Annotated in this window: 41 protein-coding genes (2 of these 41 only partly in view); 40 read left to right on the plus strand and 1 reads right to left on the minus strand. The window is 46.7% G+C overall.

Annotated elements, in window-relative coordinates; translation table 11 throughout:
- The 31 genes from asd to mutL all read left to right on the plus strand — a co-directional run.
- Positions 1–601, plus strand: partial view of an aspartate-semialdehyde dehydrogenase gene (gene asd / locus ACWJJX_RS04010; RefSeq protein WP_070081832.1) — the 3' portion only. 440 nt of this gene lie to the left of the window's left edge; the window shows 601 of its 1,041 coding nt (coding positions 441–1,041); the start codon falls outside the window, past its left edge; it ends in the stop codon at positions 599–601.
- 87 nt (positions 602–688) lie between these two features.
- Entirely contained in the window at positions 689–1,903 is a 1,215-nt protein-coding gene (gene dapG, locus ACWJJX_RS04015; protein ID WP_025649453.1) for an aspartate kinase, read from the plus strand.
- A gap of 30 nt (positions 1,904–1,933) precedes the next feature.
- Positions 1,934–2,803 carry a 4-hydroxy-tetrahydrodipicolinate synthase gene (gene dapA / locus ACWJJX_RS04020; RefSeq protein ID WP_003154166.1) on the plus strand — a complete coding sequence of 290 codons (870 nt, stop codon included), beginning with the start codon at positions 1,934–1,936 and terminating at the stop codon, positions 2,801–2,803.
- Between the two features lie 178 nt (positions 2,804–2,981).
- Positions 2,982–4,649: a ribonuclease J2 gene (gene rnjB, locus ACWJJX_RS04025; protein WP_003154163.1), complete on the plus strand. Its 1,668-nt coding sequence runs from the start codon at positions 2,982–2,984 to the stop codon at positions 4,647–4,649.
- A gap of 115 nt (positions 4,650–4,764) precedes the next feature.
- Positions 4,765–5,502: a ClpP family protease gene (locus tag ACWJJX_RS04030; protein ID WP_025851243.1), complete on the plus strand. Its 738-nt coding sequence runs from the start codon at positions 4,765–4,767 to the stop codon at positions 5,500–5,502.
- A complete protein-coding gene (locus ACWJJX_RS04035; RefSeq protein ID WP_003154161.1) occupies positions 5,499–5,708 on the plus strand; it encodes a YlzJ-like family protein in 210 nt (69 codons plus the stop codon). The genes ACWJJX_RS04030 and ACWJJX_RS04035 overlap by 4 nt, the downstream gene beginning before the upstream one ends.
- A 134-nt stretch (positions 5,709–5,842) precedes the next feature.
- Positions 5,843–8,203, plus strand: coding sequence for an FtsK/SpoIIIE family DNA translocase (locus ACWJJX_RS04040; RefSeq protein ID WP_025649451.1), 2,361 nt, complete (start codon positions 5,843–5,845; stop codon positions 8,201–8,203).
- Between the two features lie 124 nt (positions 8,204–8,327).
- Positions 8,328–9,053 (plus strand): GntR family transcriptional regulator, encoded by a 726-nt coding sequence (locus tag ACWJJX_RS04045; protein ID WP_015388224.1) that lies wholly within the window; start codon positions 8,328–8,330, stop codon positions 9,051–9,053.
- A gap of 111 nt (positions 9,054–9,164) precedes the next feature.
- On the plus strand, positions 9,165–10,394 hold the full coding sequence (locus ACWJJX_RS04050; RefSeq protein WP_071391824.1) for an MFS transporter: 1,230 nt from the start codon (positions 9,165–9,167) through the stop codon (positions 10,392–10,394).
- 106 nt (positions 10,395–10,500) lie between these two features.
- On the plus strand, positions 10,501–10,956 hold the full coding sequence (locus ACWJJX_RS04055; RefSeq protein ID WP_003154157.1) for a MarR family winged helix-turn-helix transcriptional regulator: 456 nt from the start codon (positions 10,501–10,503) through the stop codon (positions 10,954–10,956).
- Positions 10,956–14,075, plus strand: coding sequence for an MMPL family transporter (locus tag ACWJJX_RS04060; RefSeq protein ID WP_454022748.1), 3,120 nt, complete (start codon positions 10,956–10,958; stop codon positions 14,073–14,075). Before ACWJJX_RS04055 ends, ACWJJX_RS04060 begins: the two co-directional genes overlap by 1 nt.
- 151 nt (positions 14,076–14,226) lie before the next feature.
- Entirely contained in the window at positions 14,227–15,507 is a 1,281-nt protein-coding gene (gene yfmF, locus ACWJJX_RS04065) for an EF-P 5-aminopentanol modification-associated protein YfmF (RefSeq protein WP_014305019.1), read from the plus strand.
- Positions 15,504–16,790 carry an EF-P 5-aminopentanol modification-associated protein YfmH gene (yfmH, locus tag ACWJJX_RS04070; RefSeq protein WP_070081837.1) on the plus strand — a complete coding sequence of 429 codons (1,287 nt, stop codon included), beginning with the start codon at positions 15,504–15,506 and terminating at the stop codon, positions 16,788–16,790. Before yfmF ends, yfmH begins: the two co-directional genes overlap by 4 nt.
- 58 nt (positions 16,791–16,848) lie before the next feature.
- Complete coding sequence (ymfI, locus tag ACWJJX_RS04075) at positions 16,849–17,577, plus strand: elongation factor P 5-aminopentanone reductase (protein WP_077722209.1); 729 nt, start codon at positions 16,849–16,851, stop codon at positions 17,575–17,577.
- A gap of 75 nt (positions 17,578–17,652) precedes the next feature.
- On the plus strand, positions 17,653–17,910 hold the full coding sequence (locus tag ACWJJX_RS04080) for a DUF3243 domain-containing protein (RefSeq protein ID WP_003154150.1): 258 nt from the start codon (positions 17,653–17,655) through the stop codon (positions 17,908–17,910).
- A 127-nt stretch (positions 17,911–18,037) separates the two neighbouring features.
- Positions 18,038–18,829, plus strand: a complete 792-nt coding sequence (locus ACWJJX_RS04085) for a DUF3388 domain-containing protein (RefSeq protein WP_003154149.1) — start codon at positions 18,038–18,040, stop codon at positions 18,827–18,829.
- An 18-nt stretch (positions 18,830–18,847) separates the two neighbouring features.
- The gene (locus tag ACWJJX_RS04090; RefSeq protein WP_071391819.1) at positions 18,848–19,747 is read left to right on the plus strand and encodes a helix-turn-helix domain-containing protein; all 900 of its coding nucleotides are present in this window, start codon (positions 18,848–18,850) and stop codon (positions 19,745–19,747) included.
- Between the two features lie 73 nt (positions 19,748–19,820).
- Positions 19,821–20,402 (plus strand): CDP-diacylglycerol--glycerol-3-phosphate 3-phosphatidyltransferase, encoded by a 582-nt coding sequence (gene pgsA / locus ACWJJX_RS04095; protein ID WP_003154147.1) that lies wholly within the window; start codon positions 19,821–19,823, stop codon positions 20,400–20,402.
- A gap of 17 nt (positions 20,403–20,419) precedes the next feature.
- Positions 20,420–21,670, plus strand: coding sequence for a competence/damage-inducible protein A (locus ACWJJX_RS04100; protein ID WP_070081840.1), 1,251 nt, complete (start codon positions 20,420–20,422; stop codon positions 21,668–21,670).
- 170 nt (positions 21,671–21,840) lie between these two features.
- Positions 21,841–22,884: a recombinase RecA gene (gene recA, locus ACWJJX_RS04105; protein WP_003154145.1), complete on the plus strand. Its 1,044-nt coding sequence runs from the start codon at positions 21,841–21,843 to the stop codon at positions 22,882–22,884.
- Between the two features lie 167 nt (positions 22,885–23,051).
- Positions 23,052–24,233 carry a serine hydrolase domain-containing protein gene (locus tag ACWJJX_RS04110; RefSeq protein WP_077722212.1) on the plus strand — a complete coding sequence of 394 codons (1,182 nt, stop codon included), beginning with the start codon at positions 23,052–23,054 and terminating at the stop codon, positions 24,231–24,233.
- Between the two features lie 292 nt (positions 24,234–24,525).
- Positions 24,526–26,085, plus strand: a complete 1,560-nt coding sequence (gene rny / locus ACWJJX_RS04115) for a ribonuclease Y (protein ID WP_003154140.1) — start codon at positions 24,526–24,528, stop codon at positions 26,083–26,085.
- 60 nt (positions 26,086–26,145) lie between these two features.
- Entirely contained in the window at positions 26,146–26,940 is a 795-nt protein-coding gene (locus ACWJJX_RS04120) for a TIGR00282 family metallophosphoesterase (protein ID WP_003154137.1), read from the plus strand.
- A 199-nt stretch (positions 26,941–27,139) separates the two neighbouring features.
- Positions 27,140–27,400: a stage V sporulation protein SpoVS gene (spoVS, locus tag ACWJJX_RS04125; protein ID WP_003154135.1), complete on the plus strand. Its 261-nt coding sequence runs from the start codon at positions 27,140–27,142 to the stop codon at positions 27,398–27,400.
- Positions 27,401–27,657: 257 nt separating this feature from the next.
- Positions 27,658–28,704, plus strand: a complete 1,047-nt coding sequence (gene tdh, locus ACWJJX_RS04130) for an L-threonine 3-dehydrogenase (RefSeq protein ID WP_043867101.1) — start codon at positions 27,658–27,660, stop codon at positions 28,702–28,704.
- 12 nt (positions 28,705–28,716) lie between these two features.
- Positions 28,717–29,895: a glycine C-acetyltransferase gene (locus ACWJJX_RS04135; protein ID WP_454022789.1), complete on the plus strand. Its 1,179-nt coding sequence runs from the start codon at positions 28,717–28,719 to the stop codon at positions 29,893–29,895.
- Positions 29,896–30,037: 142 nt separating this feature from the next.
- Positions 30,038–31,567, plus strand: coding sequence for a tRNA (N6-isopentenyl adenosine(37)-C2)-methylthiotransferase MiaB (gene miaB, locus ACWJJX_RS04140; RefSeq protein WP_003154116.1), 1,530 nt, complete (start codon positions 30,038–30,040; stop codon positions 31,565–31,567).
- A 2-nt stretch (positions 31,568–31,569) separates the two neighbouring features.
- A complete protein-coding gene (locus tag ACWJJX_RS04145) occupies positions 31,570–32,001 on the plus strand; it encodes a RicAFT regulatory complex protein RicA family protein (RefSeq protein ID WP_003154113.1) in 432 nt (143 codons plus the stop codon).
- Between the two features lie 253 nt (positions 32,002–32,254).
- A complete protein-coding gene (cotE, locus tag ACWJJX_RS04150; RefSeq protein WP_003154111.1) occupies positions 32,255–32,800 on the plus strand; it encodes an outer spore coat protein CotE in 546 nt (181 codons plus the stop codon).
- Positions 32,801–32,918: 118 nt separating this feature from the next.
- Positions 32,919–35,504 (plus strand): DNA mismatch repair protein MutS, encoded by a 2,586-nt coding sequence (gene mutS / locus ACWJJX_RS04155; RefSeq protein WP_102422502.1) that lies wholly within the window; start codon positions 32,919–32,921, stop codon positions 35,502–35,504.
- Between the two features lie 15 nt (positions 35,505–35,519).
- Positions 35,520–37,397, plus strand: coding sequence for a DNA mismatch repair endonuclease MutL (gene mutL, locus ACWJJX_RS04160; protein ID WP_070081846.1), 1,878 nt, complete (start codon positions 35,520–35,522; stop codon positions 37,395–37,397).
- A gap of 399 nt (positions 37,398–37,796) precedes the next feature.
- Here the strand turns inward: mutL and ACWJJX_RS04165 are convergent, their stop codons facing one another.
- The gene (locus ACWJJX_RS04165; RefSeq protein ID WP_071391815.1) at positions 37,797–38,006 is read right to left on the minus strand and encodes a hypothetical protein; all 210 of its coding nucleotides are present in this window, start codon (positions 38,004–38,006) and stop codon (positions 37,797–37,799) included.
- Between the two features lie 1,068 nt (positions 38,007–39,074).
- Here ACWJJX_RS04165 and ACWJJX_RS04170 point away from each other — a divergent pair.
- The 9 genes from ACWJJX_RS04170 to ACWJJX_RS04210 all read left to right on the plus strand — a co-directional run.
- Complete coding sequence (locus ACWJJX_RS04170; RefSeq protein ID WP_003154103.1) at positions 39,075–39,752, plus strand: MBL fold metallo-hydrolase; 678 nt, start codon at positions 39,075–39,077, stop codon at positions 39,750–39,752.
- A gap of 314 nt (positions 39,753–40,066) precedes the next feature.
- Complete coding sequence (gene fabD, locus ACWJJX_RS04175) at positions 40,067–40,936, plus strand: ACP S-malonyltransferase (RefSeq protein ID WP_077722218.1); 870 nt, start codon at positions 40,067–40,069, stop codon at positions 40,934–40,936.
- A gap of 136 nt (positions 40,937–41,072) precedes the next feature.
- Positions 41,073–42,047, plus strand: coding sequence for an acyltransferase domain-containing protein (locus tag ACWJJX_RS04180; RefSeq protein WP_003154101.1), 975 nt, complete (start codon positions 41,073–41,075; stop codon positions 42,045–42,047).
- A gap of 1 nt (position 42,048) precedes the next feature.
- Entirely contained in the window at positions 42,049–44,289 is a 2,241-nt protein-coding gene (gene fabD, locus ACWJJX_RS04185) for an ACP S-malonyltransferase (protein ID WP_454022749.1), read from the plus strand.
- A gap of 65 nt (positions 44,290–44,354) precedes the next feature.
- A complete protein-coding gene (locus tag ACWJJX_RS04190; RefSeq protein WP_017417810.1) occupies positions 44,355–44,603 on the plus strand; it encodes an acyl carrier protein in 249 nt (82 codons plus the stop codon).
- Between the two features lie 51 nt (positions 44,604–44,654).
- Positions 44,655–45,917, plus strand: a complete 1,263-nt coding sequence (locus tag ACWJJX_RS04195) for a hydroxymethylglutaryl-CoA synthase family protein (protein WP_071391810.1) — start codon at positions 44,655–44,657, stop codon at positions 45,915–45,917.
- Positions 45,914–46,687: an enoyl-CoA hydratase/isomerase gene (locus ACWJJX_RS04200; protein ID WP_071391809.1), complete on the plus strand. Its 774-nt coding sequence runs from the start codon at positions 45,914–45,916 to the stop codon at positions 46,685–46,687. The genes ACWJJX_RS04195 and ACWJJX_RS04200 overlap by 4 nt, the downstream gene beginning before the upstream one ends.
- Before the next feature lie 9 nt (positions 46,688–46,696).
- Positions 46,697–47,446 (plus strand): polyketide synthase, encoded by a 750-nt coding sequence (locus ACWJJX_RS04205; protein WP_003154094.1) that lies wholly within the window; start codon positions 46,697–46,699, stop codon positions 47,444–47,446.
- Between the two features lie 39 nt (positions 47,447–47,485).
- A protein-coding gene (locus ACWJJX_RS04210; protein WP_454022750.1) for an amino acid adenylation domain-containing protein crosses the window boundary here: on the plus strand, positions 47,486–57,671 show its 5' portion. It continues 4,766 nt past the right edge of the window; the window shows 10,186 of its 14,952 coding nt (coding positions 1–10,186); the start codon lies at positions 47,486–47,488; its stop codon lies beyond the right edge, outside the window.

The raw sequence follows: 57,671 nt of genomic DNA on the forward strand, positions 1-57,671 counted from the left end.
TTTGAAAAAAGTCATTGTATCTACTTACCAAGCTGTTTCCGGAGCCGGCAATGAAGCGGCGAAAGAATTGTACAGCCAGACAAAGGCGATTTTAAACAATGAACCCGCAGAACCGTCCATTATGCCGGTTAAAGGCGACAAAAAGCATTATCAAATCGCATTTAACGCCATTCCGCAAATTGATAAATTCCAAGACAACGGCTATACGTTTGAGGAAATGAAAATGATTAATGAAACGAAAAAAATCATGCATATGCCGAAGCTGGAAGTGGCTGCGACATGTGTCAGACTGCCGATTGAAACAGGGCACTCAGAATCTGTTTACATTGAGCTTGACCGTGATGACGCAACCGTTGAAGATATTAAACAGCTTTTAAAAGAAGCTCCGGGTGTTACGCTTCAGGATGATCCGGCGGAGCAGCTTTACCCGATGCCTGCTGATTGCGTCGGCAAACGCGATGTATTTGTAGGAAGAATCCGGAAAGATTTGGACAGAGCAAACGGTTTTCATTTGTGGGTTGTTTCTGATAACCTGTTAAAAGGCGCCGCTTGGAACTCAGTTCAAATCGCGGAAAGCCTGCAAAAACTGAACCTCGTATAAAACAAACGTATTTTCTATAGGCGAACAGAAGAGAGTAAGGCTCTGCCTGCTCTCTTCTGTTACGTAGACTAATTTGGAGTGAAAATAGTGAAGATCATTGTTCAAAAATTCGGCGGAACATCCGTAAAAGATGACAAAGGCCGCAAGCTTGCGCTAGCACACATTAAAGATGCCATAAGTGAAGGTTATAAGGTTGTCGTTGTCGTATCGGCGATGGGAAGAAAAGGAGACCCGTACGCGACAGATTCTTTAATCGGGCTCCTTTACGGCAGCCAGTCCGACATTTCTCCGAGAGAGCAGGATATGCTTCTGTCTTGCGGAGAAACGATTTCGTCCGTTGTTTTTTCCAGCATGCTGAAGGAAAACGGCATAAAAGCCGCAGCTTTAACAGGAGCCCAGGCCGGCTTTTTAACCAATGCCCAGCATACTGACGCCAAAATTATAGAAATGAAAACAGAGCGGCTTTTCGCTGCACTCGCCAGCCATGATGCCGTCGTTGTCGCAGGGTTTCAGGGAGCGACTGAAAAAGGCGACACGACGACGATCGGCAGAGGAGGAAGCGATACATCAGCGGCGGCGCTCGGCGCGGCGGTTGATGCTGAGTTTATCGACATTTTTACGGACGTGGAAGGCGTTATGACAGCCGATCCGAGAATCGTGGAAAATGCTAAGCCGCTTCCGAATGTCACATATACGGAAATCTGCAACCTTGCTTATCAAGGCGCGAAAGTCATTCATCCGCGCGCGGTGGAAATCGCCATGCAGGCAAAGGTGCCGATCCGCGTGCGCTCCACTTATTCAAAAGACAAAGGCACTTTGGTGACGTCCCATCATTCGTCTAACGTCGGCAGCGATGTATTCGAACGGCTGATTACAGGGATCGCCCATGTGAAAGATGTGACGCAATTTAAGGTTCCCGCCAAAATGGGGCAATACAACGTTCAGACTGAAGTCTTTAAAGCAATGGCAAATGCCGGAATCAGCGTAGATTTCTTTAACATTACGCCGAGTGAAATCGTATATACCGTAGCCGGCAGTAAAACGGAAGCCGCGCGCAGCATTTTGGCTGAATTAGGATATGAACCGACAGTGACGGAAAGCTGTGCGAAAGTGTCAGCGGTCGGCGCCGGAATAATGGGTGTTCCGGGTGTCACGTCAAAAATCGTCTCCGCACTTTCTGATAAAGGCATTCCGATTCTGCAATCTGCCGACAGCCATACGACGATCTGGGTGCTCGTTCATGAAAAAGATATGGTAACGGCCGTAAATGCGCTGCATGAAGTGTTTGAACTTTCAAAGTAAATGTGATTGAATCATGATGAGGTGAAAAAAATGAATGTCGGAAATATATCTACAGCGATGATTACCCCCTTTGACAGTAAAGGGAATGTAGACTTTCAAAAACTGTCTACATTAATCGACTATTTGTTGAAAAACGGCACGGATTCTTTAGTCGTCGCAGGCACGACCGGCGAATCCCCGACACTTTCAACGGAAGAAAAAATTGCACTCTTTGAATTTACAGTCAAAGAAGTGAACGGACGCGTGCCTGTTATTGCGGGTACGGGAAGCAACAATACGAAAGACTCCATTAAACTGACAAAAAAAGCTGAAGAAGCCGGCGTCGATTGCGTTATGCTTGTCACGCCGTATTATAATAAGCCTTCCCAAGAGGGGATGTACCGTCATTTTAAAGCCATAGCTGAAGAAACGTCTCTTCCTGTGATGCTTTACAACGTGCCGGGCAGAACGGTCGCTTCGCTTGCGCCGGAAACGGCCATCAGACTTGCGGAGATTCCGAATATCTCTGCGATTAAAGAAGCGAGCGGCGATCTTGATGCCATTACGAAAATCATTGCCGAAACACCGGAAGATTTTTACGTCTATTCAGGTGATGACGGGTTAACGCTTCCTATTCTTGCAGTCGGCGGAAGAGGAGTCGTGTCAGTGGCCAGCCATATTGTGGGTTCTGACATGCAGCAGATGATTAAAAACTATACGAACGGGCAGACGGCAACCGCGGCACTGATTCATCAGAAGCTTCTGCCGATCATGAAGGAGCTCTTTAAAGCGCCTAATCCGGCTCCGGTCAAAACGGCGCTGCAGCTGAAAGGCCTTGATGTCGGATCTGTGCGTCTTCCTCTTATCCCGCTGAATGAAGATGAACGTCTGAGCCTGAGCAGCGTCATCAGCGAACTGTAAGAAAAAATTTATACAGTTGAAATACGCGGTCATTCTCATTTTTATCGTGAGTTTGACCGTTTTGTATACATATTGGTTTTCCCTAAACCTTCCGCTTCTTCTTGTTTTCTAAAATTGATATCAGTTATAATAGGAACAAGTGATGATGGACGGGTATGAGACTAGGAGGATACAGATTTTGAAAAAGAAAAATACAGAAAACGTCAGAATTATCGCCCTTGGCGGCGTCGGAGAAATTGGGAAGAACCTATATGTCATTGAAATTGACTCAGACATATTTGTAGTGGATGCAGGGCTGATGCACCCTGAAAATGAAATGCTCGGTATTGATGTCGTCATTCCGGATATTTCTTACTTAGTAGAACGGGCTGACCGCGTGAAGGCCATCTTTCTGACACACGGGCACGATGAAAACATCGGGGGCGTCTTTTATTTATTGAACAAGCTGTCGGTGCCGGTATACGGAACGAAGCTTACACTTGCATTACTGAGAGAAAAACTCAAGCAGTACGGGCATAATCGAAAAGCTGATTTACGTGAAGTTCACTCTAAATCAGTCATTACATTTGAATCAACGAAAGTATCGTTCTTTAAAACGATTCACAGTATTCCGGATTCAGTGGGAGTCAGCTTCAAAACATCACTTGGCTCTATTGTATGCACGGGAGACTTCAAATTTGACCAGACGCCTGCTTATCACCAATCATGTGATATTGGCGAAATTGCCAAAATCGGAAACAGCGGCGTGCTCGCCCTGCTTTCTGACAGCGCCAATGCGGAGCGCCCGGGGTATACTCCGTCAGAAGCATATGTAAGCGGTGAAATTTCCGATGCGATGAACAATTCAGAAAACCGTGTCATCATTGCTGTATTCGCGTCTAATATCAACCGGATCCAGCAAGTGATACAGGCTGCCGTCCAGAACGGCCGCAAACTTGCAATCGCCGGAAAAAATCTGCAAAACGTGCTTCAGCTTGGGCGCAAGCTCGGCTATATTGAAGCCGAAGATGAAATGTTTATTCCTGTGCAGGATGTGAAAAAATATCCGAAGCGGGACGTGGCAATTGTTACAGCTGGAAGCCATGGTGAGCCGCTGGCCGCTCTTACGCGGATGGCCAAGCAGGCTCACAAGCAGCTTAACATTGAAGAAGGAGACACCGTTGTCATTGCATCAACACCGATTCCGGGGCATGAATTGATATATTCCAAAACCGTCAACCTGCTTGCCCGCGCCGGCGCTCAAGTCATTTTCGCCCAAAAACGAGTGCATGTGTCCGGTCACGGTTCGCAGGAAGAATTGAAACTCATGCTTAATTTGCTGAAACCGAAATATTTAATTCCGGTTAACGGTGAATTCAGAATGCAAAAAGCGCATTCCAAAATCGCAGAAGAGATCGGCATGAAACGCAGCGATATTTTCTTGATTGAAAAAGGTGACGTCGTTGAATTCCGCGGCCAGAATGTGAAAATCGGGGATAAAGTCACATACGGAAACGTTCTGATTGACGGCCTCGGAGTCGGCGACATCGGCAACATCGTGCTGAGAGACCGCCGCTTATTGTCACAAGACGGCATTCTCATCGTCGTGATTTCACTCGATAAGCAGAAGAAGAACCTTGTTTCAGGCCCTGAGATCATTACGCGCGGTTTCGTGTATGTCAGAGAATCAGAGGGGTTAATTGTACAAGCTACTGAGCTCGTCCGCTCTATCGTGACTGAAGCGACAGAAACATCTGCCGTAGAATGGTCCACGCTGAAACAAGCAATGCGTGATGCGCTGAATCAATTCCTTTATGAAAAAACAAAACGCAAGCCGATGATCATTCCGATCATTATGGAAGTATAATGTATACAAAGCCGGAGCGCATCATGCTCCGGCTTTGTTTTTGTTCATGTCCCGGATGGAAATCATCATCTTTGTTCATAATACAAAGAGACATTCGGAAAGGGTGAAAGATAAAATGGATCATCGTATGGAAAACACCGAGGAACAGCAGCCCGAAAAATCAGATGCGAAAGACAGCATTATGAGCAAAATTCAGCAGCTGGGAGAGACATCTCTGCCGCAAATGTCCCAAGATACCAATATTCACTGCCTGACGATCATCGGCCAAATTGAGGGGCACGTCCAGCTCCCGCCGCAAAATAAAACAACCAAATATGAACATGTCATTCCGCAAATCGTCGCCATTGAGCAAAATCCGAAAATCGAAGGACTTCTGATCATCTTAAACACCGTCGGAGGCGATGTGGAAGCGGGGCTTGCGATTGCGGAAATGCTCGCATCCTTATCAAAACCGACCGTCTCAATCGTACTCGGCGGGGGCCACTCCATAGGTGTGCCGATCGCCGTGTCATGTGATCATAGTTTTATCGCGGAGACAGCGACAATGACCATTCACCCCGTTCGGCTTACAGGTCTGGTTATCGGTGTTCCGCAAACGTTTGAATACCTGGATAAAATGCAGGAGCGGGTTGTCAACTTTGTGACCCATCATTCAAATATTTCCGAAGAAAAATTCAAAGAGCTGATGTTTTCAAAAGGAAACTTAACCAGGGACATCGGAACGAACGTAGTCGGCAAAGATGCGGCTGATTACGGACTAATTGATGACGTGGGCGGCGTCGGACAGGCGATAAAAAAGCTGAATCAGCTGATTGAGGAACGAAAGGGCGAGGAAGGAAGGATGATTCAATGATCCTTTATACCGTCATGCCCCAAGAAGTCGTTTACGGTCAGGATATAGAGCAAAGCGTGCATGAACAGGTAGATTACGCCGGTGTGCCGCTGCTGGTTGAGATGAAGGGAAATGAAGCTGAAGTCGTACAGATTTTAAGTACGAACCCGATGGATTTTCTGAATCCGGACATCGCTCCGGGACAAAAAATCAAGCTGAAAATCTAACCGGCATTCAGTCCGCTTCTCGGGGGCAAAATATGCTATAATAGGGGAATCCTACAGAAAAATGCAGCCGGCAAAAGGCTGCTTTTCTTCATGATGTATGATTTTACATTTTTTAACGCAGTAAGGTGATGAGTGTGGCAAAGAAAAAACGGAAATCTAAAAAGAAACAAGAGAGTAAGCTCAATCTAAAATACGAACTAAGCGGACTGCTCTGTGTTGCAATCTCGATTATTGCTGTTTTGCAGCTCGGCGTTGTGGGACAGACATTTGTGTACTTGTTCCGTTTTTTTGCCGGAGAGTGGTTTATTTTATGCTTAATTGCGCTCTTCCTTCTCGGAATTTCGCTGTTTTGGAAAAAGAAGAGTCCAAGCCTTTTAACGAGAAGAAAGGCAGGGTTGTACTGTATTATCGCCAGTATTTTGCTGCTGTCTCACGTGCAGCTCTTTAAAAATCTGTCTCATCACGGGTCGATTCGGTCGGCAAGTGTCATCGGCAACACGTGGGAGCTGTTTATGATTGACATGAAACAGCAGGCTGCTTCCCCTGATTTGGGCGGCGGCATGATCGGCGCGGTACTGTTTGCAGCTTCCCACTTTTTATTTGCATCAACGGGTTCACAGATCATGGCGATCGTGCTGATCTTAATGGGGCTGATTCTTGTAACGGGGCGTTCACTGCAGGAAACGCTCAAAAAGTGGACGAGCCCCGTCGGCCGGTTTATCCGCGGCCAATGGCAGGCATTTCTTGAGGATATGAAGACGGTCAGAACGAATATGTCTTCGCCGAAAACAAAAACCAAATCGGGCAAAAAACAAAAACGGGTTCAAAAGAAAAAAGAAATGCCTGAGCCCGAAGAAGAGGATGAGGAAATCATTTCGCCGATCATCCATTCAGAGCCGATTATTTCAAGCTTTTCAGACCGTCAGGAAGAACGCGTCGAACCGCTGATTCCGGAAAAAACGCAGGAGACGGCGCAAGCGGCAAAAGATGAGCCTTCCGGCGGCGCTCAAGACAGTGACGAAACGGCTGCGGCTCCGCCGATGACGTTTACAGAGCTTGAAAATAAAGATTATCAAATGCCTTCATTGGACATCTTGGCTGACCCGAAACATACCGGCCAGCAGACCGATAAGAAAAACATTTACGAGAATGCAAGAAAACTCGAACGGACCTTTCAAAGCTTCGGGGTAAAAGCGAAAGTGACCCAAGTTCATCTCGGCCCGGCGGTCACAAAATATGAGGTGTATCCGGACGTCGGGGTCAAAGTCAGTAAAATCGTGAATCTGAGCGATGACCTTGCGCTCGCGCTTGCCGCCAAGGATATCCGGATAGAAGCGCCGATTCCGGGTAAATCAGCAATCGGCATCGAGGTGCCCAATGCTGAAGTTGCGATGGTTTCGTTAAAAGAAGTGCTTGAATCCAAGCTCAATGACAAGCCGGACGCGAAGCTTCTGATCGGCTTGGGACGAAATATTTCCGGGGAAGCCGTGCTTGCCGAACTGAACAAAATGCCCCACCTGCTTGTAGCGGGGGCAACGGGAAGCGGAAAAAGCGTCTGTGTCAACGGTATTATTACGAGCATTCTGATGAGGGCCAAACCGCATGAAGTGAAGATGATGATGATTGATCCGAAAATGGTTGAGCTGAATGTGTATAACGGCATTCCTCATCTGCTTGCGCCGGTCGTGACAGATCCGAAAAAGGCCTCGCAGGCTTTGAAAAAGGTCGTCAATGAGATGGAGCGCCGCTATGAGCTGTTCTCCCATACGGGTACGAGAAATATAGAAGGCTATAACGACCATATTAAGCGGTCAAATGCCGAAGAAGAAGTCAAGCAGCCCGAGCTGCCGTACATCGTCGTCATCGTTGACGAGCTTGCCGATCTGATGATGGTCGCTTCGTCCGACGTGGAAGATTCAATTACGAGACTTTCACAGATGGCGCGGGCGGCGGGAATTCATTTGATTATCGCGACTCAGCGGCCTTCAGTTGACGTTATTACCGGTGTTATTAAAGCCAACATTCCGTCAAGAATTGCCTTCAGTGTTTCATCTCAGACCGATTCACGGACAATTTTAGACATGGGCGGCGCTGAAAAGCTTCTGGGGCGCGGAGACATGCTGTTTCTGCCTGTAGGCGCGAATAAGCCTGTCCGGGTCCAGGGAGCATTTTTATCGGATGAAGAGGTTGAGCATGTCGTCGATCATGTGATTACGCAGCAAAAAGCGCAGTATCAAGAAGAGATGATTCCGGAAGAAGTGTCGGAAACACACAGTGAAGTAACGGATGATCTCTATGACGAAGCGGTCGATTTGATTATCGGCATGCAGACGGCATCAGTCTCCATGCTTCAAAGGCGGTTCAGAATCGGATATACGAGAGCAGCCCGTCTGATTGACGCAATGGAGGAACGGGGCGTCGTCGGGCCGTATGAAGGAAGCAAACCGAGGGAAGTACTATTATCTAAGGAACAATATGATGAGCTCTCTTCTTAAAAAGGAGAGAGTTTTCACTGAAAATGATATCACCAAAATCATTCCTATTTATTTTTTTATTAAAACATGATATAGTTGTCCCAATTGTTCAATAATTTATGAAAGTGGTTTACGGAGGGGAAACATGTCTACAAAAGCTGACAATCGTCACTTGTACCTAAAAGTGATTGAGCGAATCAAAGAGGATATACAAAACGGAATTTACACCGAAAAGGAAAAGCTTCCTTCTGAATTTGAGCTTTCAAAATCTATGGGTGTCAGCCGGGCAACTCTGCGTGAAGCTTTGCGTATCCTTGAAGAGGAGCATGTGATTATCAGAAGGCACGGTGTGGGCACTTTCGTCCATACAAAACCGCTGTTTCTTTCAGGTATTGAACAGCTCAACAGCGTGACGAAAATGATTCAGCAGGCGAACATGGTGCCGGGTACGATTTTTTTGTCGTCTCAGGTCATCACGCCGTCTGATGAAGATATCGCTAGATTCCGGCTTGAGCCTGAGCAGGAGCTTTTTTATTTGGAACGCGTGAGAACGGCAAGCGGCACTCCGGTCGTTTACTGTTTAGATACGATTCCGATGCACATTCTGCCGAATTCTTTCTGTCATGAACAGGAATCTATTTTTGATCTTTTGGAAAAAAACTCCGGGTCTGTGATCAGCTATGCCGTTGCTGATATCGAACCGATCGGATATCACGATACGATTTCACCGGTTTTGGAATGCGAGCCGGAGACGGCGCTTTTATTGCTGAAGCAAACCCACTATAATCAGAATGATGAACCTGTGCTGTATTCATTAAATTATTTCCGGGCTGATAAGTTCAGTTTTCATGTTGTAAGAAAACGTTTTTAAGACAGACGCGTCATGTGTCTGTTTTTTTATTTGCCGCTTCAATACATACTTTGTTTTCCGCAAGGCACAATAAAACAGGAAACAACCAAGTATAGTGAATGGGTGAATAAGTTGAGTAAGAAGAAAAATGGAACAAAAAATATCATTGCTCTGGCTTCTGTACCGCTCGTGATGACACTCGGGAATTCCATGCTGATTCCTGTGCTTCCGATGATTGAAAAGAAGCTGTCCATATCGTCTTTTCAAGTATCGTTAATTATAACGGTCTATTCGATTGTGGCGATTATTTGTATTCCGATTGCCGGATATTTGTCCGATAAATTCGGAAGAAAAAAGGTTCTTCTGCCTTGTCTTCTCATAGCCGGTGCGGGCGGAGCGCTTGCCGCGATAGCTTCCACCGCGTTCAAGCATCCTTATCCCATTATCTTGGCGGGGCGGGTGCTGCAAGGAATCGGTTCGGCAGGGGCGGCTCCTGTAGTGATGCCGTTTATCGGTGATTTATTCAAAGGAGATGATGAGCGGATTACCGCGGGGCTCGGCGACATTGAGACGTCAAACACGGCCGGGAAAGTATTAAGCCCGATTCTCGGGTCGCTCTTGGCTGCATGGTTTTGGTTTATGCCGTTTTGGTTCATTCCGTTTTTTTCGCTCATCAGTTTTTTTCTCGTATTGTTTTTGGTGGCAAAGCCGGAGAAACAAAAAGAAGCGCCTTCTATTTCCGAATTTGTGAAAAATGTCGGCCGCATATTTAAGCGTGACGGACGCTGGCTCTTTACGGTATTTATCATCGGCTGCGTGATTATGTTTTTGCTGTTCGGGGTTCTTTTTTATTTATCAGACTCACTGGAGAAGAAATACGGAATTGACGGTGTGGCTAAAGGAGCGCTTTTGGCAATCCCGCTTTTATTTCTATCCGTCAGTTCATATATATCAGGCAGAAAAATCGGGAAAGACCAAGGCAAAATGAAGTTTTGCATTGTTTTCGGAATGAGTGCCGTGACACTGTCGTTTATCGGCCTATGGTGGAATCACAGTTTTTATTTATTATTTATCTTTTTGTGTGTCAGCGGTATCGGTATCGGAATAGCATTACCGGCATTAGACGCTGTCATCACAGAAGGCGTAGACAACGAGGAATCGGGAACCATCACCTCATTTTATAACAGCATGCGGTTTATCGGAGTAGCGGCGGGACCGCCGATCTTTGCTGCCCTGATGTCAAATGCAGGCTGGCTGATTTTTATTTTATCCGCTTTTTGCGGCATTGTGTCTGTATTTTTAGCGCTGTTAAATATCTCATCACAAGAAAAAGAAAAAAAGGAATCATTAAAGACGGTGTAATCTGCACTGTCTTTTTTTATTTTATTTTGAAGATTGACATGATACCGTCAAGTCGTTATCCTTTTTAATAGTTAAACATTTTAACTATTGGAAGGAGGGGGAAAAGGTGCATGAAGAAAAAGTAAAGCAGCTGATTCAGCGTTATTCCGATGTATACCTGCACGTCTTAAAAAAAATTGACAGCATTATCGCTGAAAAAGTGAACAAAGAGCTGACATTGGATCAATATTACATACTCCGCTATATTATGCTCAATCCGGATTGCAAATCAATTGAACTGGCCGCGGTGTGCCACGTCAACAAAAGCGCCATTACATCGATGACGAACCGCCTGTATGAAAAAGGCTACATCAATAGAGAACGCAGCCAAAGCGACCGCCGGAGCATACTTTTAAATGTCACGGAAAAGGGGACGGAAGTATTTCACCGTGTGGAGCGGCGGATTGAGGAACTCGTCCGTTCATATATTATGTATTTTGATGAAGACGAGGCGGAGATGTTCGTTAATACATATGAAAAATTATATCGATTGATGATGACAGAGGAGGATCAGCAGACATAATGAAAAACATTATCCGAGCCCGCTGGATCATCGCCGCGTTATGGATCGCCGCAACGGTGATATTTATGCTTACAGCGCCTGATATGGCTGAATTGACACGGGAGAAAGGGCAGATTTCCGTACCGGACGGATATTCCTCTTCTTATGCCCATGAATTGCTTGATGAAATGTCTGATTCAGATGCACCGTCTTCTTCCGCCGTCATCGTATTTCACGAAAAAGGATTAATGACAGACAAAAAAGATCGTCTGGAAGAAGCCGTCAGCACTTTGTCTGAACAGAAAAAAGCGCTTCAGATTAAAACCGTGACTTCATACTTCGGGGAGAAAAATGACGACATCAAAAAACAGCTGCTGTCAAAAGACAGACAAACGATGCTCGTTCAGCTGCAGCTTGATACATCCAAAAACGATATCCTCGAAATAAAAAATAAAATTGATAAAGAGCTGAAACCGTACGGCGTATCATACGGCATTACAGGCCAGTCGCTGATCGACGAAGATGTGTTAAAAAGCTCACAGGACGGCTTGAAAAAGACTGAATATATAACGGTCGCTTTTATCCTGATCGTGCTGATCCTTGTATTCCGGTCAGTGGTCGCTCCGTTTGTGCCGCTTTTATCTGTATTGATATCTTATTTAGTCAGCCAGTCGATTGTCGCATTTTTAGTCGGCCAGCTGAATTTTCCGCTCTCAACTTTTACGCAGATTTTCATGGTTGCGATTATGTTCGGAATCGGTACAGACTACTGCATTCTGCTTCTCAGCAGATTTAAAGAAGAACTGTCGCATGGCGCTGATATAAGAGAAGCGATCGTCGTCACCTACAAAACGGCCGGAAAGACGGTTTTGTACAGCGGCGGTGCGGTGCTGATCGGATTTGCCTGCATCGGATTTGCGACATTTAAGCTGTATCAGTCGGCAGCCGCCGTTGCGGTCGGTGTCGCGGTGCTGCTGCTTGCGCTCATGACGATCGTGCCGTTTTTTATGGCTGTTTTAGGAAAAAGACTGTTTTGGCCTGTTAAGGGCGATATTTCCCATCCTCAAAGCAAAGCATGGGAAACGGCAGGGCGGTTTTCATTTAAAAGGCCGCTCATCAGTCTTGCAATCGTTGCGGTATTCACCGTCCCGCCGATCCTTCTTTACAAAGGATCGCTATCTTACAACAGCCTTGACGAAATCGGGGATAAATATGAATCCGTCCGCGCGTTTAATACGATTTCAGGCGCATTCGGCCCGGGAGAACTTCTTCCGGCCACAGTCGTCATCAAAAATGATGAGACTCTAAATACCGAAAAACACCTGATTGACATCGAAAAAATCAGCAGAGAACTTGAAAAAACAGAGGGTGTAAAAACGGTCAGAAGCGCCACGCGCCCTGCCGGAAACGGATTGAATCAATTATTTGTCACAAATCAGGCAAAGCAGCTTCAAGAAGGGCTTGATAAAGGCAATACAGGACTTGAAAAAATCACGGACGGATTAGGGCATGCCGCAAAGTCGCTAGCTGATTCACAGCCGCAGATCGAAGAGTCCGGGAAAAGCGTCAATCAGCTTATTAACGGAACATTGTCTCTGAAATCCGGGCTTTCTGATATAGGAGAAAACCTGAATAAACTGCAGGCTGGCGTGAATGAGAATAAAGCCGGCGTCGCCCAGATGAGAAATCAGATTGAAGAGCAAAAACAAATGCTGACTTCACAGCTCAAACAAAACAGCGGTCTCGCTTCAGAAACGCAAAACGCTTTAAAATTGGTAAAAACCGTCCTGCCGATGAAAGATGAAGCCAGCAGACAGCTTGCCGATTTGAACAAGCAGCTTGCCCGGCTGCCGTTTGCAAAATTGGAAGCGTCAATACCGTCAGTCAAAACCGATCCCTCTTACAAAGAAATCAAATCGGCCTTTACGGGTGTACAGTCAGCCGTTTCCAAGGCAAACGCGGATGCAGAAGCGTTTTCTAAACAGGTCGACAGTCAAAAGGATCATCTGCAGCAAGCTGAAAAACAATTTGCCCGGCTGGCAGCCGCTCAGAAGAAGATTGACACTCAAATTAACGCAATGATCAATGGACTGACCAGCATTGAAAACGGTCTGCAGCAAGTGTCAGACGGACAGGGGGCTCTTGCAGGACAAATGCCGCGCCTTGAATCGGCGGCAGGACAGCTCGCGGAGGGTCAGAAAAAAATGAAGAGCGGTCTCGGTGATTTTTCTTCCCGGCTCAGCGATCTTTCTTCAGGCCTTAACGATAGTGTAAAAGGGCTTAAGAAAGTATCAAGCGGCATGATGGGGGCGAATGATTACCTGGGTGAGCTTCACAAGGCGTCAGATAAAGAAATGACAGGCTGGTTTGTGCCGAAAGACGCGTTGACAAACAGTGATTTCACAAGCGTGTTTAATACGTACATGTCAGATGACAGAAAAACGACAGAATTGACCGTCGTTCTTGATAACAATCCTTACTCAAATACGGCCATTCAAGATATTCAAGCGATCAAAGCGAGCGTAAAAAGAGCCATTCCGAACACGGATCTGAAGAATGCCTCTTTCGGCGTTTCGGGAGTCTCCAGCATGAATGCCGATCTGAAAGAAGTATCGGATTCAGACTTCAAACGGACGGCAATGTTTATGTTGACGGGAATTTTTCTGATTCTCATCATGATGCTGCGCTCTCTCATTATGCCTGTTTATTTAGTGGCGTCGCTCGTACTGACGTATTTCGCATCCATCGGCGTGACGGAATACATCTTTACACACTTCTTCGGGTATCCGGGCGTAAACTGGGCCGTACCGTTCTTCGGCTTTGTTATTTTGATGGCTCTTGGTGTGGATTATTCCATCTTTTTAATGGACCGCTTTAATGAGCTGAAAAAAGAAGGAACGGGGCCCGCAATGATCAGCAGTATGAAAAATATGGGTTCCGTCATCATTTCTGCGGCGATTATTTTAGCGGGAACCTTTGCGGCCATGCTGCCGTCAGGCGTTCTTTCCTTATTACAGATTGCAACCGTGGTATTAACAGGCCTTCTCATGTATGCAATTGTCGTCCTTCCGTTTTTTGTACCGGTCATGGTGAAAATATTCGGAAGAGCCAACTGGTGGCCTTTCAATTTGAAAAAATAACGTTCAATGCCTCTGCCTGTTTTCGGGCAGAGGTTTTTTGTTTCCTTATAAATCCTCCAGTTGATATAATTACATCTGCGCACTCTTTTTTGCGAATGCTGAAATTTGGTCATAATACATACTATTAAAGAATGAACGAAGGAGGTTTCACATGACTTATGTAAATGAAATGAAGTCAAAGCACGGCGGGATCACCGCCCATATCGTAAAGACTGAGAAATTTAAAACCGTTTCGCTGACGTTTAAAATGCTGGCTCCTTTAACGAAAGAGCTCGTAACAAAAAGGGCGCTGTTTCCGCATGTGCTTCTGCGCGGAACAGAAAGCCGCCCGAAAACCGCTGATCTGCGTTCTTATTTTGATGAGCTGTACGGCACATCCGTTTCAGCTGATCTGACAAAAAAGGGAGAACGTCATGTCATTACGTTCAGACTTGAGATTCCTAATGAAAAGTATCTGAAGGACCGCACACCGTTATTGGAAAAAGGCCTTCAGCTTTTATCAGAGCTTGTCTTTTCGCCCGCTTTGGAAAACGGCGCCTTCCTGCCCCTTTATGTCACGCAGGAAAAACGGACGCTGAAACAGCGGATTCAAGCCGTATATGATGATAAGATGAGATATTCTAATCTGCGTCTCGTTCAGGAAATGTGCAAAAGCGAACCGTATGCCCTTCACGTCAACGGCGAGTTCGATGATGTTGAACACATTACACCGCAAGATTTGTATGAAGCCTATCAAAAAGCCATACGCGAAGATCAGCTGGACCTGTACGTCATCGGCGATGTTGATTCAGATCAGGTGAAAACGGCCGTTGATACGTATTTTAAAACGGAAGAACGGGAGCTGCAGCCTTTTGAAAGAAGCGCGGCGAATGAACAGCCCGATCCGAAGGAAGTCATTGATGAAGAGGACGTCAAGCAGGGCAAGCTGAATATCGGATTCCGGACCAATACGACATATACAGATCCGGATTATCCGGCATTGCAGGTGTTTAACGGGCTGTTCGGGGGGTTCTCTCATTCAAAGCTGTTTATAAATGTCCGTGAAAAAGCGAGCCTCGCCTATTATGCAGCCTCAAGGGTGGAAAGCTTCAAAGGGCTTTTGATGGTCATGTCGGGCATTGAGGTGAAAAATTATAAGCAGGCCGTCACCATAATCGAAGAACAATTTCAGGCTATGCAAAACGGTGACTTTTCAGAGGACGATATCGCCCAAACGAAAGCCGTTATTAAAAACCAAGTGTTAGAAACGATTGATACGGCATACGGCTTAGCGGAATTTCTGTATCAGCAGGCTTCAGCCCAAGTGGAGATACCGATCGAAACTTTCCTCGACAATATCGAGAAAGTGACAAAAGAGGACATTATCAATGTCGGAAAGAACATTAAGCTGGATACGACTTATTTCTTAAAAGGGACGGGGGGAGCATCTTGACTAAACCGATAAACTTCGAACAGCTTCAGGAAACGCTGTATCATGAAAAAATGGCAAACGGCCTTGATGTCTATGTGCTGCCGAAACAGGGTTTTAATAAAACATACGCCGTGTTTACGACAAAGTACGGTTCCATTGACAATCAATTCGTTCCTTTAAATAAGGAAGAAATGGTACACGTCCCTGACGGAATCGCGCATTTTCTGGAGCATAAACTGTTTGAAAAAGCGGACGGCGACGTGTTTCAGGACTTCAGTAAGCAGGGGGCGTCGGCAAATGCCTTTACATCATTTACACGAACCGCTTATCTGTTCTCCAGCACTTCTAATGTAGAGAAAAACCTGGAAACACTCGTGGATTTTGTTCAGGACCCGTATTTCACGGAAAAATCAGTTGAAAAAGAAAAAGGCATCATCGGCCAGGAAATCAATATGTATGATGATAATCCGGATTGGCGGCTGTTTTTCGGCCTTATTGAAAATATGTATAAAGACCACCCCGTGAAAATTGACATTGCCGGAACGGTGGAGAGCATCTCTCATATTACGAAAGATCTGCTGTATGAGTGCTACGAAACGTTTTATCACCCGAGCAATATGCTGCTCTTTATCGTCGGTCCCGCAGATCCTGAAGCGGTCATCAGCCAGGTGCGGAAAAACCAGGAGAAAAAGCCGTTTACAGACCAGCCTGAAATCAAACGTAAAGAGGTTCAGGAGCAGGAAGCGGTTTTCCGCCGGGAGCAGGAATTAAAAATGAACGTGCAAGGCTCAAAATGTCTTGTCGGCTTAAAGGCGAAAGACCCTTATAAAACGGGGCGGGAGCTGTTGAAGCACGAGCTCAGCATGAACCTCATGCTTGAATGTCTCTTCGGAAAAAGCTCACCGCATTACGGCAACTTGTACGATAAAGGCTACATTGATGAAACCTTCAGCTTTGATTACACGGCTGAATACGGATTCGGTTTTGCCTCTGTCGGAGGAGATACACCGGAGCCGGATAAGCTCGCTGACGAATTAAAACAGATGCTGCTTGATGCAGAATCAGCCGTGACTGCGGAAAAACTTGACCTTGCGAGAAAAAAGAAAATCGGGTCATTTTTAAAAGCGCTCAATTCACCTGAATATATCGCTAACCAATTCACACGCTACGCCTTTTTAGATATGAGTCTGTTTGATGTCGTAACCGTACTGGAGCAGATCACCCTGGAAGACGTAAAGCGGGTCATTAAAGAAGAAATATCAGAAGACAGGCTGACAGTCTGCAAAGTCGTGCCAAAATCATAACAAAACATCCCTCACGCCCTGAGGGATGTTTTTCTGGGGAAAGAAGGAGTATTGATTGATGAAACAGACAGCGCTCGTAACCGGAGCAAGCGGCGGAATCGGACAAAGTATAAGTGAAGTCCTCGCAAAAAACGGATATGACGTCCTTTTGCATTATCATTCTAATAAGGAAGCCGCACACAGGCTTGCGGAAAGGCTGAGCGCATCATTCGGCGTAAAAGCCTCCGTTATACAGGCGGATCTGTCCTCACCGGATGGCGCGGAGACACTCAGCCGTTCCGTTAAGCAGCCTGTGGATGCTCTGATATTAAACAGCGGCAAAAGTCATTTCGGCCTGATTACGGACGTTACGGATGACACGGCGCGGGAGATGGTGCAGCTGCATGTGGCGAGTCCGTTTCTTTTGGCGCGTAATCTGGTGCCCGGCATGATCCGGAAAAAAAGCGGGGGCATCGTCGCGATCGGTTCCGTCTGGGGAGAAACAGGCGCATCGTGCGAGGTATTATACAGCATGGTCAAAGGAGCGCAGCATTCGTTCGTCAAAGCGCTTGCCAAAGAGCTCGCTCCGAGCGGCGTCCGCGTGAATGCAGTCTCGCCGGGTGCCGTTGATACAAATATGCTTGATCAGTTCACGTCTGATGAAAAAGAAGCGTTGGCAGAGGAAATTCCCGCGGGCCGGCTGGCGAAGCCGGAGGAAATCGCCGAAGCGGCGGCCTTTTTATTATCGGACAAGGCTTCCTATATTACGGGGCATATATTATCCGTAAACGGCGGCTGGCACTGCTGAAAAAAATGTGTGTATAGTTTGCATCTGCACGGACAAAATAATTTTGTAACAACAGATGAAATGGAGGAACCCAACATGTCAGTATTAGAAAACTGGGATAATTGGAAGAATTTCCTTGGCGACAGATTGAACTATGCGCAGGAAAAAGGGATGAGTGATGAAACAATCACTGACCTCGCTACAGAAATCGGCGGTTACCTTGCGAACGAAGTCGACTCGAAAAACCATCAGGAAAAAGTGCTTGCTGATCTTTGGAGCGTTGCTTCTGAAGATGAACAGCGCGCCATCGCAAATATGATGGTGAAGCTTGTTGAAAATAACAGCACTCATTAAGAGGGGGGATTTCTCCTCTCTTTTTTTATGTTTTCCTCTATAGAGCAACATTCTTCTTTCTAATTAGAGAAAAATGTTTTATGATAAAGGAAGGTAAAAATTTGCCACAATGGAGGGGGTATATCATTTGGCAAAGCTCGAATGGTATTTTGAATATGAAATTCAAGTGAACCGCCCCGGCCTGCTCGGGGATATTTCATCTCTTCTCGGGATGCTGTCAATTAATATTGTCACAATTAACGGTGTCGACCTTTCCAGAAGGGGAATGCTGCTCAGATGCCGGCATATAGATCAAATTAAACGATTGGAATCAATTTTAAAAACAATGGAGACCATTAAAGTAACGAAGCTGAGAGAACCGAGGCTTCGCGACCGTCTCGCAGTCCGTCACGGAAGATACATTCAGCGTGATGCCGATGACAAAAAAACCTTCCGTTTTGAAAGGGACGAGCTCGGTCTTCTGGTTGACTTTATGGCCGAGCTGTTTAAAAAAGAAGGGCACAAACTGATCGGAATCCGAGGAATGCCGAGGGTCGGAAAAACGGAGTCCATCGTTGCGTCAAGCGTTTGTGCCAGCAAAAGATGGCTTTTCGTATCATCAACGCTGCTAAAACAAACGATCCGGAGCCAGCTGGTTGCCGATGAATACAGCACGGAAAACGTGTTTATCCTCGACGGCATCGTTTCGACAAGACGGGGATCTGAGCGCCATCTTCAGCTCGTCAGTGAAATTATGCGGCTTCCGGCGACAAAGGTCGTGGAGCACCCCGATATTTTTGTTCAAAATTCGGAGTATACGCTCGATGATTTCGATTATATTATCGAACTCAGAAATGATCCTGACGAAGTCATTACATATGAACATGCAGAAGAACCGCAAATGTTTGATCAGACCGGTTTTTCAAGCTTTGATTTTTAATATTGGAAGGTGTTTGTTGTGACAGAATTAGCAATCCGGCTTAAAGAAGCCAGAGAGGAAAAAGGGATGTCATTGGATGAACTCCAGGCGGCGACGAAAATTCAGAAAAGATACTTAACCGCTCTGGAAGAAGGCAATTATGACGTCATTCCCGGCAATTTTTATGTGCGGGCGTTTATCAAGCAATACGCTGAAGCTGTCGGGCTTGATTCAGATCAGTTATTTGAAGAATATAAAAAAGACATCCCTAACACGTACCATGACGATGTGTCGGAAAAAATCTCCGGTCTCGCCATGCAAAGGGAGCTTCCTAAGTCCGCTTCAAAGGCGGCGGAATGGCTTCCGACCGTCCTTGTCGTCATCGGTGTCATTATCGTCATCGCGATCATTTATGCGATTATTCAGTTCGGAATGAGCAAATCCGGGCAGACAGACGGAGATAAGGCCGTCACCCAAAGTGAGAGCAAGTATGAGATTCCTAAGGATTCTGCGCTGAAAAACGACGGCAATACAAACGACGAAGCGCAATCTGACAGCAAAAAAGACAAAAAGGACACAAAAGCGTCAGAGCAGAAAAAGAAAGAAAAAAGCAGCGATAAGACGGAGATCAAAGCGGCCGGGACGGAAGGCTCGGCTTCTTCATACAACGTCTCCGGGGCAGATAAGTATAAGCTTGAACTGATTGCTTCTGACAGCGCATGGATCCGCGTCCGTGATGACAGCGGCGGTTCTTTAAAAGAAGGAACGCTGCAAAAAGGCGAAACCTTTAAAAAAGACGTCACGGATCAAAAGCAGATTGAAATCCGCACGGGCTATGCCCCTAACCTGAAAATTAAAATCAACGGAGAGGTTCTGTCCTATGAACTCAATCCGCATGATGTGATGGCGCAGACCATCACAATCAAGATGAAAAAATAAAAGGGGAAAAGTCATCTGAACGATTAAGATGACTTTTTCTTCACGTCCGAGTACATATTATTGGAGGGGCTTTATGTTTAACTTACCGAATAAAATCACACTGGCAAGAATCGCTTTAATTCCTGTATTTATGATTATCATGCTTGTTCCTTTTCATTGGGGCAGCGTTCATATAGGGGATGAATCGATTCCGGTCGCGCATCTTACGGGAGCTGTTTTATTCATTATCGCATCAACGACTGACTGGGTGGATGGCTACTACGCCAGAAAACTGAACCTCGTGACAAACTTCGGGAAATTTTTAGATCCGCTGGCTGACAAACTGCTGGTGTCCGCGGCATTAATTACGCTTGTGCAATTTGACCTTGCGCCGGCGTGGATGGTCATCATCATCATCAGCCGCGAATTTGCCGTAACGGGATTAAGACTTGTGCTGGCGGGAACGGGGGAAGTTGTAGCCGCCAATATGCTGGGGAAAATTAAAACATGGGCCCAGATCATCGCTGTTGCCGCGCTTTTGCTGCATAATCTTCCGTTTGAGCTCGTTTCTTTCCCGTTCGGCGATATCGCTTTATGGGTGGCCGTGCTCTTCACAGTCATTTCCGGCTGGGATTATTTTGCGAAGAACTGGGATGCGTTAAAAACATCTAACTAAGGAAGAAGGACTTAAAGATGGAAATAGCAAAAAAAGCAGAAATCATTGCGGTCGGCTCGGAGCTTCTGCTCGGCCAGATCGCCAATACGAACGCGCAGTTTATCAGTAAAGAGCTGGCGGAAATCGGTGTAAACGTGTTTTACCATACCGCTGTCGGTGACAATCCGGAGCGGCTTAAGCAAGTCATCCGCATTGCCGAAGAGCGCTCAGACCTGATTATTTTTTCAGGCGGCCTCGGACCGACCAAGGACGATTTAACGAAAGAAACCATTGCAAACACACTGGGGCGCCCGCTCGTTCTGAATGACGAAGCGTTCCGGTCGATCGAAGAATATTTCGCGAAAACAAAACGGACCATGTCGCCGAATAACCGCAAACAGGCGCTCGTCATTGAGGGCTCGGACATTTTGGCGAATCATTTCGGCATGGCGCCGGGAATGCTTGCAGAGCACGGCTCAAGGCTTTATATGCTGCTTCCCGGACCGCCGAGCGAGCTGCGTCCGATGTTTGAAAATGAAGCGAAGCCGCTGCTTCTTAAAAAGCTCGGTTCTAATGAGAAAATCGTTTCAACCGTGCTGCGGTTTTTCGGAATCGGTGAATCCCAGCTTGAAGCTGATTTAGAAGATATCATTGACGCGCAGACGAATCCGACGATTGCGCCGCTTGCTGCTGACGGCGAGGTCACGCTGCGTTTAACGGCGAAACATGCTGACGAAAAAGAAACAGAACGGCTTTTAAAAGAAACGGAAGCCGCCATTTTAGAACGTGTCGGTGAATTTTTCTACGGATATGATGATACGTCCCTGGTGAAGGAGCTTTCAAAAGCATGCAGACAAAACAAAATCACGATTTCTTCTGCCGAAAGCTTTACAGGCGGCCTGTTTTCAGAGTGGGTGACTGATTTAAGCGGTGCGTCTCAACTATTTGCAGGGGGCGTTGTCTGCTATTCCGACAGCGTGAAACAGCATGTGCTCGGCGTGAAAGCTGAGACGCTCGCAGAAAGCGGAGCGGTCAGCAAAGAGTGTGCGAAAGAGCTTGCAGCCGGTGTGAGAAAGCTGACCGGAAGCGATATCGGCATCAGCTTTACCGGAGTTGCGGGCCCCGATCCGCAGGAAGGGCATGCGCCGGGCCGCGTCTTTATCGGCATTTCAGCGGAAGGAAAAGAAGAGGTGCACGAATTTCACTTTGCCGGCTCAAGAACCGGAATCAGAAAGCGCGCCGCTAAATACGGCTGCCATCTCATTTTAAAAATGCTGGATCAAAAATAAAGTTTTAAAGAGCCGTTTTCTCTGATTTTTAAGTTTTATAAGGGAAATTATGCTCTTTTGCAGAAAAGCGAACGCGGAAAAAATCCGAATATGCGTTCGCTTTTTTCTTGGCAAATGCCAGTAAACAAGGTATAGTATATGTAGTGGCAAGATAAAGGAGGAAAAAATAAATGAGTGATCGTCAGGCAGCCTTAGATATGGCTCTTAAGCAAATAGAAAAACAATTCGGCAAAGGTTCCATCATGAAGCTCGGAGAAAAAACGGATACAAGAATTTCAACGGTGCCAAGCGGCTCCCTTGCACTTGATACCGCTCTCGGAATAGGCGGATACCCGCGCGGACGGATTATTGAAGTATACGGACCTGAAAGTTCAGGTAAAACGACTGTAGCGCTTCACGCAATCGCTGAGGTTCAAGAAAAAGGCGGACAGGCCGCATTTATTGATGCTGAGCATGCTCTTGATCCTGTTTACGCGCAAAAGCTCGGTGTCAATATCGAAGAGCTTCTGCTTTCTCAGCCGGATACGGGAGAGCAGGCGCTTGAGATTGCTGAAGCGCTGGTGCGAAGCGGAGCTGTTGATATCGTAGTCGTTGACTCTGTTGCGGCGCTTGTTCCAAAAGCTGAAATTGAAGGTGACATGGGTGATTCACACGTCGGTTTACAGGCGCGTCTTATGTCTCAGGCGCTCCGTAAGCTTTCCGGCGCCATCAATAAATCTAAAACAATCGCAATCTTTATTAACCAGATTCGTGAAAAAGTCGGCGTTATGTTCGGAAATCCGGAGACGACACCGGGCGGCCGCGCGCTGAAATTCTATTCTTCCGTGCGCCTTGAAGTGCGCCGTGCCGAGCAATTAAAGCAGGGTAACGACGTCATGGGGAATAAAACGAGAATTAAAGTCGTAAAAAACAAAGTCGCTCCTCCGTTCCGTACGGCTGAAGTGGACATTATGTACGGTGAAGGAATCTCCAAAGAAGGGGAAATCATCGACCTTGGAACTGAACTGGATATCGTGCAAAAAAGCGGTTCGTGGTATTCTTATGAAGAAGAACGCCTCGGTCAGGGCCGTGAAAACGCCAAGCAGTTCTTAAAAGAAAATAAAGACATCATGCTGATGATTCAGGAACAAATCCGTGAATATTACGGTTTAGACAATAACGGTGTAACGGACAAAGCGGAAGAAGTTCAGGAAGAGATGGAATTAGAAGAATAAAAACACGATCAAAAGAGCGGAGTAAGCAATTTCCGCTCTTTTTTTTGTGTGTTTCAAAAAACACTGGCTGTTTCGGAAAATTTTATCTGGAATGTTACAACTTTTTTCACCCTTCACTCGTCTAACATCATGGCGAAAGTTGAAATTATATCTGAGGAGGAAAAAAGATGACGAGCCCCCGCCGCACAAGAATAAATAAAAAAAGAAAGAAGAAGCTGATGAAAACGGGAGGGCTGTTTCTTTTTCTGCTGCTTGTCACTGTTTTTATTATGATCTGGACCGTCACAGCGCATCATCGGGAGAAGGAATCCGTTAAAAATGCTCCCGCCGCTCAATCTGATACTTCAAAAGACCAGACTCAACAGAAAAAAGAAAAGACGCAAAAAGAGAAAACACCTAAATCAATCGATCGCAATAAACAGATCAGCAATTACTTGCAACAGATCGGGTTCAGCGGCACAGCAATGATCGTAAAAGATGGAAAAGTTGTGCTGAAAAAAGGCTTTGGCTATGCGGACCGAAAACAAAAAATTAAAAACAATCCGGAGACATCATATTATATCGGTTCTTCACAAAAAGCGTTAATCGCGACGGCTGTCCTGCAGCTTGAAGAAAAAGGGCTGCTGCAGACGAGTGACCCCGTCAGTACATACTTGCCGAATTTTCCTAACGGCACGCGCATTACATTGAAAAACCTGCTCAATCATACGTCCGGCATAAACGGGCATATTGAGGGTCGGGGACCGATTTCTCCAATTGATTTAATCAAGGATATAGAATACCGCGGAATTAAACGGCAGCCCGGGGTTTGGGATTACAGGGATTCCAACTATTCAGTGCTTGCTTATATCGTATCTCAGGTCAGCGGGGAGTCTTATGAACAATATATAAAAGAACACGTGTTCAAACCGGCCGGAATGAAGCATGCCGGATTTTACAAAACATTTGCTGAAGCCAAATATCCTGCCGTCGGCTACAAAGTCGATGAGAGCGGCAGTCTTGTAACGCCGCACCTTTTGGACTTATCGCAGCTGTACGGGGCGGGCGACATGTATATGAGCGCTGAAGATCTCTATAAATTTGATAAAGCGATCGTAAACGGCACGCTCCTTTCAAAAGAAAGCTTCACAAAAATGTTTACAGCAGGAAGCAGTGCCGCTTACGGGATGGGGTTTTACATTGATCCGGGAAGCTATTCCAATCACGGTGTTATGCCCGGTTACAACATTTTGAACAGCTTCAGCCATTCGGCAAGCAAATATGTCATATTACTGTCAAACATTCAGAATAACGCCAAATTAGGACAGGTAAACAATAGAATTTACCAATTGCTTAACCAGGCGGACTGACAGAGCCGTCATTCACGAAAAGCGGAGGAAGGTATGGTATGATATATACATGGGCAACGATCCGAGCTGAAGGCGAATCGTTAAGCTGGCAAGCTTGACAAGTATTTCCGACACAATTACAATGAAGTTGTAACATTTGTTTTTTTAACATGATTGTTAAACCATTTAAACTTGACAAGGGCATGAGAGACTCATTCCCTGTGAAGGTTCTGTATGTTGAGAAAATCAGACAATGTACATGCCGGCACTTATTTAAGCAAAAACCAAGTTCATAGCAAGAGGAGGTGAAAGTATGACCCCAATGACGGTTCTCATCTCCATTTTGCTGACTCTGCTCGGTTTAGTTGTTGGCTACTATGTTCGTAAAACCATTGCCGAAGCAAAGATTGCGGGCGCACGCGGTGCTGCCGAGCAAATCCTTGAAGATGCAAAGCGTGATGCTGAAGCACTGAAAAAAGAAGCTCTGCTTGAAGCAAAGGACGAAATCCATACACTTCGAATAGATGCTGAACAGGAAGTTCGTGAAAGACGAAATGAGCTTCAAAAACAAGAAAACCGTTTACTTCAAAAAGAAGAAAATCTTGACCGTAAACACGAAGGAATTGATAAACGGGAAGCGATGTTGGAGAAGAAAGATCATTCTCTGAATGAACGACAACAACATATTGAAGAGATGGAAAGCAAAGTGGATGAGATGATTCGTATGCAGCAGTCAGAACTCGAACGCATTTCGAGCCTGACACGGGATGAAGCGAAACAAATCATTCTTGACCGGGTTGAAAATGAGCTTTCACATGACATCGCCATCATGACAAAAGAAACCGAAAACCGTGCGAAAGAAGAGGCAGATAAAAAGGCGAAAAACATTCTGTCGCTTGCTTTGCAGCGCTGTGCAGCAGATCATGTTGCCGAAACGACGGTATCGGTCGTCAATCTTCCGAATGATGAGATGAAAGGACGTATCATCGGCCGTGAAGGGCGTAACATTCGTACGCTTGAAACGCTTACAGGTATTGACCTGATTATTGATGACACACCTGAAGCAGTCATTCTTTCCGGATTTGATCCGATCAGACGGGAGACGGCAAGAATTGCTCTTGATAAACTCGTTCAGGATGGCCGTATTCATCCGGCGCGCATTGAAGAAATGGTTGAAAAATCCCGCCGTGAGGTTGATGACTATATCCGGGAAATGGGTGAGCAGACGACGTTTGAAGTCGGCGTTCACGGACTCCACCCGGATCTGATCAAGATCCTCGGCCGGTTGAAATTCCGTACAAGCTACGGGCAGAACGTACTGAAACATTCTATGGAAGTTGCGTTTTTAGCCGGTTTAATGGCTTCCGAGCTTGGAGAAGATGCAAAGCTTGCCAAGCGGGCCGGTCTTCTGCATGACATCGGTAAAGCAATTGACCATGAAGTGGAAGGAAGCCACGTGGAAATCGGAGTGGAGCTTGCGACCAAATATAAAGAGCATCCAGTCGTCATTAACAGTATTGCGTCACACCACGGAGACGAAGAGCCGACTTCCATTATCGCCGTTCTGGTCGCTGCCGCTGATGCACTGTCAGCCGCAAGACCGGGCGCGAGAAGTGAAACGCTCGAAAACTATATCCGCAGACTTGAAAAGCTTGAAGAAATCTCCGAGTCTTACGAAGGTGTTGAAAAATCATTTGCGATTCAGGCCGGCCGTGAAGTTCGCATCATGGTGAAACCGGACTCCATTAATGATTTAGAAGCCCATCGTTTGGCGCGTGATATCCGTAAACGAATTGAGGACGAGCTTGATTATCCGGGACACATTAAAGTGACCGTGATCAGAGAAACTCGAGCCGTAGAGTATGCAAAATAAAGTGATGCTTAGCGCATCACTTTATTTTTTTGAGTCCCTGAAAAGGAAGGAATGGAATGTATGAGAATTTTATTTATCGGAGATGTTGTCGGTTCCCCGGGCCGCGACATGGTAAAAGAATATGTCCCGAAACTGAAAGCGAAACATAAACCGCATTTTACAATTATTAACGGAGAAAATGCAGCACACGGAAAAGGACTGACAGAAAAGATCTACCACAGCCTTATGGAAGCGGGAGCAGATGCCATTACAATGGGAAACCATACGTGGGATAAAAGAGAGATCTTCGACTTTATTGATGATGTGCCGCATCTTGTCCGGCCGGCGAATTTCCCGGAAGGTACGCCGGGCAAAGGCATTACTTATATTAAATCGAACGGAAAAGAGCTTGCCGTCATTAATTTACAGGGACGGACGTTTCTTCCGCCGCTTGATGATCCGTTTGCTAAAGCGGATGAATTAATAGAAGAAGCGAAAAAGCGCACGCCGTACATTTTTATTGATTTTCACGCCGAAGCGACAAGCGAAAAAATTGCGATCGGCTGGTACACAGACGGAAGAGCCTCTGCCGTGGTAGGCACCCATACACACGTGCAAACGGCAGATAACCGCATTTTGCCGAAAGGAACGGCATATATTACTGATGTAGGCATGACGGGTCCGTACGACGGAATTCTCGGTATGGACAGAGAAACGGTCATCAAGCGGTTTAAAACCAATCTTCCCGTCCGGTTTACGGTGGCGGAAGGTAAAACTACGCTGAGCGGAGTGCTCATTGACATCGACGATCAAACGAAAAAGGCCGTAAATATCGAACGGATATTAATCAATGATGACCATATGTTCTTTGAATAGGTGATCATGTGTTTATTTTATAAAAATATTAAAAGGAAAAGCAGGAATATAGCAACTTCTTAGTGAATATAGTAGAAATGGAAGGTAGCCCGCTATTTTTGAAAAGCATTGTGGGGATGGCTTTTTGGATAGCAACATCTAATAATGATTGTTCTAATGAACACTCACTTATCCATTGTAAAACTAAGGGGGAGCAGAAATGGAAATCTTAAAAGTTTCAGCAAAATCAAGTCCAAATTCAGTAGCAGGCGCGCTTGCCGGCGTATTGAGGGAACGCGGAGCCGCCGAAATTCAAGCAATTGGGGCGGGTGCCTTAAACCAGGCTGTTAAAGCGGTTGCGATTGCCAGAGGCTTTGTCGCGCCAAGCGGCGTAGATTTGATTTGTATTCCGGCTTTTACAGATATACAGATTGACGGAGAAGAAAGAACGGCGATTAAGTTAATCGTCGAACCCCGTTAAAAACAAAAACATGACATTCTCAACCTGCTTGCGTAAGGCGAGCAGGTTGTTTTTATTGCTGTCATATTTTCTCACAATATTATATTAATAGTACGAAGAGATGATAAATGGCTTTATTCATATAATATTCAAAAAAAATCCCGCCCATTTTTCCGGACGGAAGCAGTTGTTTTCTTGGAGTGGACACTGGTATTTACCTCCTTTTTAACTCATGTTACAATCCAGTTATTACAGTGTTTTTTCGAGGAGGAGTGTACATGTTGGGAGGAAAGATGAAAGCTATCGTCAAAAATGAAAACGCTTTCGGAGCAACACTGAAAGAAATTCCCATACCTTCCATTAATGAGAATGAAGTTCTCATTAAAGTACAGGCCGCATCTATATGCGGGACAGATGTGCATATTTATAATTGGGATCAATGGGCGCAGAAACGAATCAAAACACCTCAAGTATTCGGACATGAATTCAGCGGTATCGTAGCGGAAACAGGCAAGCACGTCACAAATGTCAAAATAGGTGACTACGTTTCGGCTGAAACCCACTTCGTCTGCGGTACTTGTGTCCCGTGTTTAACAGGAAAACATCATGTGTGCACCCATACAAAGATACTCGGCGTAGATACAGCCGGCTCCTTCGCTGAATATGTCAAAGTGCCGGCCCGAAATGTTTGGAAAAACCCCGCTGATATGGACCCCGCCGTCGCCTCTGTTCAGGAGCCGCTTGGCAACGCGGTGCATACGGTGCTGGAAAGCAGCCGGCTTGCGGGCGGTTCCGCTGCAATTATCGGCTGCGGACCGATCGGGCTGATGGCGGTGGCGGTGGCTAAAGCGGCCGGTGCATCCCGTATTGCGGCCATTGATAAAAATGATTACAGGCTGGCTCTTGCGAAGAAATTGGGAGCTGCGATCACCATTTCAGCTGACGAGGAAGATCCGCTTGAGGTGATCGACACCTTAACAGGCGGAGAAGGGATCGACCTTGTCTGCGAAATGTCAGGCCACCCGGCAGCCATAACACAAGGATTAAAGATGGCGGCCAACGGGGGAAGGTTCCACATGCTGAGTCTGCCGGAACGTCCGGTGACGGTTGACCTGACAAATGACGTGGTGTTTAAAGGACTTACCGTCCAAGGCATCACAGGCAGAAAAATGTTTGAAACATGGCGGCAGGTATCGCACCTGCTTGAATCCGGCCTTGTTGATCTGACGCCGGTGATCACGCATCAGTTTCCGCTTGAAGACTTTGAAAAAGGGTTTGACCTGATGAGAAAGGGACAGTGCGGCAAAGTCATTTTGATTCCATAAGGGGAGGGTTCTATAATGAAAGAATTTGAATTTCTAAAAGCAGAGCTTGATAAAATGAAAGAAAATAAAACGTGGCAGCAAATGAAACAAATTGAAACGAAGCAGGGTCCGTCGGTGGAAGTCAAAGGGGAAAACGTGATACAGCTTTCATCGAACAATTATCTCGGTTTGACGTCGCATCCGAGACTTGTCGAAGCGGCCAAACGCGCCGCGGAAGAATTCGGAGCGGGTACGGGGTCCGTCCGTACAATCGCCGGAACATTCACAATGCACAATGAGCTGGAGAAAAAATTGGCAAACTTTAAAAAAACAGAAGCGGCACTTGTTTTTCAATCGGGGTTCACAACGAATCAGGGCGTCTTATCAAGCATTCTTACAAAAGAAGATATCGTGATCTCTGACGAACTGAACCATGCTTCCATTATTGACGGAATCAGGCTGACAAAAGCAGATAAAAAGGTGTACCGCCATGTTGATATGGACGATTTGGAAAGGGTGCTGAAAAAATCAATGAATTACCGCATGCGCCTGATCGTCACCGACGGCGTATTCTCAATGGACGGCAACATCGCTCCTTTGCCTGACATCGTCAAACTTGCAGAGGCGTACGATGCCTTTGTGATGGTCGACGACGCGCATGCTTCCGGCGTACTCGGAAAAAACGGAAGGGGAACGGTTAATCACTTCGGGCTTGACGGAAGAGTCCACATACAAGTGGGCACATTAAGCAAAGCCATCGGAGTGCTTGGCGGTTACGCCGCAGGGTCGCAGGTTCTGATCGATTACCTGCGCCATAAAGGGCGCCCCTTCTTATTCAGCACTTCTCATCCGCCTGCGGTAACGGCCGCATGCATAGAAGCCATTGACGTCCTGCTGGAAGAGCCGGAGCATATGGAAAAGCTATGGGAGAACACGGCGTATTTCAAAGACAAACTGGTTCAAATGGGGCTGACCCTCACAAAAAGCGAAACACCGATCGTGCCGATATTAATAGGGGAGGAAGAAAAAGCCCAGGCATTATCAGACCTTTTATTGACCCGCGGCGTGTTTGCGCAAAGCATCGTGTACCCGACGGTCGCCCAAGGAAAAGCGAGAATCCGCACCATTATTACGGCGGAGCATACAAAAGAGGAGCTTGAACGGGCCCTGGAAGTAATCCGTTCAGCCGCAAAAGAGCTTCAGCTTGTGTAAGGGGGAAATGATTCCTTCTTTTTTATTTCTTATTGATTCTTATTCTCAATAAGGTGTACAATAATAGGCTGGCGGTTGTGCCAAACGCTTTTAACCAGTATACTTGAGGGTGGAAGTTTCGGTTGAAAGGAGACATTCGAACATGAATGAAAAGCAAAAGCAGGAAAGCGGACAAGTGAATCCGGCGGACAAAAAATCCGAAAAGGATTACAGCAAGTATTTTGAAGCCGTATATATTCCGCCTTCTTTAAAAGATGCGAAAAAACGGGGCAAAGAATCCGTTCAATATCATAACGATTTTAAAATCTCTGAAGAATTTAAAGGCCTCGGTGAAGGCAGGAAATTTTATATCCGCACGTACGGATGCCAAATGAACGAGCATGATACGGAAGTCATGGCGGGTATTTTTATGGCGCTCGGTTATGAAGCGACAAATTCGGTTGATGACGCGAACGTTATTTTATTAAACACTTGCGCCATCCGGGAAAACGCTGAAAACAAAGTGTTCGGAGAGCTCGGCCATTTAAAGGCGCTTAAAAAAAACAACCCGGACTTGATTCTCGGCGTCTGCGGCTGCATGTCACAGGAAGAATCAGTCGTAAACCGCATCCTTAAGAAGCACCCGTTTGTCGATATGATTTTCGGCACACACAACATTCACCGTCTGCCGGAACTGTTATCAGAGGCATATTTATCAAAAGAGATGGTCATTGAAGTGTGGTCGAAGGAAGGGGATGTCATTGAGAACCTTCCGAAAGTCCGCAACGGAAAAATTAAAGGCTGGGTCAACATTATGTACGGCTGCGACAAGTTCTGCACATACTGCATCGTACCGTATACCCGCGGAAAAGAACGAAGCCGCCGTCCTGAGGAAATTATCCAGGAAGTCAGAAGACTTGCAAGCGAAGGCTATAAAGAAATCACGCTGCTCGGTCAAAACGTGAATGCGTACGGAAAAGATTTTGAGGATATGACGTACGGTCTCGGTGATTTAATGGACGAACTGCGTAAAATTGATATTCCGAGAATCCGGTTCACGACGAGTCATCCGCGTGACTTTGATGATCATCTGATCGAAGTGCTCGCCAAAGGCGGCAACCTTTTAGACCATATCCATCTTCCGGTTCAATCAGGAAGCTCAGCGATGTTAAAAATGATGGCCCGTAAATATGACCGAGAACGCTATCTGGAGCTTGTCGGAAAAATTAAAGCGGCGATGCCGAACGCTTCACTGACGACCGATATTATTGTCGGTTTTCCGAATGAAACGGATGAACAATTTGAAGAAACGCTTTCGTTATATCGCGAAGTGGAATTTGACAGCGCATATACGTTTATTTACTCTCCTCGTGAAGGCACGCCGGCAGCGAAGATGAAAGACAATGTTCCGATGAGGGTCAAGAAAGAACGTCTTCAGCGCCTCAATGATTTGGTGAAAGAAATTTCAGCCAAAAAAATGAAGGAATATGAAGGCAGGACTGTCGAAGTATTAGTTGAGGGAGAAAGCAAAAATAACCCTGACATTCTTGCCGGCTATACGGAAAAAAGCAAGCTCGTCAACTTCAAAGGGCCGAAAGACGCCATCGGCAAGATTGTACGCGTCAAAATCGAACAGGCGAAAACATGGTCGCTTGACGGTGTGATGGCAGGAGAAGCAATCGAGGTGAAATAATAATGACGCTTTACTCAAAGAAAGACATTGTACAGCAGGCTAGGAACCTTGCGAAAATGATTTCTGAAACAGAAGAAGTTGATTTTTTCAAACGCGCTGAGGCGCAGATTAACGAAAATGAAAAAGTCTCTGCGATTATTAATCAGATTAAAACCCTGCAAAAGCAAGCCGTTAACCTGAAGCACTACGAAAAGCTTGAAGCGCTGAAACAAGTGGAAAGTAAAATTGACGCCCTGCAGGAAGAGCTTGAAGGGATTCCGATCATTCAGGAATTCAGAGATTCCCAGATTGAGGTCAATGACCTTCTTCAGCTTGTCGCACATACGATCTCAAATCAGGTGACAAACGAAATCATTACATCTACCGGAGGCAACCTGCTGACGGGAGAAACCGGTTCAAAAGTAAAACATTCGAATAACAGCTGTTCTATTTAAACACGGGGCCTTCATCGGCCCGTGTTTTTTTGCTGTTTGAGAACTAATTGTAATATGTACTAAATTTTCATTATCTCAACGTTTTGTCCTATTTTTACTGGAAAGTTTTATCATACTTAAAAGTAAAGTTTCTGGGCAGGGCTGCATACAATGAAACAGAAACTTTGTATTTTTATATTTTTATTATAAAAATGCACATGAGACAAATGCCCAGCATAAGATAACACGAAGAAGAACAAGGAGGCCTGCCGGAATGTCTGAATACAGGGAAATTATTACGAAAGCGGTAGTTGCGAAAGGAAGAAAATTCACCCAATGCACCAACACGATCTCGCCTGGAGAAAAACCGTCAAGTATATTGGGCGGCTGGATTATCAACCACAAGTACGATGCCGAAAAGATCGGGAAGACTGTAGAAATTGAAGGGTATTATGATATAAACGTCTGGTACTCTTACGCCGATAATACAAAAACGGAAGTTGTAACCGAGAGAGTAAAGTATGTCGATGTGATTAAACTCAGATACAGAGACACAAATTACTTAGATGACGAACACGAAGTCATTGCCAAAGTGCTGCAGCAGCCGAATTGTCTTGAAGTCACCATTTCTCCTAACGGAAATAAAATCGTGGTTCAGGCAGAGAGAGAATTTTTAGCAGAAGTGGTCGGTGAAACGAAAGTCGTCGTCGAAGTCAATCCTGACTGGGAAGAAGACGATGATGATGATTGGGAAGACGATCTTGATGAAGAATTAGAGGACATTAACCCTGAATTTTTAGTCGGAGATCCTGAAGAATAAGTTGAGGCTAGGGGAGTTTAACACCCCAAGTCTCTTTTTTATATATAAAGATATCACTCTTTTGTTTATGTTATAATGGGATTCGGATAAGAGAAGATACATAGTGAGGGATTAAATGATGGCTAGTTACACGCCTATGATACAGCAATATTTGAAGATAAAGGCAGAGCACCAAGATGCCTTTTTATTTTTTCGGCTTGGTGACTTTTATGAAATGTTTTTTGAAGATGCAAAAAAAGCGTCGCAAGAGCTTGAAATTACACTGACAAGCAGAGACGGAGGTTCGGCTGATAAAATTCCGATGTGCGGCGTGCCGTATCATTCTGCGGCGGCTTATATTGAACAGCTGATTAAAAAGGGCTATAAAGTGGCGATCTGTGAGCAGACGGAAGATCCGAAGGCGGCTAAAGGCGTTGTAAAAAGAGAAGTCGTCCAGCTGATCACCCCGGGAACCGTGATGGATGGAAAAGGCATCCATGAGTCGGAAAACAACTTTATCGCTTCCGTTTCCGAATTTCGTAACGGATACGGTCTCGCTTTATCGGACTTAACGACCGGAGAAAACCTGGCCGTATTTATTGAGCGGATTGAAGATGTCATGTCAGAAATTTACTCAGTCGGCGCAAAGGAAATTGTCGTATCAAGCAAGTTTAACGAACATACAGCTGCTCAGCTGAAAGAACGGTGCAGCGCAACGATTTCGATCGAAGACGGGGAAATAACAGAACGCATTGAAATCGCAAAGCACTTGCCGGGCGAAGAGCTGACAGAGACGTTTATGCGTTTATATACGTATTTGCAGAAAACGCAAAAACGGAGCCTGGATCATCTGCAGCCGGTTCAAGTATATGAATTGGAAGAAGCGATGAAAATTGACCTGTATTCAAAACGGAATCTTGAGCTGACGGAAACGATCCGTTCGAAAAGCAAAAAAGGGTCATTGCTTTGGCTTTTAGACGAGACGAAAACAGCAATGGGCGGCCGGCTTCTCAAACAATGGATTGACCGCCCGCTGATCAGGGCATCCCAAATCGAAGAACGCCAGGAAATGGTCGAGACGCTGATCAATCATCTGTTTGAGCGTGAAGATCTGCGCGAGCGCCTGAAGGAAGTATACGATTTAGAACGTCTGGCGGGCCGGGTCGCATTCGGAAACGTCAACGCAAGGGATTTAATCCAGCTGAAAGAATCTTTAAAACAAGTGCCGAGCATTAAAGAGCTTGTAGGGTCTCTTAACCATAAAAAAGCAAAAGAACGCGCCGGCTTGATTGATCCGTGCGGAGATTTGCTTGACCTGTTAGAAGAAGCTCTCCATGAAAATCCGCCGTTATCGTTAAAAGAAGGCAACTTAATTAAAGACGGCTATCATCAGAAGCTCGATGAGTACCGTGACGCCAGCAAAAACGGTAAAGACTGGATTGCCAGACTGGAGCAGCAGGAACGCGCTTATACGGGCATCCGTTCATTAAAGGTCGGTTTCAATAAAGTGTTCGGCTATTATATTGAAGTCACAAAAGCAAACCTTCATCTGCTTGAGGACGGGCGGTATGAGCGGAAGCAGACCCTCACAAACGCCGAACGGTACATTACGCCGGAATTGAAGGAAAAAGAAGCGCTTATTTTAGAAGCGGAAAACAACATCTGCGAGCTGGAATATGAGCTTTTTGCCGGACTGCGTGAAAAGGTGAAACAATTTATTCCGCGTCTGCAGCGTCTTGCCAAACAAATGAGTGAGCTGGATGCGCTGCAATGCTTTGCTACGATCAGTGAAAACAGGCATTACACAAAGCCCGTCTTTTCTGATAATGAAGTAAAAGTCATTGAAGGGAGACACCCCGTCGTCGAAAAGGTGATGGACAGTCAAGAATACGTGCCGAACAACTGCCTGATGGGCGATTCGCGGGAAATGCTCCTGATTACGGGTCCGAATATGTCAGGTAAAAGCACGTACATGAGACAGATCGCACTTCTATCGATCATGGCTCAGATCGGCTGTTTTGTGCCCGCAAAAGAAGCGGTTCTGCCGATTTTTGATCAAATCTTCACGAGAATCGGGGCGGCGGATGATTTGATTTCCGGACAAAGCACCTTTATGGTGGAAATGCTGGAAGCGAAAAACGCGATTGTGAACGCCACAAAAGACAGCCTGATCCTGTTTGATGAAATCGGCCGCGGGACATCAACGTACGACGGAATGGCGCTGGCACAGGCGATTATTGAATATGTTCATGATCATATCGGCGCTAAAACACTGTTCAGCACGCATTATCATGAGCTGACGGTGCTAGAAGATAAGCTTCCTCAGCTGAAAAACGTTCATGTGCGCGCAGAGGAATATAACGGAACGGTCGTGTTTCTCCATCAAATCAAAGAAGGAGCCGCAGATAAAAGTTACGGCATTCATGTCGCCCAGCTTGCGGAGCTCCCGGACGATCTGATCAGCCGCGCGCAGGAGATTTTGAAACAGCTTGAGCAAACGGGAGATAAACCGGAGCTTCCGGAGGCACCTGAGAAAAAGCCCGCCGTCAAAGAAGAACCGGCACAGCTGTCCTTTTTTGCTGACGGTGAAAAAGAACAGAAGACACCGGCTGTTTCTAATAAAGAAAAACAAGTGCTTGAAGCTTTTAAGTCAATCAATATTCTCGATATGACGCCGCTTGAGGCGATGAATGAAATGTACAAGCTGCAAAAAAAATTAAAATAGAAAGAGGTGACGGACTTGGCAAAAGTCATCCAGCTGTCAGATGAACTCTCAAATAAAATAGCGGCCGGTGAGGTGGTCGAACGGCCTGCCTCAGTCGTTAAAGAATTGGTGGAAAACGCCATCGACGCAAACAGCACAGTCATTGAAATCGACATAGAGGAAGCGGGGCTTTCGTCGATTCGGGTGCTCGATAACGGCGAAGGTATGGAAACCGATGATTGCAAGCGGGCTTTCCGCCGCCACGCGACCAGCAAAATCAAAGATGAAAACGACCTGTTCCGGGTGAGAACACTCGGTTTCCGCGGAGAAGCTTTGCCAAGTATCGCGTCTGTTTCTCATCTGGAAATCAAAACGAGCATCGGCGAGGGAGCGGGAACCCATCTCATTCTTCAGGGCGGGAATATCATTTCTGAACAGAAATCCTCCAGCAGAAAAGGAACGGAGATTATCGTTACCAACCTGTTTTTCAATACGCCCGCCAGATTGAAATATATGAAAACCGTGCATACGGAGCTCGGCAATATTACGGATGTTGTCAACCGGATTGCTCTTGCGCATCCGGAAGTATCCATCCGTCTCCGCCATCAGGGGAAAAATCTGCTGCAGACAAACGGTAACGGGGACGTGCGCCATGTGCTGGCCGCAATTTACGGGACGGCGGTTGCGAAAAAAATGATACCGCTCCATGTCAGCTCGCTTGATTTTGAAGTCAAGGGCTACATCGCGCTTCCGGAAATCACGCGTGCATCCAGAAACTACATGTCATCTGTCATTAACGGCAGATACATTAAGAATTTCCCGCTTGTAAAAGCGGTGCATGAGGGCTATCACACACTTCTGCCGATCGGCCGCCATCCGATTACGTTTATCGAAATTACGATGGACCCGATTTTGGTCGATGTCAATGTCCATCCGTCGAAGCTTGAAGTCCGCCTCAGCAAAGAGACGGAGCTGCATGAGCTGATCCGTGACGGGATAAAGGAAGTGTTTCAAAAGCAACGGCTTATTCCGAGCGCCCAGCTACCGAAAAAATCAGCGCCGGCACCAGCCAAAAACGAACAGCAATTTATGACATTCGAGGAAAGCGCGCCTGAGCGGAAACTTCCTGAAAAAACGCCTGAGCCGTCTTACTCACCGATGAAGCTGAGTTCGGTCGTAAAAGAGCCTGAGCCGGTCATAGAAGAAGAGTCCCTGCCGGATGAAGCAGGTCACGGAGTGCCGCCGAAGATCGGCATGCCGGTAACGGAAGCGCCTGTTTCCGATATTCCGGAGCCTGAAGTGGAGGCTGACTCTGAAGAAATACGGGAAGAAAGAGTTCCGGTGATGTATCCGATCGGCCAAATGCACGGGACATATATTTTAGCCCAAAACGAAAACGGCTTGTATATCATTGACCAGCATGCGGCACAAGAACGGATTAAATACGAATATTTCCGGGAGAAAGTCGGGCAGGTCGAGCCTGAAGTGCAGGATATGATCGTGCCGCTCACCTTTCATTACGCGGCAAATGAAGCGCTGATCATTGACCAGCATCAGCATGAGCTTGAAAGCGTCGGAGTATTTTTAGAAGCATTCGGCACGAACAGCTACATCGTCCGCTGCCATCCTGCCTGGTTTCCAAAAGGGGAAGAAGCTGAACTGATTGAAGAAATCATTCAGCAGGTGCTTGATGCCAAACAGATCGATATTAAAAAACTGCGGGAGGAAGCGGCCATTATGATGAGCTGCAAAGGCTCAATCAAAGCGAACCGCCATTTGCGAAACGACGAAATCAAAGCGCTCTTGGACGACCTGCGCCGAACGACAGACCCGTTCACATGCCCGCACGGCCGGCCGATCATTATCCACCACAGTACGTATGAGATGGAGAAGATGTTTAAGCGTGTGATGTAATAACAACGTTTATGTGAGACTAAACCGTTATTTACCCACAAGCAGCCTTACTAGTTTGAATGACCCAGCCTTTCAGAGATAACTTTTGAGTTTTTTAATTTCTGGCATAATTGTTGCATGGTATACCGTAAATCATGAAGATAATTTGTTTAACATCCAGCTGTTTTTCTGTCATATAAAAATTGTTTATGGGTAGTAATTGGGGTTGGCGATGTAGTATCCTGTGTTTGGTGGAACCGTCTATATCGTCAATTGACTGCATTAATAGTGAAATAATGGAGAAAACGATTCCTGAAAAATCTCATGCTATTTGTGAAGAATTTAAATAAAATTGGAATTTGGCGGGTTATACTATTCGCAAGTTAGTCAAGGGGGACTAGTAATTAGCCCCCCTTATATTTAGTTCTTCCTGCATTTTTTTCTATTTTTGATTAAACTGAAAACCACTAAGAGAACTACACCGACAGCAACAATATAAAATGAAATTTCCGCTGCGGCGGTGTTAATATTCTTAAGGACAAGGATAAGCCCTATTAAAATTATAGGAATGATATAAGTTAGAATTCTTATAGCTTTTGGGCTCGGTTCAGCATTACTTTTATCTTCCATAGTTACCTCCGATCTTAAACACTTTAGAAAATAATCACTTTAAAGCTTAACACAGGATAAATTTGTTAAACACCAACAATAGCCCCGTTTAAAGGAAAAGCATAAGAGTTTTAGTAATCCACAAAGTTGCTGCCGGGTTGCCAGTTACTTTTAGAGCATCCGCATAGCACGCATCTTCAACTGCACCAGTAAAATTGTCAATGATATTAAGAATTATTTCAAAACCGCCGATTCCACCCATAGCAGCTTTAACTTTAGTAGGTATTGCGTCCCAAGCTGCTCTCAGTGCTTTTATAGATCAGGACAAATCACCTTGAACAGTAAACTCCGACCCATATCACATAGTCTATTTGTCTAAATCTTAATATTTACTTTTTACACTTAATGATTTTATGTTAGTTTTGTTTTTGCACAGTAAAAAGATAACTTTATTTAGCCCTAACAAAACATCTGAGCTCCTTGTCAATAATCACACATAAATCGTCTTCAACTGACGTCTTTTTTCATGCACGACGCTTTTGTGAATTGTTGCAGCTAGACTGGTTTTTGAACGGTTTTCTCGCAAAAGAAAAGAGTGTAAATTACGCCGTACTTTTCTCAGTTCAATTATGTTAATGTCAACATAATGTTGAATTCGGTGTAAGAACTAAGGTATTCTGATATATTTCGAGAGCCCGTGTGGTTTAGTTTATCTTGAAGAAAAGGATTGAAATAATAATCTTAATTGCGGGTCATTTCTAAAAACTGATTATCTCCTCCGGCTGCTTCGCAATTGCTTTTCAAAACAAAAGCTCAATTTGTTTTATTTTTATCCGAAAATTATACCATCCTTCATTTTCTGAATAAAATTACCTAAAGAATTCATCTAAATGAACATCCTGATTTCCTGATATATCAGCATAGCAATTTGTAAAAATGGCCCAGACTGGTGCTTTTGGCGGGAGCAGAAAGTTTTTTTAACTTTACCGGAAAATCCATGGAAAAACGTGGTGTCATCTGGTAAAGTGGTTACAGTCGGCTGGGCGGCGGCAGCAGTCTGCCCGGATCTTTTAAATGGGAATGGTGACAATGGATCATACATATGAAGTGCATCAAATCAAAACTTATCACCAGATGTGGTCCAACTATTGTTATATCATCGCAGACCGCTCAAAAAAATCTGCGATAGCGGTGGACCCGTCCTGGGAAATCGATAAAATAACCGATAAACTGCATGAATTGGATGTTGATTTATCAGCTATTTTATTAACACATTCGCATTATGACCATGTAAACTTGGCGGAGCCGCTTCAGCAAATCTATCATTCTGATATATACATGTCGTCGGCGGAAATCGATTTCTATCAATTCCGGTGCAGAAACTTAATAGCGCTTGAAGACGGCCAAACCTTTGCGGCCGGAGGGTTTATCATCAGAAGTATACTGACCCCGGGACATACGGCCGGAGGAATGTGCTATTTACTATCTGATCACCTTTTTACCGGTGACACCGTGTTTACAGAAGGGTGCGGTATATGTGAGGACAGGGGCAGCTCAGCTGAAGATATGTTTCACAGTATACAGAGGATCAAAGCCTCTATTCCGCCGCATGTGCGTGTGTATCCGGGGCACTCCTTCGGGGAGAAGCCGGGTCAAAAAATGGAGAGTCTTTTGAAAAACAATATTTACTTTCAGATTGAAAAAAAAGAACATTTTGTGAATTTCCGCAACAGAAAAAATCAAAAAGGGCTGTTTCATTTTAAGTAGCGTATAATTTGGTTCTATATAACTAGTTTTTCTTTTGGGGTACGGAACTTCTGAAATGAAATGATAGTTATTGCTCGCTTTTTGGTGATGAATGGCTGAGTAACGGTAGTTTGCGGATAAAAGCGCCGGGCAGGCCGAATGGGACATTCTGCTTACGTCTGTTCCAAAAGCCCTGAGTCCGCCTTCTGGCAGGGAAAAATAGGCATTATTCAGGAGTTCGCATAGGATAAATTAACTTGACATGGTATTTTTGTGAAGTTACTATCAACTTGAACATGCTTCTTAACTGAATCCGAGAAAGGATGGCTGAGAAAATGATCACATACTTATTCCCCGGACAAGGTTCTCAAAAGCAGGGAATGGGGAGCTCATTGTTTGATGAATTTAAAGACTTAACGGAGCAGGCTGATGAAACACTCGGATATTCCATGAAACGGCTTTGTCTTGAGAATCCGTATTCCAACCTTCACAAGACGCAGTTCACCCAGCCTGCTTTATATGTTGTAAACGCGTTAAGCTATTTGAAAAAAATCCAAGATAATGACATAAAGCCGGATTATGTAGCCGGCCACAGTTTGGGAGAATATAATGCGCTGTTTGCAGCAGGTGCTTTTGATTTTATTACCGGCCTTCAGCTTGTCCGTAAAAGAGGCGAATTAATGAGTATGGCCACTGACGGAAAAATGGCCGCCATTATGGGGTTAACTGCAGCTCAAGTGTCAGACGCCCTTCAAACGAACGGATTACATACGATTGATATTGCCAATATGAATTCTCCTCACCAAGTTGTCATATCCGGACGCAAAGAAGACATTGAAAGAGCCAAAAGCGTATTCGAAGGATTAAAAGACGTTACGATGTTTCATCCGTTAAACGTCAGCGGCGCTTTTCACTCGAGATATATGAGAGAAGCAAAACAAGAGTTCGAAAAATTTTTACAGTCATTTCATTTTTCTGCTATATCAATTCCTGTCATTTCTAATGTGCATGCCAGACCTTATGAGCAAGACGGAATCCACTCCGTTCTGGCCGATCAGATCGACCATTCAGTGCGATGGAACGACAGCATCCGCTATCTGCTGGACAAAGGGCGGATGGAATTTGAAGAAGTCGGCCCGGGCCATGTGCTGACAGGACTTATTCACCGCATCAAAAAAGAAACTGAAGCTTCACCCGCCATGTAGCGGAACGCAAGTCAAAATTCTTATCTCACACAATAGTGCCAGCCATACAACATCACGACCACTTCACCTGCACACGACATCACGAAAAACGTACAAATCAATATTTTAAAAAAATAAAGAGCAAAAAGGAGAACAAATGAACCAGCCAATTGTTTTCATGTTTTCTGGACAGGGTTCCCAATACTATCAAATGGGGAAAGAGCTGTTTGCACATAACGCCGCTTTTCGGCAGAAAATGCTTGACTTGGACGATTTTGCAGTCAGCCGTTTCGGTTACTCTGTCCTGAAAGAGGTTTATCATACAGGCAATCGTCTGTCTGATCCATTTGACCGCCTTCTTTTCAGCCATCCTGCCATTTTTATGGCTGAGTACGCACTTGCATATGCTTTGGAGCAAAGAGGCATACGTCCCGATTATGTGATCGGAGCAAGCCTCGGAGAGTATGCAGCGGCCGCTGTATCGGGTGTGCTGAGCGCCGAGGATGCTTTAGATTGCGTGCTGGAACAGGCCCGAATCATTACGGAAACTTGCCGTAACGGCAGCATGCTTGCGATACTGGGTGATCCGGCTTTATATCAAGATGATCCGCTGCTCGGCGAACATAGTGAATTGGCATCTGTAAACTATCATTCTCACTTTGTCATCTCGGGAGAGCGGGAACATATCAAAAAGATCATGGACGATCTGAGAGAGAAGCAGATTCCTCATCAGCTATTGCCGGTATCTTACGGGTTTCACTCAGCGCTGGTTGATCAGGCGGAACAGCCGTACAAGCGTTTTTTAGCTCAGAAATCAATCCGGACTCCGTTTATACCGTACATCTCCAGTGCGACCGGAGAGGCTGAGACCGATATACAAGCGGACTTTTTCTGGGATATTGTAAGAAAGCCGATTCGATTCCGCGAAGCGCTTCAATTCGCAGACAGCCGCCAAAAAGGATTGTATATCGATGCCGGGCCTTCCGGAACGTTGGCCGCATTTGCCAAACAGATTCTTCCCGCAGGATCGGCTGAACGCATCCGTGCCATTATGACGCCGTTTCATAAAGAACAAACCCATTTGCAGCAAATAGAAGACAGTATTTTATCACCGCCCGGAAGGAGACTGTAAGATGATCAGCTTTGTTTTTCCAGGCCAAGGCTCGCAAAAAATAGGGATGGGAGAGGACCTGTTCGGCTGCTATCCTGAATTAACCGCAAAGGCCGATCACATTCTCGGATATTCCATTCAGGAGCTGTGCCGGGACGGAGAGCGTCTCAATCAGACTCAATTCACTCAGCCGGCGCTCTATGTCGTCAATGCCCTCAGTTTTTTGAAAAAAACAGAAGAAACCGGCTTGAAACCGGATTTTACCGCCGGACACAGTTTAGGCGAATATAACGCGTTATACGCCTCGGGCGCCTTTGATTTTGAAGAAGGCCTACAGCTGGTCAAAAAAAGGGGCGAACTGATGAGCCGCGCAAAAGGAGGCGGCATGGCAGCGGTGATCGGCCTGACTCATGAGCAGGTGACGGATGTTTTAAAAGAGTATCACTTGCATATGATTGATATCGCCAACATGAACACACCGCAGCAAATTGTCATTTCCGGATATAAAGAAGATATTGAAAAAGCCGCATCCGTTTTTGAAGCCGTAAACGGCGTGAAAATGGTTCACCGCTTAAATGTCAGCGGCGCCTTTCATTCCAGATATATGATGGAAGCGAAGGAGGAATTTTCACGGTTTATTGAAACTTTCCATTTTAAGCCGCTGTCCATCCCGGTCATTTCAAATGTGACGGCAAGACCATATGAGCAGACCGAGCTGAAAGAGACACTCACCGGACAAATAACGGGATCGGTGAACTGGACAGACAGTATCCGTTTCTTAATGGGAAGAAAGAACATGAGTTTTGAGGAAATCGGTCCCGGAAAAGTGCTGACAGGGCTGATTCAAAGAATTACGGCTGAAGCGGAGCCGATAACAGATGAAATCAAAGTCCCGGCTGAGGCTGGAAAAAGTTCAATTACGGCGGCGTCTTTAGGAAATGAAGAGTTTAAGCGCGATTATCAATTGAAATACGCCTACTTGGCCGGCGGCATGTACCGCGGAATTTCTTCGAAGGAAATGGTCGTCAAACTGGCCGAAAAAGGAATGATGGGCTTTTTCGGAACGGGCGGTTTGAACATCGCGCACGTTGAGGACGCCATTTTGTCAATTCAGCATGAGCTTCGTGACGGCGGTTCCTTCGGTATTAATGTTGTACATAACATGAAGCATACAGATTCAGAAGAAAAAATGATTGATCTTTTACTGAAGCACGGGGTTCAGAACTTGGAAGCATCAGCATTTTTAACGGTTACTCCCGCTTTAGTAAGATTTCGCGCTAAGGGGTTAAAACGCGGTGCCGGCGGACAAATAATAGCGCGTCAGCGGATTATCGCCAAGCTGTCCCGTCCGGAAGTAGCGGAAGCATTTCTCAGCCCGGCGCCTGATCACATTCTGCAGAAACTTGCAGCCGAAAACAAAATTACCGCTGAAGAAGCAAGTCTGATGAGGGAAATACCCGTTGCGCATGACATCTGCGTAGAGGCTGATTCAGGCGGCCACACTGACGGCGGAGTTGCTTACAGTCTCATGCCGGCGATCATCCGTTTACGAGATGACATGATGAAAAAATACCGATACGGCAAAACCGTCCGCATCGGAGCCGCAGGGGGAATCGGGACGCCTGAGGCTGCCATGGCCGCATTTATGCTCGGCGCTGATTTTATTGTGACCGGATCCATTAACCAATGCACCGTTGAAGCAGCGACGAGCGGCCTTGTAAAGGATCTCCTGCAGCAGATGAATGTACAGGACACGGCCTACGCGCCGGCCGGCGATATGTTTGAATCAGGCAGCAAGGTGCAGGTATTAAAGAAAGGGCTGTTCTTTCCGACCCGGGCCTCTAAGCTGCATGAACTGTATCAGCGTCACCGCTCAATTGAAGAAATTGATGAAAAGACACTCAGACAAATAGAAGAGAAGTATTTTAAGGCAAGTGTAAGCAGTATTTATGACAAAGTGAAGGCTCATTATTCGAATGAAGACATTTCAAAAGCCGAACGGAATCCGAAACAGAAAATGGCGCTCATATTCAAATGGTATTTCAGGCAAAGCTCTGCTTCGGCGATTAAAGGAGACCCGGATGCCAAGGTAGACTTCCAGATTCATTGCGGCCCGGCATTAGGCGCCTTTAATCAATGGGTGAAAGGTACGGAGCTGGAGTCCTGGAAAAACCGCCATGCCGATGGTATCGGCCTTCGTCTTATGGAAGAGACGGCCTCGCTTTTGAATCAGAAGTTAGGCTCATTTCTGCAAACGTGTTGACAAGACGAAATGATAGATTGAAAACATGGAATATTCATAAAAGATGAAACAGGGAGGAACTGACAATGAGTGAAGAAAGAATCTTTGAATTGCTGCAGAACACAATCTACGAGGTTTTGCCTGATTTAGAAGGCGAACAGCTTTCACAGGAAGACCGGTTAGTTGATCTGGGGGCGGACTCAGTGGACCGCGCCGAAATTATCACGATGATGCTTGAAGAATTATCACTGCAGATCCCGCGTGTTGAGCTGACGGGAGTGTCAAACATCGGCGAATTGGCGGCAAAGCTTTATGAAAAGGTACAGGCTGTCTGATAAAACGGTGAAACAATCGGAAACTCAAAATTCATATTGGAGGCGAAGTTCATGGCGGCTGCCGGAATAGAAGCGATAAATGTGTTTGGCGGGACGGCATACCTTGATGTCATGCAGCTGGCGGAGTACAGAAACTTAGACCCTGCCAGATTTGAGAATTTACTGATGAAAGAAAAAGCGGTGGCGCTTCCGTACGAAGACCCCGTCACATTCGGCGTTAACGCGGCAAAGCCGATTATCGACCGATTGACAGAGGCTGAAAAAGACAGAATCGAGCTGCTGATTACCTGCTCGGAGTCCGGCATTGACTTCGGAAAATCACTCAGTACATATATTCATGATTACTTAGGTCTCAACCGGAACTGCCGTTTATTTGAACTGAAGCAGGCCTGTTATTCAGGAACGGCGGGTTTGCAGATGGCGCTTAACTTTATTTTGTCGCAGACATCCCCCGGAGCGAAGGCGCTTGTCGTCGCGACGGATATTTCCCGGTTTTTAATTGCCGAAGGCGGCGATGCGTTAAGCGAGGATTGGTCTTACGCCGAACCGAGCGCCGGAGCGGGTGCCGTCGCCTTATTGATCGGTGAAAATCCAATTGTATTTCAGGCGGATGCGGGCGCTAACGGCTATTACGGCTATGAAGTGATGGATACATGCCGTCCGATCCCGGACAGTGAAGCCGGTGACGCCGACTTGTCATTGATGTCTTATCTCGATTGCTGTGAACAGACATTTCGCGAGTACAAAAAACGTGTGCCGGGCGCTGACTATAAAGAGACGTTTCACTATCTTGCCTTCCATACACCGTTTGGCGGCATGGTCAAAGGAGCTCACCGGACGATGATGCGCAAGCTTGCAAAAGCGAAAAACGCTGAGATCGAACAGGATTTTCAAACCAGGGTAGAGCCGGGGCTCCGCTACTGCCAAAGAGTCGGAAACATTATGGGGGCAGCCTCTTTACTGGCTCTTGCAAGCACGATTGACCAAGGGGCATTCGACACTTCTAAGCGGATCGGCTGTTTCTCGTACGGCTCCGGATGCTGTTCAGAATTTTACAGCGGCGTTGTGACGCCTGAAGGACAAACGCGGCAGCATTCTTTCAAAATAGAAGAGCATCTGAACAACAGATACAGGCTGTCCATGGAAGAGTATGAAGAACTGTTTAAAGGCAGCGGTCTGGTGAAGTTCGGAACCCGGAATGTCAAATTGGATATGAATATGATTCCGAACATTTTAGACCATCATGCCGGGAGCCCTCGTTTATATTTGGAAGAAATCACGGAATTTCATCGGAAATACAGGTGGATCCCGTGACCTATGAGACGATCAACGTCCGTTTTCAGCAAAATGTCTGCTTCATCACCTTTGATCGGCCTGAAGCCAACAATACGATTAATGAGCGTTTAGTGGAGGAATGCCTGCACGTTCTTTCTGAATGTGAGGACTCCGTGACCTCCGTAGTGCTTGAAGGGCAGCCGGAGGTATTTTGTTTCGGGGCGGATTTTGATGAGATGTACCGAAAAATGAGGCAGGGAATGCAGCATGCGGAATCGCAGGAGCCGCTTTACCGTTTGTGGCTGGCATTAAAATCCGGGCCGTACATCACAATCGCCCGCGTCCGCGGAAAAGTAAATGCGGGAGGTGTCGGTTTTGCCGCCGCGTGCGATATCGTCATTGCAGAGGAGAGTGCTACGTTCAGTTTATCTGAACTGTTATTCGGACTTTATCCAGCCTGCGTTCTGCCGTTTTTAATTCAAAGAATCGGATTTCAAAAGGCGCATTATATGACGATTATGACAAAGCCCGTGCCGGCGCGCCAGGCGCTTGAATGGGGACTTTGTGACGTATGCGTCCCGGACTCAGCAACAGAGCTGAGAAAGCATTTGCTGCGCCTTCGCCCGCTGTCGAAAAAAGCAGTCATCCGCTATAAAAAATACATGGATTCCTTAAACGACCTTGTTCATCGTTCGAAATCCATTGCTCTAGCCGAAAATCAAGCGATGTTTTCAGATCCGGATAACCAATCAGCCATTTTCCGTTATGCAGAAACGGGGAGGCTTCCTTGGGAAACGGAGAACAGTTAGGAGGATATCATGCCGAACGCCGCAGTTGAACTGCTCGAAATTGAACCGGATATTATCCAAGTGACAATGCAGGATAAAGCCCATAAAAACGCCTTCTCCAAAGAACTGACGGATGGATTGATGGAAGCATTCACCCGTATAAAAAAATCGTCAGTCTATAAAGCTGTGATTTTAACAGGATACGGCCATTACTTTGCTTCCGGAGGCACACAGGAAGGTCTGCTCAGGATTCAGCAGGGCATCACGAAGTTTACGGAAGACCGCATGTACTCTTTGGCGCTGGAATGTGATATCCCCGTCATTTCCGCCATGCAGGGCCACGGAATCGGAGGCGGGTTTGTCATGGGGCTTTTCAGTGATTTTGTCATTTTAAGCAAAGAAAGCGTGTATACCGCAAACTTTATGAAATACGGTTTCACCCCCGGAATGGGGGCTACTTTTATCGTTCCGGAGAAGCTTGGGGCAAGCCTCGGCCATGAAATGCTGTTAAACGGCGGCCACTACCGCGGCGGTGATCTGGAGAAAAGAGGGGTGCCATTTCCGGTGCTTCCGCGGCAGGAAGTATTAGACTATGCGCAGGAATTGGCCCGTGAGCTTGCGGAAAAACCGAGAAACTCTTTAATTACATTGAAAAGGCACTTGGTGACGCCGTTTCGCGAGCAGCTTCCGGCTGTCATTGAGAAGGAGTTAATCATGCACGATGAGACGTTTCATGATGATGAAGTGAAAAAACGAATCACGACGATGTACGGAGTATAAGACATACATCTTACATACAGATGAAATGGAGGCAGCTCTATGAAAAGTGATATGAAGGCAAGCGGGTTACTCAAGCCATCTGTCAGCTACGGAAAACCATTGCGGCTTTCAGCGGATCAGCCGATGACGATTCCTGAAGTCCTGCACCAAACCGCCGCGGCAGCGGGAGATCAAAAGGGCATCACATATATACAGCCTGACGGCACCAAAGTGTATCAGACTTACAGCGGCCTGAAAAAGATCGCTCTTTCGATTGTGAAAGGGCTCCGCCAATCAGGAGTGAAGGCTCAGGATGAAGTCATATTACAGCTCAGTGACAATTCCCAGCTGATTCCTGCTTTTTGGGGCTGTGTTTTTTTAGGAGCGATCCCGGTTCCGCTTGCGGCCGCTCCGGCTTATACAGAAATGAACAGCGGGACGCAAAAACTGAAAGACGCCTGGACGCTTTTGAATCGGCCGTATGTTATCACAAGCCGTGACGTGCTGCCGGAGATGACTGAATGGGCGGAGGAGCAGGAGCTTTCCGGGTTTTGCGCTTTGGCGGCAGAAGATCTCAGTGAGCATGAAATGGATACGGACTGTCATCATCCCCGTCCGGAAGATTTGGCGATGCTGCTTTTGACCTCGGGAAGCACGGGCACGCCGAAAGCCGTGATGCTCAGCCATGAAAACATCGTCTGCATGGTCAAAGGAAATATTCAGATGCAGGGCTATACAAGTGAGGATGTCACGTTTAACTGGATGCCTTTTGACCATGTCGGCGGCATCGGAATGCTTCATCTGCGTGATGTTTATCTCGGATGTGAGGAAATCAACATACCGAGCGAATCCATTTTGATGGATCCTTTAAAATGGCTCGACCTGATTGATCATTACCGCGCTTCGGTCACCTGGGCCCCCAATTTTGCCTTTGGGCTGCTTGCCGATTTCGCAGAAGAGATTCAAACACGGAAATGGGACTTATCTTCCATGCGTTACATGCTGAACGGCGGGGAGGCCGCGGTTGCGAAAGTCGGACGCAGAATTATGGAGCTTTTAGAGCCGCACGGTCTGCCGGCTAATGCCATCCGTCCCGCATGGGGAATGTCCGAAACGTCTTCGGGCGTTATTTTCTCAGATGAGTTTACACTGAAAAACACGAGTGACGACGATCGTTTCGTCGAGATCGGTCTGCCGATCCCGGGGTTTAATATGAGAATTACGGATGACCGCAATCAAGTGGTGGAAGAAGGAGAAATCGGCCGATTCCAAGTGTCCGGTCTGACTGTAACGAGCGGATATTATGAGCGCCCAGACTTAAATGGTAGTGTCTTTACAGAAGACGGCTGGTTTGAAACGGGAGATCTCGGATTTCTGCGTGAAGGCCGCCTGACGATAACGGGGCGCACGAAAGATGCCATCATTATCAACGGTGTGAATTATTACAGCCACGCCATTGAATCAGCCGTTGAGGAATTGCCGGAAATTGAAACGTCATATACAGCTGCATGCGCCGTCCGGCCGAATCAAAGCACGACAGATGAGCTGGCGATTTTCTTTGTGACATCTGTTCCATTGGATGAGAACCGCATGACGAAGCTTCTTCATCACATTCACCAGCACGTGACACAGAGAATCGGCGTTACCCCTGATTATCTGCTTCCGGTCGCAAAAGAAGACATTCCTAAGACGGCAATCGGGAAAATCCAGCGTACTCAGCTGAAACATTCATTCGAACAAGGGCAATTTGATTCATTACATAATAACAGACAAGAAGGCGGCAATTCAGACACGGCTTCTGCAGAGAAAGAAATTGAACGGGATTTTATCCGTTTTCTGAAAGAGGAACTTTCCATCGCGGATGAGCTTGTTGATCCAAATACACCGTTTCAAAGTCTTGGCGTCAACTCCATCAAGATGATGAAACTCGCCAGATCAATTGAAAAAACGTATCACATCCGGCTGACGGCAAGAGAGCTGCACAAAAACCCGACGATTGGCGCTTTAGCGGCTTATACTGCTGAAAAAGCGGCAAACATGTCAGCGGAGCATCATTCCCAAAAAGCCGAACCGCCGGCAGAACGGGAGAAACGGCAAACGGCGCCGGCGCTTTCAGAAGTCCAAAAAGGGCTGTGGACATTGCAGAAAATGTCGCCTGAAACGACTGCATACCATGTCCCGCTCTGTTTCCGATTCACAACCGGAATCGACAAAGAGAAACTGAAACAGGCGTTTCAGCTCGTATTAAAGCAGCATCCGATGCTCAAAAGCGCCGTGAATGAAACAGACGGCGGGTTTTATTTCATAGAAGCGGCAGATCCTTTTGTATTCTCGGAAGAAGATATTTCTGACGTCAATGAATCACAAATATCCGCTCTGATACGGAAAAAAGTGAAAGAGCCGTTTGTCAAAGAAGGCGGGCCTTTGCTGCGCGTGCGGCTGCTTTCAAAATCCGCCGCGGAACATTATCTTTTGACGGTCATTCACCACATCGTGTTTGACGGTATTTCATCCATTACATTTATTCACAGTCTGCTGGATCATTATCAGGCGCTGCTGGAGGGAAAAGAAGAGTTTGCGGCCGCCGCTCCCGGCATTCATCCCGATTTCGCGGCTTGGGAAAAGCGGTATTTAGCGGGTGAAGAAAGCAAAGCTGCCCGCGCTTACTGGATGAAACAGCTCGGGGGAGATCTGCCTGACCTTCAGCTTCCGCCGATGCGCGCGGACAGCAGCGTTCCGGAGTTTACAGAAGATACGCTGACACGCCGTCTTCCCGAACGGCTGCTGAATAATCTAACGGCGTTTGCCGCATCCCGTTCGATTCATTTGTCTACCGTCATGCTGAGCTGCTATATGGTGCTTTTAAGCAAATATACGGATAAGGAAGATATTGTGACAGGCATGCCTGCCATGGTCAGACCTGAAGAACGCTTTGACGGAGTGGTCGGCCATTTCCTCAACATGCTTCCTATACGGAGCAGAGCCGGACGAAAAGAAACATTTGCTGACTTTGTTCAAAAGGTGCAGGATGCCGTTCTGGACGGACTGGATCACTCCTTTTATCCGTTTCCGAAAATGGTGCGTGATGTGCATGCGAAACCCCTGCAGAACGGTTCGCCTGTTTTCAGCAATGCCTTTTTCTATCAGAACTTTCTGCAGCATTCAAGCTATCAATCGATGCTGGATGAATACAAGGAATTCTCCTGTGAGTTTATAAAAGACATTCATCAGGAGGGGGAATATGATCTTGTATTTGAAATGTGGGAAGAAGCATCAGGCATGGATCTTACGATTAAATACAGCACCGAATTATTCGATGAAGCAGGGACGGCCAGACTTTTCAGCCAATTTGTACAGGCCGCTGAAGCTTTGACGGCGAATCCGGATATGCCGCTTGAGAACGTTTCTCTCATGACAAAAAGAGAGGAGCACATGATTCTTAAGACTTGGAATGAGACAAGCCGTGAATATCCGGATGCCTGCTTCCATGAATTATTCGAACGTCAGGCGGCAGAAACGCCGGACGCTTGTGCGGTCGTGTATGAACAGCAAAAGCTGACGTACCGTGAGCTTGATGAAAAAAGCACGAAGCTGGCGCTCTATTTGCAGGCGCACGGTGCAGGCCCTGATGATCTCATCGGCATTTATACAGACCGATCATTGCATATGACTGTCGGCCTTCTCGGCATTTTAAAAGCCGGGGGAGCGTATGTGCCGCTTGATCCTTCTTATCCCGCTGACAGATTGGAATATATGATCGCCGACAGCAGAATTTCAATGTGTCTGACGACAGCTGATTTAGAGTACTCCTTGAACTGGGGAGGCGTGCAGACAACTGCCATTGACCGCGATTGGTCTCGTATTGAAAGTACAGCCGCGGAAAGAACGTCGCTGAAGCGGTTAGTGACACCTGACGATCTGGCGTACGTCATTTACACGTCGGGCAGCACGGGCAAACCGAAGGGCGTGATGATTCCGCACCGGGCGCTGACCAATTTCTTAATCTCGATGGCGAATGAACCGGGGCTTTCGTCTAAAGACAAACTGCTTGCCGTCACGACATATTGCTTTGATATCGCGGCACTGGAGCTGTACCTTCCTTTAATCAAAGGAGCGGAGTGCAACATCTGTAAGACAGAAGTCACAAAAGACGCGCGGAAGCTGAAAGAGCTGATTCAAGAGTACAAACCGACGATCATGCAGGCGACGCCGTTTACGTGGAAAATGCTCTTTCATTCCGGATGGTCAAATGAAGAAAAAGTGAAAATCCTTTGCGGCGGAGAGGCGCTTAGCGAACAATTGAAGCAGCAGTTTCTCGATACGAAAAGTGAGGCTTGGAATATGTTCGGGCCGACAGAGACGACAATCTGGTCCGCGGTGCAGCGTATAACGGAAAATGAGAGCGCGCTTACGATCGGGCGCCCGATCGCCAATACCCGCGTGTATATTATGGATTCCGGTCTCAATCCTGTTTTAGAAGGGGTGCCGGGAGAACTTTGTATTGCGGGAGACGGATTGGCAAGAGGGTATTTCAACAAGCCTGAGCTGACAGATAAAGTTTTCGTCAGCCACCGGCTCGAACTGGGATCAAAGCTTTATAAAACAGGCGATATGGCGCGTTTTCTTCCCGGCGGCCGCATTGAATACATGGGACGGATGGACACCCAAGTCAAAATCCGCGGCTACCGGATTGAACCCGGAGATATTGAGAGCCGGATGAATGCCCATCCGGCCGTACAGGAAAGCGTAGTGGTTGTGAACAATCACTCCGGAAATGAAAAGCTTTGCGCATTTTATATCCTGAAAAACGGAGAGCCGCTTCCGTCTGCAAAGGAATTGCGCAATCATTTGAAACAAGCGCTGCCGGCCTATATGACGCCAGCTTCGTTTATCCGTCTTGAAGAGCTGCCGCTCACACCTAACGGAAAAGTTGACCGCAAGCTTCTTGCTGCCCGTGATCTGACGGAAAAGCAGCCGGACACACAAACATTTTCATCATCTCATATCCAGCAGGCGGTGCTGGCGATTTGGCAGGATGTATTGAAAAGCAAAGATATAGAGCTTGATGACCGCTTTTTTGATGCGGGGGGAGATTCGCTTCTTGCCGTGACTGTCACTGACCGGATGACGCAGGAACTGGATTGTGAATTCAGTGTAACGGAGCTGTTTGAATACGCGACGGTAAAAGACATCAGCCGGTACATCACAGAACAAAAACCGAAAGAAACCGTTTTGGCTCCTGTGCCGCAAAAGAAAGTGAATACAGAAGACCGGGAACACCCAGCGGGAGAAATTCCCGATTATTATGAGGACAGTGTCGCGGTTATCGGTATATCCTGTGAGTTTCCGGGAGCGAAAGATCATTATGAATTTTGGAATAACATCAAAGAAGGCAAAGAAAGCATCACCTTCTTTTCAAAAGAGGAGCTCCGCCGATCCGGTGTTTCTGAAGAACTGGCTGATCATCCCGGCTTCGTTCCGGCTAAATCAGTTTTAGAGGGGAAAGAAATGTTTGATCCCGGTTTCTTCGGCTTTTCACCGAAAGATGCGGAATATATGGACCCTCAGCTGAGAATGCTTTTGCTCCATTCATGGAAGGCAATCGAGGATGCGGGATATATCTCAAAAGAAATTCCGGAAACAAGCGTGTATATGTCTGCCAGCACGAACTCTTACCGCAGCCTGCTGCCGGAGGAGACGACAGCACAGCTGGAAACGCCGGATGGCTACGTGTCATGGGTGCTTGCCCAAAGCGGTACGATTCCGACGATGATTTCTCATAAACTCGGGTTGAAAGGGCCGAGCTATTTTGTCCATGCCAACTGCTCATCTTCGTTAATCGGCCTGCATTCGGCTTTTCAAAGCCTGCAGTCCGGCGAAGCCAAGTACGCCCTTGTCGGCGGTGCGACCCTTCATACGGAATCAAGTGCCGGCTATGTTCATCAGCCGGGGCTGAATTTTTCAAGCGACGGGCATATTAAAGCGTTTGACGCGGCTGCTGACGGAATGATCGGCGGTGAAGGAGCCGGCGCCGTGCTCTTGAAAAAAGCGTCGGATGCCGTTAAGGACGGCGACCATATTTATGCGCTGCTGCGCGGAATCGGCGTCAATAACGACGGAGCGGATAAGGTCGGATTTTATGCGCCGAGCGTCAAAGGACAGGCTGAGGTCATTCAGAAGGTCATTGATCAGACGGGCATCCATCCTGAAACGATCGCGTACGTCGAAGCTCACGGCACAGGAACAAAACTCGGCGACCCGATCGAACTGTCCGCACTTCAATCGGTGTACGGCCGATATACAGATAAAAAACAATACTGCGGCATCGGTTCAGTCAAAACAAATCTCGGGCATTTGGATACAGCGGCCGGAATGGCGGGCTGTATCAAGGTTGTCATGAGCTTATATCATCAGGAAATCGCGCCGAGCATCAATTACAAAGAGCCGAACCCGAATCTTCATTTAGAAGACTCTCCGTTTTACGTAGCGGGAGAAAAGAAAGAGTTAACCCGTGAGAACAGAGCGCACCGCATGGCTTTAAGCTCTTTCGGTCTTGGCGGAACAAACACACACGCGATTTTTGAACAATATCCGGATGCATCCGAAGCAGCAGACGCTGCCGGTCCGTTCATCATTCCGTTGTCTGCCAGAAAAAAAGATCGTCTGAAGGAGTACGCAAAACAGCTGCTGGCTTTTCTGGAAAGAAAAACGGCCGCCGGCCTCGCTGATCTTGCCTACACGTTCCAAGTCGGAAGGGAAGCGATGGAAGAGCGCGCGGCCTTTATCACAAGCGGCACTGCGGAGCTCAAGCGGCAGCTTGCCGATTTTATCAATGATAAGCCGGCTGTAACAGGCTGCTTCAGAGGAGAAAAACAGCAGGCGAAAGATATTGCCTGGCTTTCTGATGATGATGACAGTGCTGAACTCATTGAGAAATGGCTTGCGAAAGGAAAAGCAACGAAGCTCTGTGAAATGTGGAGTAAAGGTGTCGCCATCAATTGGCACAAGCTTTACAAAGACAAGCATCCGAAACGGATCAGCGTGCCTGTCTACCCGTTTGCAAAGGAGCCGTACTGGCCGAAAAAAGCAGAAAAGAAAACATCTGCCGCACACACCGGAGTCTCAGTTTTACACCCGCTCGTGCAGCAAAACACGTCAGATTTGGCCGTTCAGCGGTTCAGCTCACGGTTTACAGGCTCAGAATTTTTCCTGAAGGATCATGTGGTCAGGGAAAAAGCGGTGCTGCCGGGAGCGGCATATTTGGAAATGTCTTATGAAGCGGTAAAACGGGCGCTTGGCGGCTTATTAAAAGACCAAGACAGAATAACGCTCCATCATACCGTCTGGATGAAACCGATCGTCGTTCACGAACAAGAGCGCCAAGTCCATATTGCGCTGTTCCCTGAAGAGGACGGCATCATCTCATATGACATGTACAGCGTAAACGCTGACGATGAAGAAGTGCTGCACAGCCAAGGACGGGCCGAAATCATAAAGGCTGAACGAGAGCCTGAGGCCGACCTTTCTGCCATACAAAACAGATGCACAGCGGACATTCTTGATCCGGCGGCCTTTTATCGGGAAGGCCGGAGCAGGGGGATGTTCCACGGAAAAGCCTTCCAAGGCATTAAGTCCGCCTTTATCGGCGAGAAAGAAGTGCTTTCGGACATACAGCTTCCGGATTCTGTTTCTCATACGAACGGACAATTTACGCTTCATCCGAGCATCATTGATTCGGCTATTCAGACGGCGACGATCTGCATTATGCAGGAGTTTTCCGGACAAAAGCTGATTCTGCCGTTTGCGCTGGAATACCTTGAAGTCGTCAAACCATGCACACCGACTATGCGGGCGCATGCACGCTTCAGCGAAGGATATCAAACCGGTGATTCCGTGCAGAAAGCTGACATTGACCTGTTCGACGAAACAGGAGCACTTTGCGTGAAGGTGAGAGGATTCTCTACGAGAGTGCTTGAAGGCGATGCAGAATCGGCTCAGCGGCCATCAGGCTCGGAAAAGGTCTTGTTTGCTCCGGTCTGGATAGAAACCGCCGCATCCGAGGAATCTTCTGTCCATGCTGATGTACATTTGATCATACTTTGTGAAGATGCCTGCCGTATAAAAGATAAAGCGGCATCCGGCCTGAAAGACGCCGAACTGCTGATTGCAGAAGGTGAGGGAGAAACAGCCGCTGAACGCTTCCAAAGCTACGCGCAGACAATCGCTGAACACATCCGGCGGATCATCAGCGAAAAAAGGCAGGACCGCATTCTGATTCAGACCGTTATTTCAGCAGACGGCAGCCAGCAATTGTTTGCGGGGTTAACAGGTTTGTTAAAAACAGCCGAGCTGGAATACGGAAAACTTAACTGTCAGCTCATCGAAATGGAATCAATCGGCGAAATGCCGGCTGTCGCTCAAAAACTGAAAAACGACAGTCATCGGCCGCATGATAAACATATCCGTTATACAGGAGAAAAACGGTATGTGAAGGCTTGGGAAGAAATGCATCCTGCAGGTGGCGGCGCCGTCTGGAAGGACGAAGGCGTATATCTGATTACCGGAGGCGCAGGAAGCCTGGGGTTGATGTTCGCAAAAGAAATCGCTGGTCGCGTAAAACACCCGAAAATCATTCTGACCGGCCGCTCAAATCTGGCAGAAGCCAAACAGCGTGAGCTTGCTATGCTTCAGGACTCAGGCGCAAATGTCGTCTACAAAAAGCTGAATGCGGCAGACCGGCGGGAAAATGAAGCGCTGATAAAAGAGATTACGGCGGAATTCGGGGAGCTTAACGGAATTATTCACGCAGCGGGAGTGATTCAAGACCGTTTCCTGCTGCAAAAAACGAAGGAAGAGTTCAGGGAAGTGCTTGATCCGAAAGTGATCGGCACCGCTTATTTAGATGAAGCCAGCAAAGACTGCAATCTTGACTTTTTCGTATTGTTCTCCAGTGTTTCCGGCGTTCTCGGCAATGTCGGGCAGGCTGATTATGCCGCCGGCAACGCGTTTATGGATGCATACGCCGCTTACAGGCAATCCCTTACGGAGAATGGCTTGCGGCACGGAAAAACGATCGCCTTTAACTGGACGCTGTGGAAAGATGGCGGTATGCAGGCGGGAGACGAGACGGAAAGAATGATGAAAAAAGCTTTCGGCATGGTTCCGCTTCAAAAGGCGTCAGGCCTGGCCGCATTTTATGAAGGAATGGCTCAGGAAAAGCCGCAGCTTTTAGCAGCTGAAGGAGACGCAGCAAAATTAAAACAGTCGTTCCTGTCCGTTTCTGAAACTGAAAAGCCGCAGGTGGAGAAAATAGAGCCTGTATCCGCCGTTTCGGGAGACAAATGGCACGGTGCGCTTATCAGATTGGTCAGTTCAATTTTAAAAGTCGGCCAAGACGAGATTGATATTGATACGGAACTGAGTGAATACGGTTTTGATTCCGTATCCTTTACCGTCTTTACGAATCAATTAAATGAAGCGTATCAGCTGGAGCTGGCGCCGACGATCTTCTTCGAGCACGGGACGATCCGCAGTTTAGCAGAGTATTTGACGGATGAAACAGAAGCAGGTCTTCCTTTTCAGCCGGAAGAAAAACACGATGCAGAAGAATCTCTTCAAGCGCTTCACACCGCTTTGACAGCCATGGTAAGCGGCATTTTAAAAGTTGACCGTGAGGACATTGATACAGATACGGAACTGAGTGAATATGGTTTTGATTCCGTATCCTTTACCGTCTTTACGAATCAATTAAATGAAGCGTATCAGCTGGAGCTGGCGCCGACGATCTTCTTCGAGCACGGGACGATCAGCAATCTCGCCGGATATTTGGCAAAAGAGCATCCGGGCCGTTTCGGCGAAAAGAAGAAGGAGTCTCCGAAAAAAGAGCAGCCAAAAGCCCAAAAACCGAAAACGCATCGGAAAAAGCGCTTTGCAACGGTAATGAACGCTAGGGCAGCGACACAAGAGCCGCGCCGCTTGGACCCGGTTGCCATTGTCGGAATCAGCGGCCGATTCCCGGGCGCGAAGGATATAGAGGAATTTTGGCGCAATCTGAAAGAAGGAAAAGATTCTATCACAACCATTCCGAAAGAACGCTGGGATTGGCAAGCGTTTGATGGCGACCCGAACCTTGAAAGGAACAAAACGAATATCAAGTGGGGCGGCTTTATCGACGGAATAGCTGAATTTGATCCGCTGTTCTTTGGGATTTCACCGCGGGAAGCCCAATATTTAGATCCGCAGCAGC

It is taken from the genome of Bacillus sp. YH3-2-B2 (genome assembly GCF_053663335.1).

Excerpts from the sequence above, each read along its gene's own strand:
- tdh (WP_043867101.1), top strand. The coding sequence starts at position 27,658 with ATGTTGGGAGGAAAGATGAAAGCTATCGTCAAAAATGAAAACGCTTTC.
- ACWJJX_RS04045 (WP_015388224.1), top strand. The coding sequence starts at position 8,328 with ATGTCTACAAAAGCTGACAATCGTCACTTGTACCTAAAAGTGATTGAG.
- pgsA (WP_003154147.1), top strand. The coding sequence starts at position 19,821 with ATGTTTAACTTACCGAATAAAATCACACTGGCAAGAATCGCTTTAATT.
- ACWJJX_RS04165 (WP_071391815.1), bottom strand. The coding sequence starts at position 38,006 with ATGGAAGATAAAAGTAATGCTGAACCGAGCCCAAAAGCTATAAGAATT.
- rny (WP_003154140.1), top strand. The coding sequence starts at position 24,526 with ATGACCCCAATGACGGTTCTCATCTCCATTTTGCTGACTCTGCTCGGT.
- mutS (WP_102422502.1), top strand. The coding sequence starts at position 32,919 with ATGGCTAGTTACACGCCTATGATACAGCAATATTTGAAGATAAAGGCA.
- ACWJJX_RS04030 (WP_025851243.1), top strand. The coding sequence starts at position 4,765 with ATGGATCATCGTATGGAAAACACCGAGGAACAGCAGCCCGAAAAATCA.
- spoVS (WP_003154135.1), top strand. The coding sequence starts at position 27,140 with ATGGAAATCTTAAAAGTTTCAGCAAAATCAAGTCCAAATTCAGTAGCA.
- ACWJJX_RS04205 (WP_003154094.1), top strand. The coding sequence starts at position 46,697 with ATGCCGAACGCCGCAGTTGAACTGCTCGAAATTGAACCGGATATTATC.
- ACWJJX_RS04035 (WP_003154161.1), top strand. The coding sequence starts at position 5,499 with ATGATCCTTTATACCGTCATGCCCCAAGAAGTCGTTTACGGTCAGGAT.
- ACWJJX_RS04110 (WP_077722212.1), top strand. The coding sequence starts at position 23,052 with ATGACGAGCCCCCGCCGCACAAGAATAAATAAAAAAAGAAAGAAGAAG.
- fabD (WP_454022749.1), top strand. The coding sequence starts at position 42,049 with ATGATCAGCTTTGTTTTTCCAGGCCAAGGCTCGCAAAAAATAGGGATG.
- recA (WP_003154145.1), top strand. The coding sequence starts at position 21,841 with ATGAGTGATCGTCAGGCAGCCTTAGATATGGCTCTTAAGCAAATAGAA.
- miaB (WP_003154116.1), top strand. The coding sequence starts at position 30,038 with ATGAATGAAAAGCAAAAGCAGGAAAGCGGACAAGTGAATCCGGCGGAC.
- ACWJJX_RS04080 (WP_003154150.1), top strand. The coding sequence starts at position 17,653 with ATGTCAGTATTAGAAAACTGGGATAATTGGAAGAATTTCCTTGGCGAC.
- ymfI (WP_077722209.1), top strand. The coding sequence starts at position 16,849 with ATGAAACAGACAGCGCTCGTAACCGGAGCAAGCGGCGGAATCGGACAA.
- ACWJJX_RS04190 (WP_017417810.1), top strand. The coding sequence starts at position 44,355 with ATGAGTGAAGAAAGAATCTTTGAATTGCTGCAGAACACAATCTACGAG.
- ACWJJX_RS04195 (WP_071391810.1), top strand. The coding sequence starts at position 44,655 with ATGGCGGCTGCCGGAATAGAAGCGATAAATGTGTTTGGCGGGACGGCA.
- fabD (WP_077722218.1), top strand. The coding sequence starts at position 40,067 with ATGATCACATACTTATTCCCCGGACAAGGTTCTCAAAAGCAGGGAATG.
- yfmF (WP_014305019.1), top strand. The coding sequence starts at position 14,227 with ATGACTTATGTAAATGAAATGAAGTCAAAGCACGGCGGGATCACCGCC.
- ACWJJX_RS04180 (WP_003154101.1), top strand. The coding sequence starts at position 41,073 with ATGAACCAGCCAATTGTTTTCATGTTTTCTGGACAGGGTTCCCAATAC.
- cotE (WP_003154111.1), top strand. The coding sequence starts at position 32,255 with ATGTCTGAATACAGGGAAATTATTACGAAAGCGGTAGTTGCGAAAGGA.
- ACWJJX_RS04060 (WP_454022748.1), top strand. The coding sequence starts at position 10,956 with ATGAAAAACATTATCCGAGCCCGCTGGATCATCGCCGCGTTATGGATC.
- ACWJJX_RS04100 (WP_070081840.1), top strand. The coding sequence starts at position 20,420 with ATGGAAATAGCAAAAAAAGCAGAAATCATTGCGGTCGGCTCGGAGCTT.
- ACWJJX_RS04170 (WP_003154103.1), top strand. The coding sequence starts at position 39,075 with ATGGATCATACATATGAAGTGCATCAAATCAAAACTTATCACCAGATG.
- ACWJJX_RS04145 (WP_003154113.1), top strand. The coding sequence starts at position 31,570 with ATGACGCTTTACTCAAAGAAAGACATTGTACAGCAGGCTAGGAACCTT.
- ACWJJX_RS04120 (WP_003154137.1), top strand. The coding sequence starts at position 26,146 with ATGAGAATTTTATTTATCGGAGATGTTGTCGGTTCCCCGGGCCGCGAC.
- dapA (WP_003154166.1), top strand. The coding sequence starts at position 1,934 with ATGAATGTCGGAAATATATCTACAGCGATGATTACCCCCTTTGACAGT.